The sequence below is a fragment of the Tessaracoccus sp. MC1627 genome (genome assembly GCF_014164725.1).
Taxonomy (GTDB): domain Bacteria; phylum Actinomycetota; class Actinomycetes; order Propionibacteriales; family Propionibacteriaceae; genus Arachnia.
The window spans coordinates 1-57,671 of sequence record NZ_JACJGA010000008.1; the positions used below are offsets into that span (position 1 = coordinate 1).

At 69.2% G+C, this 57,671-nt stretch carries 56 protein-coding genes and 1 pseudogene (1 of these 57 running past the window's edge); 23 read left to right on the forward strand and 34 right to left on the reverse strand.

The features are described from left to right. Positions 1 to 99 precede the first annotated feature (99 nt). Both H5399_RS14915 and H5399_RS14920 read left to right on the forward strand, forming a co-directional pair. A complete protein-coding gene (locus H5399_RS14915) occupies positions 100 to 441 on the forward strand; it encodes a type II secretion system F family protein (protein ID WP_182784057.1) in 342 nt (113 codons plus the stop codon). A gap of 152 nt (positions 442 to 593) precedes the next feature. After that, entirely contained in the window at positions 594 to 1,097 is a 504-nt protein-coding gene (locus H5399_RS14920) for a prepilin peptidase (protein WP_182784059.1), read from the forward strand. Positions 1,098 to 1,188: 91 nt separating this feature from the next. Here H5399_RS14920 and H5399_RS14925 read toward each other — a convergent pair whose 3' ends face one another. The 6 genes from H5399_RS14925 to H5399_RS14950 all read right to left on the reverse strand — a co-directional run bounded on the left by H5399_RS14925 (position 1,189) and on the right by H5399_RS14950 (position 6,349). Then, positions 1,189 to 1,392: a hypothetical protein gene (locus H5399_RS14925; protein ID WP_182784061.1), complete on the reverse strand. Its 204-nt coding sequence runs from the start codon at positions 1,390 to 1,392 to the stop codon at positions 1,189 to 1,191. A 28-nt stretch (positions 1,393 to 1,420) separates the two neighbouring features. Then, positions 1,421 to 2,371 carry a methionine synthase gene (locus tag H5399_RS14930; RefSeq protein ID WP_182784063.1) on the reverse strand — a complete coding sequence of 317 codons (951 nt, stop codon included), beginning with the start codon at positions 2,369 to 2,371 and terminating at the stop codon, positions 1,421 to 1,423. Further along, on the reverse strand, positions 2,371 to 3,444 hold the full coding sequence (gene mnmA / locus H5399_RS14935; RefSeq protein WP_370585797.1) for a tRNA 2-thiouridine(34) synthase MnmA: 1,074 nt from the start codon (positions 3,442 to 3,444) through the stop codon (positions 2,371 to 2,373). The genes H5399_RS14930 and mnmA (H5399_RS14935) overlap by 1 nt, the downstream gene beginning before the upstream one ends. Positions 3,445 to 3,834: 390 nt before the next feature. After that, complete coding sequence (locus H5399_RS14940) at positions 3,835 to 4,308, reverse strand: NUDIX hydrolase (protein ID WP_182784065.1); 474 nt, start codon at positions 4,306 to 4,308, stop codon at positions 3,835 to 3,837. 72 nt (positions 4,309 to 4,380) lie between these two features. Then, on the reverse strand, positions 4,381 to 4,578 hold the full coding sequence (locus tag H5399_RS14945; RefSeq protein ID WP_370585798.1) for a Flp family type IVb pilin: 198 nt from the start codon (positions 4,576 to 4,578) through the stop codon (positions 4,381 to 4,383). A gap of 589 nt (positions 4,579 to 5,167) precedes the next feature. Further along, complete coding sequence (locus H5399_RS14950; RefSeq protein WP_370585799.1) at positions 5,168 to 6,349, reverse strand: cysteine desulfurase family protein; 1,182 nt, start codon at positions 6,347 to 6,349, stop codon at positions 5,168 to 5,170. 153 nt (positions 6,350 to 6,502) lie between these two features. Here H5399_RS14950 and glgX (H5399_RS14955) point away from each other — a divergent pair, with 153 nt between their 5' ends. The 4 genes from glgX (H5399_RS14955) (at position 6,503) to H5399_RS14970 (ending at position 11,304) form a co-directional block, all read left to right on the forward strand. After that, positions 6,503 to 8,653 carry a glycogen debranching protein GlgX gene (gene glgX / locus H5399_RS14955; protein ID WP_182784069.1) on the forward strand — a complete coding sequence of 717 codons (2,151 nt, stop codon included), beginning with the start codon at positions 6,503 to 6,505 and terminating at the stop codon, positions 8,651 to 8,653. A gap of 61 nt (positions 8,654 to 8,714) precedes the next feature. Then, positions 8,715 to 10,244 carry a maltotransferase domain-containing protein gene (locus H5399_RS14960; RefSeq protein WP_182784355.1) on the forward strand — a complete coding sequence of 510 codons (1,530 nt, stop codon included), beginning with the start codon at positions 8,715 to 8,717 and terminating at the stop codon, positions 10,242 to 10,244. 62 nt (positions 10,245 to 10,306) lie between these two features. Further along, the gene (locus H5399_RS14965; RefSeq protein ID WP_182784057.1) at positions 10,307 to 10,648 is read left to right on the forward strand and encodes a type II secretion system F family protein; all 342 of its coding nucleotides are present in this window, start codon (positions 10,307 to 10,309) and stop codon (positions 10,646 to 10,648) included. 152 nt (positions 10,649 to 10,800) lie between these two features. After that, entirely contained in the window at positions 10,801 to 11,304 is a 504-nt protein-coding gene (locus H5399_RS14970; protein ID WP_182784059.1) for a prepilin peptidase, read from the forward strand. Positions 11,305 to 11,395: 91 nt separating this feature from the next. Here the strand turns inward: H5399_RS14970 and H5399_RS14975 are convergent, their stop codons facing one another. The 6 genes from H5399_RS14975 to H5399_RS15000 all read right to left on the reverse strand — a co-directional run bounded on the left by H5399_RS14975 (position 11,396) and on the right by H5399_RS15000 (position 16,556). Then, a complete protein-coding gene (locus H5399_RS14975; RefSeq protein WP_182784061.1) occupies positions 11,396 to 11,599 on the reverse strand; it encodes a hypothetical protein in 204 nt (67 codons plus the stop codon). Between the two features lie 28 nt (positions 11,600 to 11,627). Then, a complete protein-coding gene (locus H5399_RS14980) occupies positions 11,628 to 12,578 on the reverse strand; it encodes a methionine synthase (protein WP_182784063.1) in 951 nt (316 codons plus the stop codon). Then, positions 12,578 to 13,651 carry a tRNA 2-thiouridine(34) synthase MnmA gene (mnmA, locus tag H5399_RS14985; protein ID WP_370585797.1) on the reverse strand — a complete coding sequence of 358 codons (1,074 nt, stop codon included), beginning with the start codon at positions 13,649 to 13,651 and terminating at the stop codon, positions 12,578 to 12,580. The genes H5399_RS14980 and mnmA (H5399_RS14985) overlap by 1 nt, the downstream gene beginning before the upstream one ends. 390 nt (positions 13,652 to 14,041) lie before the next feature. Then, entirely contained in the window at positions 14,042 to 14,515 is a 474-nt protein-coding gene (locus H5399_RS14990; protein ID WP_182784065.1) for an NUDIX hydrolase, read from the reverse strand. A 72-nt stretch (positions 14,516 to 14,587) separates the two neighbouring features. After that, complete coding sequence (locus H5399_RS14995; protein ID WP_370585798.1) at positions 14,588 to 14,785, reverse strand: Flp family type IVb pilin; 198 nt, start codon at positions 14,783 to 14,785, stop codon at positions 14,588 to 14,590. Between the two features lie 589 nt (positions 14,786 to 15,374). Next, positions 15,375 to 16,556: a cysteine desulfurase family protein gene (locus H5399_RS15000; protein WP_370585799.1), complete on the reverse strand. Its 1,182-nt coding sequence runs from the start codon at positions 16,554 to 16,556 to the stop codon at positions 15,375 to 15,377. Between the two features lie 153 nt (positions 16,557 to 16,709). Here H5399_RS15000 and glgX (H5399_RS15005) point away from each other — a divergent pair, with 153 nt between their 5' ends. The 10 genes from glgX (H5399_RS15005) to pgm all read left to right on the forward strand — a co-directional run bounded on the left by glgX (H5399_RS15005) (position 16,710) and on the right by pgm (position 34,786). Further along, positions 16,710 to 18,860 (forward strand): glycogen debranching protein GlgX, encoded by a 2,151-nt coding sequence (glgX, locus tag H5399_RS15005; RefSeq protein WP_182784069.1) that lies wholly within the window; start codon positions 16,710 to 16,712, stop codon positions 18,858 to 18,860. A 61-nt stretch (positions 18,861 to 18,921) separates the two neighbouring features. Continuing rightward, complete coding sequence (locus H5399_RS15010) at positions 18,922 to 20,907, forward strand: alpha-1,4-glucan--maltose-1-phosphate maltosyltransferase (RefSeq protein WP_182784357.1); 1,986 nt, start codon at positions 18,922 to 18,924, stop codon at positions 20,905 to 20,907. Continuing rightward, positions 20,904 to 22,055 carry a phosphotransferase gene (locus H5399_RS15015; protein WP_182784071.1) on the forward strand — a complete coding sequence of 384 codons (1,152 nt, stop codon included), beginning with the start codon at positions 20,904 to 20,906 and terminating at the stop codon, positions 22,053 to 22,055. Before H5399_RS15010 ends, H5399_RS15015 begins: the two co-directional genes overlap by 4 nt. A gap of 104 nt (positions 22,056 to 22,159) precedes the next feature. After that, positions 22,160 to 24,055, forward strand: coding sequence for a 1,4-alpha-glucan branching protein GlgB (gene glgB, locus H5399_RS15020; protein ID WP_182784073.1), 1,896 nt, complete (start codon positions 22,160 to 22,162; stop codon positions 24,053 to 24,055). 63 nt (positions 24,056 to 24,118) lie between these two features. Continuing rightward, positions 24,119 to 24,895 carry an NUDIX hydrolase gene (locus H5399_RS15025; RefSeq protein ID WP_182784075.1) on the forward strand — a complete coding sequence of 259 codons (777 nt, stop codon included), beginning with the start codon at positions 24,119 to 24,121 and terminating at the stop codon, positions 24,893 to 24,895. 145 nt (positions 24,896 to 25,040) lie between these two features. Next, positions 25,041 to 27,836 (forward strand): cation-translocating P-type ATPase, encoded by a 2,796-nt coding sequence (locus tag H5399_RS15030; protein ID WP_182784076.1) that lies wholly within the window; start codon positions 25,041 to 25,043, stop codon positions 27,834 to 27,836. 35 nt (positions 27,837 to 27,871) lie between these two features. After that, a complete protein-coding gene (treY, locus tag H5399_RS15035; RefSeq protein ID WP_182784078.1) occupies positions 27,872 to 30,403 on the forward strand; it encodes a malto-oligosyltrehalose synthase in 2,532 nt (843 codons plus the stop codon). Next, positions 30,400 to 32,118, forward strand: a complete 1,719-nt coding sequence (gene treZ, locus H5399_RS15040; RefSeq protein ID WP_182784080.1) for a malto-oligosyltrehalose trehalohydrolase — start codon at positions 30,400 to 30,402, stop codon at positions 32,116 to 32,118. Before treY ends, treZ begins: the two co-directional genes overlap by 4 nt. 32 nt (positions 32,119 to 32,150) lie before the next feature. Next, on the forward strand, positions 32,151 to 33,056 hold the full coding sequence (locus H5399_RS15045) for a tetratricopeptide repeat protein (RefSeq protein ID WP_182784082.1): 906 nt from the start codon (positions 32,151 to 32,153) through the stop codon (positions 33,054 to 33,056). A 110-nt stretch (positions 33,057 to 33,166) separates the two neighbouring features. Next, positions 33,167 to 34,786: a phosphoglucomutase (alpha-D-glucose-1,6-bisphosphate-dependent) gene (gene pgm, locus H5399_RS15050; RefSeq protein ID WP_182784084.1), complete on the forward strand. Its 1,620-nt coding sequence runs from the start codon at positions 33,167 to 33,169 to the stop codon at positions 34,784 to 34,786. 15 nt (positions 34,787 to 34,801) lie between these two features. Here pgm and H5399_RS15055 read toward each other — a convergent pair whose 3' ends face one another. Then, positions 34,802 to 35,383, reverse strand: a complete 582-nt coding sequence (locus tag H5399_RS15055) for a PH domain-containing protein (protein ID WP_182784087.1) — start codon at positions 35,381 to 35,383, stop codon at positions 34,802 to 34,804. Position 35,384: 1 nt separating this feature from the next. Then, positions 35,385 to 35,540, reverse strand: coding sequence for a hypothetical protein (locus H5399_RS15060; RefSeq protein ID WP_182784089.1), 156 nt, complete (start codon positions 35,538 to 35,540; stop codon positions 35,385 to 35,387). A 132-nt stretch (positions 35,541 to 35,672) separates the two neighbouring features. Here H5399_RS15060 and mce point away from each other — a divergent pair, with 132 nt between their 5' ends. The 6 genes from mce to H5399_RS15090 all read left to right on the forward strand — a co-directional run bounded on the left by mce (position 35,673) and on the right by H5399_RS15090 (position 40,314). Then, a complete protein-coding gene (mce, locus tag H5399_RS15065; protein ID WP_182784091.1) occupies positions 35,673 to 36,122 on the forward strand; it encodes a methylmalonyl-CoA epimerase in 450 nt (149 codons plus the stop codon). A 110-nt stretch (positions 36,123 to 36,232) separates the two neighbouring features. Then, entirely contained in the window at positions 36,233 to 37,303 is a 1,071-nt protein-coding gene (locus tag H5399_RS15070; protein WP_182784093.1) for a DivIVA domain-containing protein, read from the forward strand. Continuing rightward, positions 37,300 to 38,526 (forward strand): AI-2E family transporter, encoded by a 1,227-nt coding sequence (locus tag H5399_RS15075; RefSeq protein ID WP_182784095.1) that lies wholly within the window; start codon positions 37,300 to 37,302, stop codon positions 38,524 to 38,526. Before H5399_RS15070 ends, H5399_RS15075 begins: the two co-directional genes overlap by 4 nt. A gap of 20 nt (positions 38,527 to 38,546) precedes the next feature. Beyond that, positions 38,547 to 39,242: an endonuclease NucS gene (gene nucS, locus H5399_RS15080; RefSeq protein WP_182784097.1), complete on the forward strand. Its 696-nt coding sequence runs from the start codon at positions 38,547 to 38,549 to the stop codon at positions 39,240 to 39,242. After that, positions 39,242 to 39,517, forward strand: a complete 276-nt coding sequence (locus H5399_RS15085; protein WP_182784098.1) for a hypothetical protein — start codon at positions 39,242 to 39,244, stop codon at positions 39,515 to 39,517. The genes nucS and H5399_RS15085 overlap by 1 nt, the downstream gene beginning before the upstream one ends. Next, positions 39,514 to 40,314, forward strand: a complete 801-nt coding sequence (locus tag H5399_RS15090) for an alpha/beta fold hydrolase (protein ID WP_370585800.1) — start codon at positions 39,514 to 39,516, stop codon at positions 40,312 to 40,314. Before H5399_RS15085 ends, H5399_RS15090 begins: the two co-directional genes overlap by 4 nt. Here the strand turns inward: H5399_RS15090 and H5399_RS15095 are convergent. Further along, complete coding sequence (locus tag H5399_RS15095) at positions 40,297 to 40,986, reverse strand: peptidylprolyl isomerase (protein ID WP_182784100.1); 690 nt, start codon at positions 40,984 to 40,986, stop codon at positions 40,297 to 40,299. The genes H5399_RS15090 and H5399_RS15095 overlap by 18 nt on opposite strands. Here H5399_RS15095 and H5399_RS15100 point away from each other — a divergent pair. After that, positions 40,985 to 41,593, forward strand: coding sequence for a cob(I)yrinic acid a,c-diamide adenosyltransferase (locus H5399_RS15100; RefSeq protein WP_182784102.1), 609 nt, complete (start codon positions 40,985 to 40,987; stop codon positions 41,591 to 41,593). The two genes, H5399_RS15095 and H5399_RS15100, sit on opposite strands and share 2 nt — an antisense overlap. Here H5399_RS15100 and H5399_RS15105 read toward each other — a convergent pair. The 19 genes and pseudogenes from H5399_RS15105 to H5399_RS15195 all read right to left on the reverse strand — a co-directional run. Further along, complete coding sequence (locus H5399_RS15105; RefSeq protein ID WP_182784104.1) at positions 41,590 to 42,051, reverse strand: DUF2550 domain-containing protein; 462 nt, start codon at positions 42,049 to 42,051, stop codon at positions 41,590 to 41,592. The two genes, H5399_RS15100 and H5399_RS15105, sit on opposite strands and share 4 nt — an antisense overlap. Before the next feature lie 96 nt (positions 42,052 to 42,147). After that, positions 42,148 to 42,555, reverse strand: a complete 408-nt coding sequence (locus H5399_RS15110) for a F0F1 ATP synthase subunit epsilon (RefSeq protein ID WP_182784106.1) — start codon at positions 42,553 to 42,555, stop codon at positions 42,148 to 42,150. 2 nt (positions 42,556 to 42,557) lie between these two features. Further along, complete coding sequence (atpD, locus tag H5399_RS15115; RefSeq protein WP_182784108.1) at positions 42,558 to 44,009, reverse strand: F0F1 ATP synthase subunit beta; 1,452 nt, start codon at positions 44,007 to 44,009, stop codon at positions 42,558 to 42,560. 19 nt (positions 44,010 to 44,028) lie between these two features. Continuing rightward, a complete protein-coding gene (locus H5399_RS15120) occupies positions 44,029 to 44,928 on the reverse strand; it encodes a F0F1 ATP synthase subunit gamma (RefSeq protein WP_182784110.1) in 900 nt (299 codons plus the stop codon). Positions 44,929 to 44,931: 3 nt separating this feature from the next. Then, a complete protein-coding gene (atpA, locus tag H5399_RS15125; RefSeq protein WP_182784111.1) occupies positions 44,932 to 46,569 on the reverse strand; it encodes a F0F1 ATP synthase subunit alpha in 1,638 nt (545 codons plus the stop codon). Positions 46,570 to 46,586: 17 nt separating this feature from the next. Further along, positions 46,587 to 47,384: a F0F1 ATP synthase subunit delta gene (locus H5399_RS15130; RefSeq protein WP_182784113.1), complete on the reverse strand. Its 798-nt coding sequence runs from the start codon at positions 47,382 to 47,384 to the stop codon at positions 46,587 to 46,589. Further along, entirely contained in the window at positions 47,381 to 47,926 is a 546-nt protein-coding gene (locus tag H5399_RS15135) for a F0F1 ATP synthase subunit B (RefSeq protein WP_182784115.1), read from the reverse strand. The genes H5399_RS15130 and H5399_RS15135 overlap by 4 nt, the downstream gene beginning before the upstream one ends. An 8-nt stretch (positions 47,927 to 47,934) precedes the next feature. Further along, positions 47,935 to 48,153, reverse strand: coding sequence for an ATP synthase F0 subunit C (locus H5399_RS15140; protein WP_182784116.1), 219 nt, complete (start codon positions 48,151 to 48,153; stop codon positions 47,935 to 47,937). 58 nt (positions 48,154 to 48,211) lie between these two features. Next, positions 48,212 to 48,997 carry a F0F1 ATP synthase subunit A gene (atpB, locus tag H5399_RS15145; RefSeq protein WP_182784118.1) on the reverse strand — a complete coding sequence of 262 codons (786 nt, stop codon included), beginning with the start codon at positions 48,995 to 48,997 and terminating at the stop codon, positions 48,212 to 48,214. 17 nt (positions 48,998 to 49,014) lie between these two features. Further along, on the reverse strand, positions 49,015 to 49,236 hold the full coding sequence (locus H5399_RS15150) for a hypothetical protein (RefSeq protein WP_182784396.1): 222 nt from the start codon (positions 49,234 to 49,236) through the stop codon (positions 49,015 to 49,017). Between the two features lie 50 nt (positions 49,237 to 49,286). Next, positions 49,287 to 49,739, reverse strand: a complete 453-nt coding sequence (locus tag H5399_RS15155) for a hypothetical protein (protein ID WP_182784120.1) — start codon at positions 49,737 to 49,739, stop codon at positions 49,287 to 49,289. After that, positions 49,732 to 50,832 carry an MraY family glycosyltransferase gene (locus tag H5399_RS15160; RefSeq protein WP_182784122.1) on the reverse strand — a complete coding sequence of 367 codons (1,101 nt, stop codon included), beginning with the start codon at positions 50,830 to 50,832 and terminating at the stop codon, positions 49,732 to 49,734. The genes H5399_RS15155 and H5399_RS15160 overlap by 8 nt, the downstream gene beginning before the upstream one ends. 21 nt (positions 50,833 to 50,853) lie before the next feature. Continuing rightward, positions 50,854 to 51,450 (reverse strand): annotated as a pseudogene (locus H5399_RS15165) (L-threonylcarbamoyladenylate synthase); the annotation flags it as partial. 29 nt (positions 51,451 to 51,479) lie between these two features. Then, positions 51,480 to 52,337 (reverse strand): peptide chain release factor N(5)-glutamine methyltransferase, encoded by an 858-nt coding sequence (gene prmC, locus H5399_RS15170; RefSeq protein ID WP_182784126.1) that lies wholly within the window; start codon positions 52,335 to 52,337, stop codon positions 51,480 to 51,482. After that, positions 52,334 to 53,401 (reverse strand): peptide chain release factor 1, encoded by a 1,068-nt coding sequence (gene prfA, locus H5399_RS15175; protein ID WP_182784128.1) that lies wholly within the window; start codon positions 53,399 to 53,401, stop codon positions 52,334 to 52,336. Before prfA ends, prmC begins: the two co-directional genes overlap by 4 nt. Positions 53,402 to 53,474: 73 nt before the next feature. Beyond that, positions 53,475 to 53,678: a 50S ribosomal protein L31 gene (rpmE, locus tag H5399_RS15180; RefSeq protein WP_182784131.1), complete on the reverse strand. Its 204-nt coding sequence runs from the start codon at positions 53,676 to 53,678 to the stop codon at positions 53,475 to 53,477. A gap of 115 nt (positions 53,679 to 53,793) precedes the next feature. Beyond that, positions 53,794 to 55,542 carry a transcription termination factor Rho gene (gene rho, locus H5399_RS15185; RefSeq protein WP_220491053.1) on the reverse strand — a complete coding sequence of 583 codons (1,749 nt, stop codon included), beginning with the start codon at positions 55,540 to 55,542 and terminating at the stop codon, positions 53,794 to 53,796. 192 nt (positions 55,543 to 55,734) lie between these two features. Then, on the reverse strand, positions 55,735 to 56,625 hold the full coding sequence (gene thrB / locus H5399_RS15190; RefSeq protein ID WP_182784135.1) for a homoserine kinase: 891 nt from the start codon (positions 56,623 to 56,625) through the stop codon (positions 55,735 to 55,737). A gap of 3 nt (positions 56,626 to 56,628) precedes the next feature. Beyond that, positions 56,629 to 57,671, reverse strand: partial view of a homoserine dehydrogenase gene (locus H5399_RS15195; protein ID WP_182784137.1) — the 3' portion only. It continues 262 nt past the right edge of the window; the window shows 1,043 of its 1,305 coding nt (coding positions 263-1,305); its start codon lies beyond the right edge, outside the window; it ends in the stop codon at positions 56,629 to 56,631.

Below are 57,671 nucleotides of genomic sequence, written 5' to 3' on the forward strand. Positions count from 1 at the left end.
CCTAACCGAGGCAACGCTGCGCGAGGCCGCCGCTTAGCTTAGATCCACAGAATTTCATCCCCCATGCCGGAATCAACACCGGAACGTCCTTAGCGTGAATTGCCGTACCGCTCTTCCCCGGACCCCGACATTCAGGTGGGGCAGTCACGCCGCAACGCGTATGAGGACCTCGCGGAACGCACGGGGTCGATCCCACTGCGTCGATTCGTCCGCACGGTCATCCAAGCCGAGTCGTACGGTATCCCGCTTGCCGACGTGCTGACAGCCCAAGCGGACGAGATGCGGATCGCCCGCAGACAGCGCGCGGAGCGAAAAGCCATGGAAATCCCTGTCAAGGTGGTCTTTCCCCTGATCATCTGCATTCTCCCCGTCATCTTCGTCGTCATCCTCGGCCCAGCAGCCATCTCCATGATGGAAACGCTGTTCCCGGCCCTGAATTGAGCACGGTTCACTCCGGCAATGGTTCACTGCGCGTGACACACCCCATCTTGGTGGTCCTAGTATCGGCTCTGGCTGCTCTGTTGGCACCGCCATTTGCCCATCGTCTCTCGACCAGTGCCGGCTGGTGGGTGGCTTCCGCCACAGCCGCTGGAGTGGCAGTCTGGGCGGCGATGCATGTAGAGGGCTGGGCTCTGGCGGGGTTCGCCGCGCTGGCTGTGTTGTGGGGCGCCGGGGTGGCAGTCGACCTCGTGGAGCATCGCCTGCCTGACGTCACGACACTCGCTGCCTTTCTGCTCTTCTTGATCCTGCAGTTGCCGTGGCTGGTCACCAGCGGCGAGTGGAATCGGCGGTTGGTTCAGGCGCTACTGGGAGCCCTGCTCACCGCGGCCATCCTCTTCGCCCTCGCGTACATCAACCCCAACGGTTTCGGTCTCGGCGACGTGAAGCTCGGGCTCAGCACGGGCGCGGCGCTCGGCTGGTTCGGCCTCGGCACAGTCCTCATAGGACTGGCGGCCGCATTCATCCTCATGGCGGTGATCAGCGGCCTCCTGCTCGCCACCAAGAGGATCAAGCGGGATGCGGAGATAGCCTTTGGCCCCTTCATGGTCCTAGGCGTTCTCGTCGCCCCCGGCGCCGCCAGCCTCCTCGGCTGGTGACTCCCGAAACGGCCGCCACCATCCCGCTGGCTGAGGTGCCGCGGAGCGGCCTCGAAGGCTTGTATACGTGACGTCGGCGCGAGATCTCGGTTCAGGAACCCGTCAGGATCAGGTAGAACATCCGCCCGAGGAAGAACAACCCCACCCCGATGGCCACCACCACGAAGGGGATCAGAATGCGCTGGATCTTCTTCCAGCGGGTGCTGGGGACTCCCGTCGGCCCCCAGGGACCGCGCCCCACCTGCGCCCGCACGGGGGCGTCGCCGCTGAGGTTCAGGTTGGAGAAGATGCGCACGCGCCCAGCTTAGGCGAGCCTCGCGGGGTCACCCCCGCGAAAGCGACTCCTCAACCAGGCTGGCCGCCTTCCGCAGCGACTCCATCTGAGGGACCACGTCGTCGCGTCGCCATCCCGACATGCCGCACGCGGTACCGAGATGCAGGCCTTCGAGCGAGTCCACCTGGATGGCGCGGAGAACCTTGAGCGCAGCTCGCACCAGCTCGTCGGTGCTCTGCGGCCCGCGCGCGGTGTCGACAACGCCGAGGATCAGCCCGCGACCCTCGTCGCGCCACTGCGCCAACTCGTCGAGGTCCACCAGCGCACCATCGACCGACGCCCCAGTGAAACCTGCCCGCCGCGACACTTCCAGCCACCGCCCCGGAGCACAGCAGTGCAGCCAGGCGCCGTCGGCGAGCGGACGCAACGCCTCCACCAGGCCCGGCAGATCCACCCGACGATGCCGCGAGAACCCGCTCGCCGTGGGCACGCGCCCCTCGGCCACTGCGATCATCGACGGCTCGTCCACCTGCAGCCACAAGGTGGCCCCGGGAACCCGCCGCGACACCTCAGCCCTCAACCCCGACACAGCCTCAGCCAGCGCCTGGGCCAACTCCCGCCGGGCCCCGTGATCGGCAAGCACCCGGTCGCCCATGGGCCGTTCGACGGAGGATGCCAGCGTCCACGGGCCGGCCACTCCGACCTTGAGCACGCCGTCGAAACCCTGGAGGAGCTCCTCCGTGTCGTCGAGGTCCTGGCGCCACTGAGCGCGGGCCCGGCGATGCTCGGCCCCCGAGTGAGGCGAGAGACGCCAGCCGGCCGGCTGCACGTCGAATCCAAGCCCCGAGATGAGCCCAAGCGCGCGCCCGATCATGTCAGACCCCACACCCCGCTCCGGCAGCTCCGGCAGAGGCAGCACCTCAGGCAGAGTCTCGGCCATGGCCGCCAGGGCACCCCGGAAGTCGGTGCCCGGCAGCGAGCCTGCAGCGGTAATCAGCATCAACTCGCCTCGGCGATCACGGCGCTGCCCACCACGCGGTCAATGTCGTAGACCACCACGGTCTGCCCCGGTGCCACGCCGTGCCCAGGCTCATCCAACATGACGGACAGCCCGCCGTCGCTCGCCTCGATGGTCGCCTCCTGCGGCGTCCCGTGCGCCCGGTACTGCGCCTGCCCTCGCCAGGGACCGTCGACGGCTTCCGCGGTCCATGAGGGCCGGATTCCCAGCAACCTGGTGACGGCCAGGTCCTCCCGCGACCCCACAACGACGGTGTTGTCCACCGGCTCGATCCGCAGCACGTATCGCGGCTCCCCTGTGGGTGCGGGCACCCTCAGGTCCAGGCCCTTGCGCTGACCCACCGTGTAGCGGTGGGTGCCGCGATGCTCCCCTAGCACGGCCCCGTCTGCATCGACGATGGGCCCAGGAGCGTCCTTCAGGTAGCGGGCCAGGAAACCCTGGGTATCGCCGTCGGCGATGAAGCAGATGTCGTGGCTGTCAGGCTTCTTCGCCACTCCCAACCCGAGCGCCTGCGCCTCAGCGCGGACCACCGGCTTCTCCACGTCGTTGAGCGGGAACAGGCATTGTCTCAGCTGCTCCTGGGTGAGCATGCCGAGGACGTAGGACTGATCCTTGGCGGCGTCGGCAGCACGGTGGAGGGAGACGGAGCCGTCCTCGTGGCGGCGCAGGTCCGCGTAGTGGCCCGTGGCGACGGCGTCAAAGCCGAGTGCGGTGCCGCGGTCCAGCACCGCAGCGAACTTGATCTTTTCGTTGCACCGAAGGCAGGGGTTGGGCGTGTGGCCGGCTCGATACTCGGCCACGAAGTCCTCCACCACGGCCTCGTGGAACTCCTCGGCGAAGTCCCACACGTAGAAGGGGATGTCCAGCTTGTCGGCCACGCGGCGCGCGTCGTGAGAGTCCTCCAGCGAACAGCACCCCCGCGCCCCTGATCGGTAGGACGCAGGGTTCTTGGACAGGGCCAGGTGAACGCCCGTGACATCGTGGCCCTCGGCCACAAGGCGCGCGGCAGCGACGGCGGAGTCCACCCCACCCGACATGGCCACCAACACCCGCACTTCGCGCTCCTCTGCTCAGCAGTGCTCCACTCTACCGATCCGACCGTCAGACTTATCCACAGCCGCTCTCGCTCCCTCGAACTTGTCCGAGTGATCGAATAGTTTTGGGTCACCAGTACGCCGGGCGGGGATGAGCCACCCCCGACGACCCCACCTGGGACCGGATGCCGGAGCGAACCTGATTGACACTGCCCACCCCCGTCATCTGAGCGACCTGCGTGGTCGGGACTGGGCGCGCGTCCTCGCACACCGCGTTACGTGGGCTTCGACGCGCGCCGCGCCGCTACGCGGCTTCAGCGCGGCTCAGCCAGCGGGGGGCGGACTCAGCCTCGACGGCTCAGCCGGCGTTGATGCCCGGATTCAGCGCGGCTCAGCCAGCGGTGGCGGGGCTCAACTTCGGCGCGACTCAACCCGCGGATCAGGCCCCACCACGGAGCGCGCGGCGTCCAGCGCACCGTCGGGGTAGAACGGAAGGCCTTCGCCGCCCAGGGTGTCCAACCGGTGCCACGCGACGATGCTCACGTCGTCAATCACTTTCACCCTTGTGTCGAGCGGCCACGCCTCGAGGGCAGGACACTCCACGGAGAAGATGTGCACGATCTCGTGTCCAGCTCGGCCAAGGAAGGTGAAGATGTTCTCCGTGACGGCCAGCAACTCAGCTGCCGTCACCGCGACACCCAACTCCTCCAAGAACTCACGCAGCAACGCCTCGTCGGCACGCTCACCGAACTCGATTCCCCCACCGATCGCACGCACGAAGGGAGGCTCGCCGTCTGCCCCACCGAACTCCTGCACGAGAACGTGACCATCGCGGACGGGCAGACCGACGGCGAGGTTCCGGATCCGCAAGTCTGCTTGTTCCATGCCGGGAGCGTAGACCTGAAGTCGGTAGCCCGAGCGGCCAGTCCGCCGGAGCCAGGTTCCCGATTCGGACTGCTACCAGCCCATCGCCGTGAGGACAGACTGAAAGAGCGCGGCCACCCGAGTGCCCAGGACTGTCACCGTCGTCACCACCACTGCGCCGATGAGGCTGGCCATGATTGCGTACTCCACCGCGGTCGCGCCGCGCTCGGACGACATGCCTACAGCGGCTACTTCGATGGGTTGGGATTCGCCATTCTCTGCTTCGATCACACCAAGCTCCCCCGCATCGAAACTGTTAGTGACCGGAGTCTAGCCGCGATGCAGCTGATTCCCTGGAGCTGTCTGAACGACGCTGAAGCAAACCTCGAGAACGCGACCTGACCGCAAGGGTGTGGGTCGTCAGGGCGGTACGGCGTCGGGATGCCCCACTCGAGGTTCGCCCGGCTGGCCTCCCGCCTGCGCAGACCTGAGCGAGGCCGCCCTGACGGCACGCGCCCGGGGTGGCAACGCCAAAGGCGATCGAGTGCGGGGAGACCGGAGACGAGGCACGGGCGGCCTCATCACTTTGGACACAGCCCAGTCGCTGCACATGGGGAGACCCTTGTCCGCGGCCGCCCGTGGCTCGGCTCACGGCTGCCGGCACCCACAGCTGGGGCGGGTCAGCGGACGGGTTGCGTCACGACCCTTCGAGACAGCCGACGGTCGCTTCGCGACGCCGGCCTCCTCAGGGACCGAAGGAGGCGGCGCGGGCTCCGGCGGGAAGGTGGTCGCGGCTGCCGGGTGAGCGGACGGGTGCCCAGGGGCTTCGACGCGGTCGGCGGCGCTGCGCGCCCGACCGGCTCACCCAGCGGGGCTGAAGTTAGAAGGCGGAGCGGGCGACGGTCAGGGCCTCCGGGAGGACCTCCACCAGCCGCGAGATGTCGGACGACGTCGTCGTCCAGCCCAGCGAGAAACGCAACGACTGCGTCGCCTCGTCCGCGGAGCGACCCATCGCCAGCAGCACCTCGCTCGGCTGGTGCACCCCCGCGCGACACGCGCTCCCTACCGACGCGGCGATCCCCCGCTGGTCCAGCAGGAACAGCAGGTCGTCGGCCCGCACCCCGTCGAACGTCACGTTCACGATGTGCGGCGCGCCGACCGGTGGGGCTCCACCCACCCCTTCCGTACGCTGGCTCGATTCCTGCCCGCCACTCGTGGGCCGGGGCCAGCTGTTCAACCGCCCGCCCGCCGCGACACACGCCTCCGCGACCCGGTCCCGCAACGCCGCCAGCCGTGCGGCCTCGGCGGACAACTCCCCCACTGCGACACTCGCGGCCCGCGCGAACGCCGCCGCCAACGCCACCGGTTGGGTCCCGGACCGCACCTCGCGCTCCTGCCCACCACCCAACCCGACGGCGGACGGCACCACCCCACGACGCGCCAGCAGAGCTCCCACGCCCACCGGCCCACCGATCTTGTGCGCCGACACACTCATCAGATCCACACCACTGGCCCCGAAGTCCACCGGCAGATGCCCCAACGCCTGCACCGCATCCGTGTGCATCCACGCCCCCACCGCCGAAGCCGACTCCCCCACGGCAGAGACAGGCTGCACAACCCCCGTCTCGTTGTTCACCCACATCACCGACACCACCGCCACGGCCTCATCCAGCGTCTCCTCGAGAGCGCCCAGCGACACCACGCCCTCCCAAGACACCGGCACCACCTCAGCCCCCCGCGACACCGCCCCGAGCACCGCCGGGTGCTCCACAGCCGAGACCAGACACCGCCCCCGACCCCGCGACCGTCCCGCCTCCCAACCCCCCAGCACCGCGATCGTGTCCGCCTCAGACCCCCCTGACGTGAACACAACCTCCGTCGGGTGTGCGCCCACCGCAGCCGCCAACTCCTCCCGCGCCTCTTCCAACCGGCGCCGGGCGCGCTGCCCCGGCCGGTGCAACGACGAGGCATTCCCCACCAGCCCCGACGCGTCGACGAAGGCCTCCAACGCCTCCGGGCGCAGCGGGGAGGTGGCGGCATGGTCGAGATAGACGGACTCCACGGCTCCCCCTCGTTGTCGGGCCCCGCACACGCGACTCCCACCGTCCATGCTAGCCAGGCCGCCACGACGGCAAACCCCCCAGCGAAGTGGAGTTTGTGCCAGAAAGTGGCACAATGGGGCGCCGTCGAAAAAATCGATTCCAGGAAGCCACCGATGACATCCCTCACCCCGCCTGATACGAGCGCCCTCGGCGCCCGCATCACCGCCCATGGCGTGCGCTTCGGCCTGTGGGCGCCGCGTGCCACCGGGGTCGAGCTGGCGCTCATCGATCCTCTCAACCAGCAGCACAACATCGAGATGACCCGCGACGATGAGGGCATCTGGACCGTCGAGGTGCCCGGCGTTGACGCCGAACAGCACTACGGCTTCCGCGTGCACGGGCCGTGGGACCCGTCGTCGGGCAGCCGATTCAACCCCGCGCGGCTCCTGCTGGATCCCTACGCCCGCGCCATCAGCGGCGGGGTGGACTTCCGCGGCCCCATCCTGGACCACATCCCCGGCAGCCCCTTCAGCATCTCCACCCGGGACTCCTTCGGGGCGGTGCCGCTGAGCGTGGTGGTGGCGGACACGCCCCCGCCGAAGCCCATCGAGCGCCGACGGCCCATGTCGGAGACCATCCTCTACGAGGCGCACCTGCGCGGCTTCACCAAGCTGCACCCGCAGGTCCCCGAGCACCTCCGCGGCTCATATCTGGCGCTGGCGGACCCGTCGGTCCTCGAGTACCTGACCGGCCTGGGCATCACCGCCATCCAGCTGCTGCCCGTGCATCACTTCGTCTCGGAGCCGTTCGTGGCCACCAAGGGGCTGCGCAACTACTGGGGCTACAACTCGCTCGGTTTCTTCGCCCCGCACGCCTACTACGCCACCCGCGGCACCGTCGGAAACCAGGTGGCCGACTTCAAGCAGATGGTCAGCGCGCTGCACGAGGCCGGCATCGAGGTGATCCTCGACGTGGTCTACAACCACACCGGCGAGGGCGGCCACGAGGGGCCCACGCTGTCCATGCGCGGCCTGGACCACGACGCCTACTACCGCCTCACCAACGACCGCCGTGATGACTACGACGTGACGGGTTGCGGCAACTCGGTCAACACCTCGCACCCCATGGTGCTGCGGCTGGTGCTGGATTCGATGCGCTACTGGGTCAGCGAGATGGGCATCGACGGGTTCCGCTTCGATCTGGCCACCACGCTGATCCGCGACGAGCAGCACCACGTGGACCACAACCACGCGTTCAAGCGGCTGGTCGAGTCCGATCCCGCCTTCGAGGGCATCAAGATGATCGCCGAGCCGTGGGACATCGGCCCGTACGGCTATCAGGTGGGCGCCTGGGGGCCCGGCTGGTACGAGTGGAACGACCGCTTCCGGGATCACATCCGCGACTACTGGCGCGGCGCCGTGCACGGCGTCCAGGAGCTCGCCACGCGCCTGGCCGGCTCCCCGGACATCTTCGATCAACCGGGCCGCGCGCCGCAGTCGAGCATCAACTTCATCACAGCCCACGACGGTTTCACCCTCCGGGACCTGGTGAGCTACGACGTCAAGCACAACCTGGACAACGGCGAGGCCAACCGCGACGGCTCGGACAACAACCGCTCCTGGAACCACGGCTGGGAGGGCGAGACCGAGGACCCGGAGATCAACGCGCTGCGCCGTCGTCAGGTGCTGAACCTGATGGCCACCCAGCTGCTGGCCGCCGGCACGCCCATGCTCACCGCGGGCGACGAGTTCGGCCGCACCCAGAAGGGCAACAACAACGCCTACTGCCAGGACTCCCCCCTCTCGTGGGTCAGCTGGGACATCCCGTTCGAGTGGCTCGAGGTACAGAGCCGCATCGCCGCCCTGATCAAGCTCCGCCAGAGCCACCCGGTGCTCCGCCCGGTGGACTTCGCCTACCACACCGAGATCATCACCGAGCACAGCGAGAACCTGCAGCGCGTGGACCTCACCTGGATGGACGGCGAGTTCGGCGAGATGAGCCACGACGCCTGGCACGACGGCGGCCGCCGCCTGCTCGGCATGTACGTCTCGGACGAGCGCGAGGCGTTCCTCACCTGGTTCAATTCCGGCGCTGCGCCCGTGCCGCTGACGCTGCCCACCCTTCCGTGGGGCTACGGCTACGAGATCGTGTGGCACAGCGCCGAGTCCTACGAGCTGCCCGGAGGCGTCCTGCCGGCCCTGGCCGAGATGACAATGCCGGCCCGGTCCGTGGTGCTGATGCGGGTCCAGGTGCCCACCAGCACCCGCGAGCTGCTCGCACTGCAGGCGGAGGCCGAGCCGTCGTCGCTGGATCTGCTCTCCTGAACGGTGCATGCAGGGCGCCCCGCCAGCTAGGCTGACGGGCGTGAGTGCGGATTACCCAACCATGTCCCTCAAGCGCATCGTCCGGACCGACGGCGGCCTCGGCCGCATCCCGGTCACCGGCGCTTCCCCCGTGATCGAGGGCGGGGTCTACCCCGTCAAGTCAGTCGTCCATGAACGGCTCCTCATTCAGGCCAACGTGTTCCGGGAGGGTCACGACTCGGTCAACGCGTCGGTGATCCTGACCTCTCCGGGCGGCACCCAGCGCCGCATCGACATGAAGCAGGTCGAGCCCAAGGGCCTGGACATCTGGCAGGCGTACGTCCGGATGGCCGCCGAGGGCGACTGGACCTACCGCATCGAGGGCTGGAGCGACCCGTGGGGCACCTGGCGCCACCACGCCGAGGCGAAGCTGCCGGTGTCCATGGACGTGGAGCTGGTGTGCCTGGAGGGCCGGGACCTCCTCACCCGCTCCGCTCAGCAGGCCGATTCGATGCGCGTCCCCGGGGCCGCCAACCTCCTCCGCGCCGCCGCGGAGACAGTCAACCCGGAGACCGACGTCGAGGAGATCCTCGAGCTCATCACGTCTGCGCCCATCACCCGGGCGATGGCGCGCTTCGGGCCCCGCGAGCTCGTCTCGCCCACCGCCGAGTTCCCCATCCGCGTGGAGCGCCGCCGGGCCCTGTACTCGTCGTGGTACGAGTTCTTCCCCCGCTCGCAGGGCGCCTGGCAGGACGACGACGGCCACTGGCACTCCGGCACGTTCAACTCCTCGCACGAGCGCCTCGAGGCCGCCGCCGCGATGGGCTTCAACGTGGTCTACCTGCCGCCCATCCACCCCATCGGCACCGCGTTCCGCAAGGGCAGGAACAACACGCTGAACCCCGGCCCGGAGGATCCCGGCTCGCCGTGGGCCATCGGGTCCCCCGACGGCGGCCACGACGCGATCCACCCGGACCTGGGCGACTTCGACGACTTCGACGCCTTCGTGTCCAAGGCCCGCTCGCTGGGCCTGGAGATCGCCCTCGACCTGGCACTGCAGGCGTCCCCGGACCACCCGTGGGTGGTGGAGCACCCGGAGTGGTTCAGCACCCGCCTCGACGGCACCATCGCCTACGCGGAGAACCCCCCGAAGAAGTACCAGGACATCTATCCCATCAACTTCGACAACGACCCCGTGGGCATCTACTACGAGGTGCTGCGGATCGTTCGGTTCTGGATCGACCACGGGGTCTCCATCTTCCGCGTCGACAACCCGCACACCAAGCCTGTGGAGTTCTGGGACTGGCTGATGGAGCGCATCCACGAGACCAACCCGGAGGTCATCTTCCTCGCCGAGGCATTCACCCGCCCGCAGATGATGGCGGCGCTCGGGAAGGTGGGCTTCCAGCAGAGCTACACCTACTTCACGTGGCGCAACCTCAAGTGGGAGCTCACCGAGTACCTCACCGAGCTGTCACAGGAGATGGCGTCCTACTACCGGCCCAACTTCTTCGTCAACACCCCGGACATCAACCCGTTCTTCCTGCAGTCGGGCAATCACGCGGCGTTCTCCATCCGCGCCATCCTCGCCGCGACGATGTCGCCCACTTAGCTTAGATCCACAGAATTTCATCCCCCATGCCGGAATCAACACCGGAACGTCCTTAGCGTGAATTGCCGTACCGCTCTTCCCCGGACCCCGACATTCAGGTGGGGCAGTCACGCCGCAACGCGTATGAGGACCTCGCGGAACGCACGGGGTCGATCCCACTGCGTCGATTCGTCCGCACGGTCATCCAAGCCGAGTCGTACGGTATCCCGCTTGCCGACGTGCTGACAGCCCAAGCGGACGAGATGCGGATCGCCCGCAGACAGCGCGCGGAGCGAAAAGCCATGGAAATCCCTGTCAAGGTGGTCTTTCCCCTGATCATCTGCATTCTCCCCGTCATCTTCGTCGTCATCCTCGGCCCAGCAGCCATCTCCATGATGGAAACGCTGTTCCCGGCCCTGAATTGAGCACGGTTCACTCCGGCAATGGTTCACTGCGCGTGACACACCCCATCTTGGTGGTCCTAGTATCGGCTCTGGCTGCTCTGTTGGCACCGCCATTTGCCCATCGTCTCTCGACCAGTGCCGGCTGGTGGGTGGCTTCCGCCACAGCCGCTGGAGTGGCAGTCTGGGCGGCGATGCATGTAGAGGGCTGGGCTCTGGCGGGGTTCGCCGCGCTGGCTGTGTTGTGGGGCGCCGGGGTGGCAGTCGACCTCGTGGAGCATCGCCTGCCTGACGTCACGACACTCGCTGCCTTTCTGCTCTTCTTGATCCTGCAGTTGCCGTGGCTGGTCACCAGCGGCGAGTGGAATCGGCGGTTGGTTCAGGCGCTACTGGGAGCCCTGCTCACCGCGGCCATCCTCTTCGCCCTCGCGTACATCAACCCCAACGGTTTCGGTCTCGGCGACGTGAAGCTCGGGCTCAGCACGGGCGCGGCGCTCGGCTGGTTCGGCCTCGGCACAGTCCTCATAGGACTGGCGGCCGCATTCATCCTCATGGCGGTGATCAGCGGCCTCCTGCTCGCCACCAAGAGGATCAAGCGGGATGCGGAGATAGCCTTTGGCCCCTTCATGGTCCTAGGCGTTCTCGTCGCCCCCGGCGCCGCCAGCCTCCTCGGCTGGTGACTCCCGAAACGGCCGCCACCATCCCGCTGGCTGAGGTGCCGCGGAGCGGCCTCGAAGGCTTGTATACGTGACGTCGGCGCGAGATCTCGGTTCAGGAACCCGTCAGGATCAGGTAGAACATCCGCCCGAGGAAGAACAACCCCACCCCGATGGCCACCACCACGAAGGGGATCAGAATGCGCTGGATCTTCTTCCAGCGGGTGCTGGGGACTCCCGTCGGCCCCCAGGGACCGCGCCCCACCTGCGCCCGCACGGGGGCGTCGCCGCTGAGGTTCAGGTTGGAGAAGATGCGCACGCGCCCAGCTTAGGCGAGCCTCGCGGGGTCACCCCCGCGAAAGCGACTCCTCAACCAGGCTGGCCGCCTTCCGCAGCGACTCCATCTGAGGGACCACGTCGTCGCGTCGCCATCCCGACATGCCGCACGCGGTACCGAGATGCAGGCCTTCGAGCGAGTCCACCTGGATGGCGCGGAGAACCTTGAGCGCAGCTCGCACCAGCTCGTCGGTGCTCTGCGGCCCGCGCGCGGTGTCGACAACGCCGAGGATCAGCCCGCGACCCTCGTCGCGCCACTGCGCCAACTCGTCGAGGTCCACCAGCGCACCATCGACCGACGCCCCAGTGAAACCTGCCCGCCGCGACACTTCCAGCCACCGCCCCGGAGCACAGCAGTGCAGCCAGGCGCCGTCGGCGAGCGGACGCAACGCCTCCACCAGGCCCGGCAGATCCACCCGACGATGCCGCGAGAACCCGCTCGCCGTGGGCACGCGCCCCTCGGCCACTGCGATCATCGACGGCTCGTCCACCTGCAGCCACAAGGTGGCCCCGGGAACCCGCCGCGACACCTCAGCCCTCAACCCCGACACAGCCTCAGCCAGCGCCTGGGCCAACTCCCGCCGGGCCCCGTGATCGGCAAGCACCCGGTCGCCCATGGGCCGTTCGACGGAGGATGCCAGCGTCCACGGGCCGGCCACTCCGACCTTGAGCACGCCGTCGAAACCCTGGAGGAGCTCCTCCGTGTCGTCGAGGTCCTGGCGCCACTGAGCGCGGGCCCGGCGATGCTCGGCCCCCGAGTGAGGCGAGAGACGCCAGCCGGCCGGCTGCACGTCGAATCCAAGCCCCGAGATGAGCCCAAGCGCGCGCCCGATCATGTCAGACCCCACACCCCGCTCCGGCAGCTCCGGCAGAGGCAGCACCTCAGGCAGAGTCTCGGCCATGGCCGCCAGGGCACCCCGGAAGTCGGTGCCCGGCAGCGAGCCTGCAGCGGTAATCAGCATCAACTCGCCTCGGCGATCACGGCGCTGCCCACCACGCGGTCAATGTCGTAGACCACCACGGTCTGCCCCGGTGCCACGCCGTGCCCAGGCTCATCCAACATGACGGACAGCCCGCCGTCGCTCGCCTCGATGGTCGCCTCCTGCGGCGTCCCGTGCGCCCGGTACTGCGCCTGCCCTCGCCAGGGACCGTCGACGGCTTCCGCGGTCCATGAGGGCCGGATTCCCAGCAACCTGGTGACGGCCAGGTCCTCCCGCGACCCCACAACGACGGTGTTGTCCACCGGCTCGATCCGCAGCACGTATCGCGGCTCCCCTGTGGGTGCGGGCACCCTCAGGTCCAGGCCCTTGCGCTGACCCACCGTGTAGCGGTGGGTGCCGCGATGCTCCCCTAGCACGGCCCCGTCTGCATCGACGATGGGCCCAGGAGCGTCCTTCAGGTAGCGGGCCAGGAAACCCTGGGTATCGCCGTCGGCGATGAAGCAGATGTCGTGGCTGTCAGGCTTCTTCGCCACTCCCAACCCGAGCGCCTGCGCCTCAGCGCGGACCACCGGCTTCTCCACGTCGTTGAGCGGGAACAGGCATTGTCTCAGCTGCTCCTGGGTGAGCATGCCGAGGACGTAGGACTGATCCTTGGCGGCGTCGGCAGCACGGTGGAGGGAGACGGAGCCGTCCTCGTGGCGGCGCAGGTCCGCGTAGTGGCCCGTGGCGACGGCGTCAAAGCCGAGTGCGGTGCCGCGGTCCAGCACCGCAGCGAACTTGATCTTTTCGTTGCACCGAAGGCAGGGGTTGGGCGTGTGGCCGGCTCGATACTCGGCCACGAAGTCCTCCACCACGGCCTCGTGGAACTCCTCGGCGAAGTCCCACACGTAGAAGGGGATGTCCAGCTTGTCGGCCACGCGGCGCGCGTCGTGAGAGTCCTCCAGCGAACAGCACCCCCGCGCCCCTGATCGGTAGGACGCAGGGTTCTTGGACAGGGCCAGGTGAACGCCCGTGACATCGTGGCCCTCGGCCACAAGGCGCGCGGCAGCGACGGCGGAGTCCACCCCACCCGACATGGCCACCAACACCCGCACTTCGCGCTCCTCTGCTCAGCAGTGCTCCACTCTACCGATCCGACCGTCAGACTTATCCACAGCCGCTCTCGCTCCCTCGAACTTGTCCGAGTGATCGAATAGTTTTGGGTCACCAGTACGCCGGGCGGGGATGAGCCACCCCCGACGACCCCACCTGGGACCGGATGCCGGAGCGAACCTGATTGACACTGCCCACCCCCGTCATCTGAGCGACCTGCGTGGTCGGGACTGGGCGCGCGTCCTCGCACACCGCGTTACGTGGGCTTCGACGCGCGCCGCGCCGCTACGCGGCTTCAGCGCGGCTCAGCCAGCGGGGGGCGGACTCAGCCTCGACGGCTCAGCCGGCGTTGATGCCCGGATTCAGCGCGGCTCAGCCAGCGGTGGCGGGGCTCAACTTCGGCGCGACTCAACCCGCGGATCAGGCCCCACCACGGAGCGCGCGGCGTCCAGCGCACCGTCGGGGTAGAACGGAAGGCCTTCGCCGCCCAGGGTGTCCAACCGGTGCCACGCGACGATGCTCACGTCGTCAATCACTTTCACCCTTGTGTCGAGCGGCCACGCCTCGAGGGCAGGACACTCCACGGAGAAGATGTGCACGATCTCGTGTCCAGCTCGGCCAAGGAAGGTGAAGATGTTCTCCGTGACGGCCAGCAACTCAGCTGCCGTCACCGCGACACCCAACTCCTCCAAGAACTCACGCAGCAACGCCTCGTCGGCACGCTCACCGAACTCGATTCCCCCACCGATCGCACGCACGAAGGGAGGCTCGCCGTCTGCCCCACCGAACTCCTGCACGAGAACGTGACCATCGCGGACGGGCAGACCGACGGCGAGGTTCCGGATCCGCAAGTCTGCTTGTTCCATGCCGGGAGCGTAGACCTGAAGTCGGTAGCCCGAGCGGCCAGTCCGCCGGAGCCAGGTTCCCGATTCGGACTGCTACCAGCCCATCGCCGTGAGGACAGACTGAAAGAGCGCGGCCACCCGAGTGCCCAGGACTGTCACCGTCGTCACCACCACTGCGCCGATGAGGCTGGCCATGATTGCGTACTCCACCGCGGTCGCGCCGCGCTCGGACGACATGCCTACAGCGGCTACTTCGATGGGTTGGGATTCGCCATTCTCTGCTTCGATCACACCAAGCTCCCCCGCATCGAAACTGTTAGTGACCGGAGTCTAGCCGCGATGCAGCTGATTCCCTGGAGCTGTCTGAACGACGCTGAAGCAAACCTCGAGAACGCGACCTGACCGCAAGGGTGTGGGTCGTCAGGGCGGTACGGCGTCGGGATGCCCCACTCGAGGTTCGCCCGGCTGGCCTCCCGCCTGCGCAGACCTGAGCGAGGCCGCCCTGACGGCACGCGCCCGGGGTGGCAACGCCAAAGGCGATCGAGTGCGGGGAGACCGGAGACGAGGCACGGGCGGCCTCATCACTTTGGACACAGCCCAGTCGCTGCACATGGGGAGACCCTTGTCCGCGGCCGCCCGTGGCTCGGCTCACGGCTGCCGGCACCCACAGCTGGGGCGGGTCAGCGGACGGGTTGCGTCACGACCCTTCGAGACAGCCGACGGTCGCTTCGCGACGCCGGCCTCCTCAGGGACCGAAGGAGGCGGCGCGGGCTCCGGCGGGAAGGTGGTCGCGGCTGCCGGGTGAGCGGACGGGTGCCCAGGGGCTTCGACGCGGTCGGCGGCGCTGCGCGCCCGACCGGCTCACCCAGCGGGGCTGAAGTTAGAAGGCGGAGCGGGCGACGGTCAGGGCCTCCGGGAGGACCTCCACCAGCCGCGAGATGTCGGACGACGTCGTCGTCCAGCCCAGCGAGAAACGCAACGACTGCGTCGCCTCGTCCGCGGAGCGACCCATCGCCAGCAGCACCTCGCTCGGCTGGTGCACCCCCGCGCGACACGCGCTCCCTACCGACGCGGCGATCCCCCGCTGGTCCAGCAGGAACAGCAGGTCGTCGGCCCGCACCCCGTCGAACGTCACGTTCACGATGTGCGGCGCGCCGACCGGTGGGGCTCCACCCACCCCTTCCGTACGCTGGCTCGATTCCTGCCCGCCACTCGTGGGCCGGGGCCAGCTGTTCAACCGCCCGCCCGCCGCGACACACGCCTCCGCGACCCGGTCCCGCAACGCCGCCAGCCGTGCGGCCTCGGCGGACAACTCCCCCACTGCGACACTCGCGGCCCGCGCGAACGCCGCCGCCAACGCCACCGGTTGGGTCCCGGACCGCACCTCGCGCTCCTGCCCACCACCCAACCCGACGGCGGACGGCACCACCCCACGACGCGCCAGCAGAGCTCCCACGCCCACCGGCCCACCGATCTTGTGCGCCGACACACTCATCAGATCCACACCACTGGCCCCGAAGTCCACCGGCAGATGCCCCAACGCCTGCACCGCATCCGTGTGCATCCACGCCCCCACCGCCGAAGCCGACTCCCCCACGGCAGAGACAGGCTGCACAACCCCCGTCTCGTTGTTCACCCACATCACCGACACCACCGCCACGGCCTCATCCAGCGTCTCCTCGAGAGCGCCCAGCGACACCACGCCCTCCCAAGACACCGGCACCACCTCAGCCCCCCGCGACACCGCCCCGAGCACCGCCGGGTGCTCCACAGCCGAGACCAGACACCGCCCCCGACCCCGCGACCGTCCCGCCTCCCAACCCCCCAGCACCGCGATCGTGTCCGCCTCAGACCCCCCTGACGTGAACACAACCTCCGTCGGGTGTGCGCCCACCGCAGCCGCCAACTCCTCCCGCGCCTCTTCCAACCGGCGCCGGGCGCGCTGCCCCGGCCGGTGCAACGACGAGGCATTCCCCACCAGCCCCGACGCGTCGACGAAGGCCTCCAACGCCTCCGGGCGCAGCGGGGAGGTGGCGGCATGGTCGAGATAGACGGACTCCACGGCTCCCCCTCGTTGTCGGGCCCCGCACACGCGACTCCCACCGTCCATGCTAGCCAGGCCGCCACGACGGCAAACCCCCCAGCGAAGTGGAGTTTGTGCCAGAAAGTGGCACAATGGGGCGCCGTCGAAAAAATCGATTCCAGGAAGCCACCGATGACATCCCTCACCCCGCCTGATACGAGCGCCCTCGGCGCCCGCATCACCGCCCATGGCGTGCGCTTCGGCCTGTGGGCGCCGCGTGCCACCGGGGTCGAGCTGGCGCTCATCGATCCTCTCAACCAGCAGCACAACATCGAGATGACCCGCGACGATGAGGGCATCTGGACCGTCGAGGTGCCCGGCGTTGACGCCGAACAGCACTACGGCTTCCGCGTGCACGGGCCGTGGGACCCGTCGTCGGGCAGCCGATTCAACCCCGCGCGGCTCCTGCTGGATCCCTACGCCCGCGCCATCAGCGGCGGGGTGGACTTCCGCGGCCCCATCCTGGACCACATCCCCGGCAGCCCCTTCAGCATCTCCACCCGGGACTCCTTCGGGGCGGTGCCGCTGAGCGTGGTGGTGGCGGACACGCCCCCGCCGAAGCCCATCGAGCGCCGACGGCCCATGTCGGAGACCATCCTCTACGAGGCGCACCTGCGCGGCTTCACCAAGCTGCACCCGCAGGTCCCCGAGCACCTCCGCGGCTCATATCTGGCGCTGGCGGACCCGTCGGTCCTCGAGTACCTGACCGGCCTGGGCATCACCGCCATCCAGCTGCTGCCCGTGCATCACTTCGTCTCGGAGCCGTTCGTGGCCACCAAGGGGCTGCGCAACTACTGGGGCTACAACTCGCTCGGTTTCTTCGCCCCGCACGCCTACTACGCCACCCGCGGCACCGTCGGAAACCAGGTGGCCGACTTCAAGCAGATGGTCAGCGCGCTGCACGAGGCCGGCATCGAGGTGATCCTCGACGTGGTCTACAACCACACCGGCGAGGGCGGCCACGAGGGGCCCACGCTGTCCATGCGCGGCCTGGACCACGACGCCTACTACCGCCTCACCAACGACCGCCGTGATGACTACGACGTGACGGGTTGCGGCAACTCGGTCAACACCTCGCACCCCATGGTGCTGCGGCTGGTGCTGGATTCGATGCGCTACTGGGTCAGCGAGATGGGCATCGACGGGTTCCGCTTCGATCTGGCCACCACGCTGATCCGCGACGAGCAGCACCACGTGGACCACAACCACGCGTTCAAGCGGCTGGTCGAGTCCGATCCCGCCTTCGAGGGCATCAAGATGATCGCCGAGCCGTGGGACATCGGCCCGTACGGCTATCAGGTGGGCGCCTGGGGGCCCGGCTGGTACGAGTGGAACGACCGCTTCCGGGATCACATCCGCGACTACTGGCGCGGCGCCGTGCACGGCGTCCAGGAGCTCGCCACGCGCCTGGCCGGCTCCCCGGACATCTTCGATCAACCGGGCCGCGCGCCGCAGTCGAGCATCAACTTCATCACAGCCCACGACGGTTTCACCCTCCGGGACCTGGTGAGCTACGACGTCAAGCACAACCTGGACAACGGCGAGGCCAACCGCGACGGCTCGGACAACAACCGCTCCTGGAACCACGGCTGGGAGGGCGAGACCGAGGACCCGGAGATCAACGCGCTGCGCCGTCGTCAGGTGCTGAACCTGATGGCCACCCAGCTGCTGGCCGCCGGCACGCCCATGCTCACCGCGGGCGACGAGTTCGGCCGCACCCAGAAGGGCAACAACAACGCCTACTGCCAGGACTCCCCCCTCTCGTGGGTCAGCTGGGACATCCCGTTCGAGTGGCTCGAGGTACAGAGCCGCATCGCCGCCCTGATCAAGCTCCGCCAGAGCCACCCGGTGCTCCGCCCGGTGGACTTCGCCTACCACACCGAGATCATCACCGAGCACAGCGAGAACCTGCAGCGCGTGGACCTCACCTGGATGGACGGCGAGTTCGGCGAGATGAGCCACGACGCCTGGCACGACGGCGGCCGCCGCCTGCTCGGCATGTACGTCTCGGACGAGCGCGAGGCGTTCCTCACCTGGTTCAATTCCGGCGCTGCGCCCGTGCCGCTGACGCTGCCCACCCTTCCGTGGGGCTACGGCTACGAGATCGTGTGGCACAGCGCCGAGTCCTACGAGCTGCCCGGAGGCGTCCTGCCGGCCCTGGCCGAGATGACAATGCCGGCCCGGTCCGTGGTGCTGATGCGGGTCCAGGTGCCCACCAGCACCCGCGAGCTGCTCGCACTGCAGGCGGAGGCCGAGCCGTCGTCGCTGGATCTGCTCTCCTGAACGGTGCATGCAGGGCGCCCCGCCAGCTAGGCTGACGGGCGTGAGTGCGGATTACCCAACCATGTCCCTCAAGCGCATCGTCCGGACCGACGGCGGCCTCGGCCGCATCCCGGTCACCGGCGCTTCCCCCGTGATCGAGGGCGGGGTCTACCCCGTCAAGTCAGTCGTCCATGAACGGCTCCTCATTCAGGCCAACGTGTTCCGGGAGGGTCACGACTCGGTCAACGCGTCGGTGATCCTGACCTCTCCGGGCGGCACCCAGCGCCGCATCGACATGAAGCAGGTCGAGCCCAAGGGCCTGGACATCTGGCAGGCGTACGTCCGGATGGCCGCCGAGGGCGACTGGACCTACCGCATCGAGGGCTGGAGCGACCCGTGGGGCACCTGGCGCCACCACGCCGAGGCGAAGCTGCCGGTGTCCATGGACGTGGAGCTGGTGTGCCTGGAGGGCCGGGACCTCCTCACCCGCTCCGCTCAGCAGGCCGATTCGATGCGCGTCCCCGGGGCCGCCAACCTCCTCCGCGCCGCCGCGGAGACAGTCAACCCGGAGACCGACGTCGAGGAGATCCTCGAGCTCATCACGTCTGCGCCCATCACCCGGGCGATGGCGCGCTTCGGGCCCCGCGAGCTCGTCTCGCCCACCGCCGAGTTCCCCATCCGCGTGGAGCGCCGCCGGGCCCTGTACTCGTCGTGGTACGAGTTCTTCCCCCGCTCGCAGGGCGCCTGGCAGGACGACGACGGCCACTGGCACTCCGGCACGTTCAACTCCTCGCACGAGCGCCTCGAGGCCGCCGCCGCGATGGGCTTCAACGTGGTCTACCTGCCGCCCATCCACCCCATCGGCACCGCGTTCCGCAAGGGCAGGAACAACACGCTGAACCCCGGCCCGGAGGATCCCGGCTCGCCGTGGGCCATCGGGTCCCCCGACGGCGGCCACGACGCGATCCACCCGGACCTGGGCGACTTCGACGACTTCGACGCCTTCGTGTCCAAGGCCCGCTCGCTGGGCCTGGAGATCGCCCTCGACCTGGCACTGCAGGCGTCCCCGGACCACCCGTGGGTGGTGGAGCACCCGGAGTGGTTCAGCACCCGCCTCGACGGCACCATCGCCTACGCGGAGAACCCCCCGAAGAAGTACCAGGACATCTATCCCATCAACTTCGACAACGACCCCGTGGGCATCTACTACGAGGTGCTGCGGATCGTTCGGTTCTGGATCGACCACGGGGTCTCCATCTTCCGCGTCGACAACCCGCACACCAAGCCTGTGGAGTTCTGGGACTGGCTGATGGAGCGCATCCACGAGACCAACCCGGAGGTCATCTTCCTCGCCGAGGCATTCACCCGCCCGCAGATGATGGCGGCGCTCGGGAAGGTGGGCTTCCAGCAGAGCTACACCTACTTCACGTGGCGCAACCTCAAGTGGGAGCTCACCGAGTACCTCACCGAGCTGTCACAGGAGATGGCGTCCTACTACCGGCCCAACTTCTTCGTCAACACCCCGGACATCAACCCGTTCTTCCTGCAGTCGGGCAATCACGCGGCGTTCTCCATCCGCGCCATCCTCGCCGCGACGATGTCGCCCACGTGGGGCGTCTACTCCGGCTTCGAGCTCTTCGAACATGAGGCGCTGGCTCCGGGCAAGGAGGAATACCTCAACTCGGAGAAGTTCGAGTACCGCCCGCGTGACTTCAACGCCCAGCCCAACCTCAACCTGCTGCTCGGCAAGCTCAACCAGATCCGCGACACGCACCCCGCCCTCCAGCAGCTGCGCGACATCCACTTCCACCACGCGCCCCACGATTCGGTGATCGTCTTCTCCAAGAACGACGGCACGGACACGGTGTTGGTGGTGTGCTCGCTGGACCCGGACAACACGGTGTCCTCGGACATCATGCTGGACTTCGGCGCGCTCGGGGTCCACGGGCAGGGCAGCGTGCGGGTGGTCGACGAGCTCACCGGCGAGGAGTACGTCTGGGGTGAGCGGTCCTGGGTGCAGCTGTGGCCGGGGAAGCCGGCGCACATCTTCCACGTGGTGGCTGAGTGAGCACGGAGTTGCAGCAGCAGCTCTGGGACCTGGCGCTCAGCTCGCGCTGGTTCTCAGGGCGCAGCGGTCGCCCGGTCGGCGTCGAGCTCGGCCCGTGGGCCGGGCCCGCGCTGCGTCCCGCGCTGCTCGTCGTCGAGTTCGACGACGGCCACCAGGAGCGCTTCCACGTCCCGCTGCTCTACCGCGACGGTGAGCCCACCGACGCCTGCGACGAGGGCGGCGTCCTGCTGCGCGCCCTCCACGACGAGGCCCCGGGCTTCGAGCGGTACCGGGCGGTGGCGCCCGGGCTGCCCGCCCGTCGCTACGCGGGCGAACAGTCCAACACCTCGGTCTTCTTCGGCGACGAGCTGCTGGTGAAGGTGTTCCGGCGCGTTGAGCCCGGGCGCTCGGTGGACGTCGAGCTGCACGCCGCGCTGGCCGGCACCGGCGTGGTGGCGGAGCTGTACGGGGCGTGGACCTGGGACGGCACAGACCTGGCGGTCTTCCTCGAGGCCTTGCCGGAGCCCACCGACGGCTACGTGCTGGCCTGCGAGTACGCCACCGAGGGCCGCAGCTTCGCCGAGCACTCCCATGCCCTGGGCGAGGCGCTGGCCACGGTGCACAGGGTCCTCGCCGAACGGCTGGCCACGGCCACCGTCGACGGCGCCGCCCTGGCCGCTGACTGCCGCCGTCGCTTCGCCGCGGTGGTCGCCGAGGTGGATGCTGTGGCGCCCTATGCGGACGCCGCGGAGGCGGTCTTCGCCGCCATCGACCATGCCCGCCTGCCCGCGCAGCGCGTGCACGGGGACTGCCACCTGGGCCAGGTGCTGCTCAGCGAGGGCCGGTGGCGCTACGTGGACTTCGAGGGCGAACCGCTCAAGTCCATGGAGGAGCGGCGGCTTCCCGATTCGCCGCTGCGTGACGTGGCGGGGATGCTGCGCTCGTTCGCCTACGCCCGCGCCGCCGGCGGCGCCTCCGCCGGGTGGCTGGCCGAGTGCCGATCCGCGTTCCTGCGCGGCTACGGCATCGACGCGGACGCCGGGGACCCGGTGCTGGCCGCATACGAGACGGACAAGGCAGGATACGAGGCCGTCTACGAGGCCCGGTTCCGCCCGCACCTGCTGCAGGTCCCCCTCCAGCACCTCGAATCGTTGATAACGATCTCATAACCCGCACCCGCGGAACCCCCGCGGTGCGGCCTCAGTCCGCCCGCGGCGACGCTCGGCACGCTAGATTGGCGCGCAAACGACATCGCTTCGAAGGAGTCAAGAAAATGGCGCACGACCGCTTCGGTGGACTTACCGGTTGGGACTTCGAAGGGTTCCATGGTGGTGGAGACACCGAGCTGTGGAAGCGCCTCGGCAGCGAGGTGGTCACAGTCGAGGACGACGAGAGGGGCACCGTCACCGGGGTGCGTTTCGCCCTATGGGCCCCCAACGCCAAGTCCGTCTCCATCATCGGGGACTTCAACTGGTGGACCGGCGACGCGATGGAGCTGATCCCCGGCTCCGGCGTCTGGGGCGCGTTCATCGAGGGCCTCGACGAGGGCACCCTGTACAAGTTCCGCATCGAGACCCAGAACGGCCAGTGGATCGAGAAAGTCGACCCGATGGCCAAGTTCAGCGAGCAGGCGCCGGCCAACGCGTCGATCGTCTACGAGTCGAAGTACGTGTGGGACGACGACGAATGGATCGCCAAGCGACGCGCCTCCCAGGCCCACGCAGAGCCGATGAGCGTCTACGAGGTGCACCTCGGCGGCTGGCGCAAGGGTAAGAGCTACCTCGACCTGGCGGAGGAGCTGGTCAGCTACGTCAAGTGGCAGGGCTACACCCACGTCGAGTTCATGCCGCTGTCCGAGCACCCGTTCGAGCCAAGCTGGGGCTACCAGGTCTCCGGCTACTTCTCCCCCACGTCGCGTTTCGGCAAGCCGGATGATCTCCGCTACCTCGTCGACAGGCTTCACCAGGCCGGCATCGGCGTGATCATGGACTGGGTGCCCGGCCACTTCCCCAAGGACGACTGGGCGCTGGGCCGCTTCGACGGCACCGCCCTGTACGAGCACGCGGACCCGCGCCAGGGCGAGCACCAGGACTGGGGCACCTACATCTTCAACTACGGCCGCAACGAGGTGAAGAGCTTCCTCGTCTCCAACGCGCTGTACTGGATCCAGGAATTCCACATCGACGGCCTGCGCGTGGACGCCGTCGCCTCCATGCTCTACCTGGACTACTCCCGCGAAGAGGGCGAGTGGGTGCCCAACCAGTACGGCGGCCGCGAAAACCTCGAGGCCATCGACTTCCTGCGCTACTGCAACCGTCACCTCTACGAGCGCGAGCCGGGCGTGCTGATGATCGCGGAGGAGTCCACCAGCTTCGCCGGCGTCACCAAGCCCGTCCATGAGGGCGGCCTCGGCTTCGGCTTCAAATGGAACATGGGCTGGATGAACGACACGCTGCGCTACCTGCAGCTGGACCCGGTCTACCGCCAGTACGAGCACAACCTGCTCACCTTCGCCATGGTCTACGCCTACTCAGAGAACTTCGTGCTGCCCATCAGCCACGACGAGGTGGTCCACGGCAAGGGATCCATGATCAACAAGGTCCCGCAGGACGACTGGCGCAAGTTCGCCACTCTGCGCGCCTACTACTCCTTCATGTGGAGCTTCCCCGGCAAGCAGCTGATCTTCATGGGCTGCGAATTCGGGCAGCGGCCCGAGTTCAGCGAGTCCGTCTCCCTCGAATGGTGGGTCAGCGAGCTGTGGGGCCACGGCGGCCTGCAGCGTCTCTTCCGCGACCTCAACCACATCTACAAGTCCAACCGCCCCCTCTACGAGCTGGACAGCTCGCCGAAGGGCTTCAGCTGGATCAACGCCGACGACGCGGGCCGCAACGCCCTCTCCTGGGTGCGCCACGACGAGGACTACAACCACATCGCGTGCGTGACGAACTTCTCCCCTGAGCCGCTGCGCGACTACGAGATCGGGCTTCCCGCCGCCGGTGCGTGGGAGGAGATCCTCAACACGGATTCGCCCACCTACGACGGGTCCGGCGAGTTCGGCAACCTCGGCGAGGTCACGGCCTACGACGAGCCCTGGGGCCACTTCCCCGCCCGCGCACGCGTCACGGTGCCCCCGCTGGGCTCCATCTGGCTGCGTCGGCAGGCCGACTGACCCGTCTCCCCGGTGGGTGGCCCCGTGTCGCGTGGCGCGGGACCCACCGGGTACGGTCGTGACGTGAGCGACTTCAAGGTGTCGGTGGACATCGTCGGCGGCGTCGGCACCCTGCGGTGGGCCGAGCAGGAGGTCGACGTGGACACGCTGCGCCGCGCGCTCTCACTGGCCGCCGACGACGCCATCCTCGCGCACGAGCTGCGCCGGTTGCAGGTGGAGTTGCCGGAGTGGGACACGGCGGCCCGGGTGGCCCTCCACCGCTGCGGCTTCCGCCTGGAGGGGCGGCTGCGCTCCGCCGTCGAGCCAGAACCAGGCGTCTTCCGCGACATCCTCATCTACTCGCGCCTCGCCGTGGACACGGTCTACGGCCCGCACGGGTTCTCCGGGGTGCTGGACTCCATCCTTCCCACCAAGCGGGTGATCTCCCACGCCCTGTTCCGCGACGAGCAGGGCCTGGTGCTCCTGCTCGAGACCTCCTACAAGGAGGACTGGGAGCTCCCCGGCGGCGTGGTGGAGCCGCACGAGACGCCCCGCGCCGGGGGCGAGCGGGAGACGATGGAGGAACTGGGCATCGAGGTCACGTTCGGGCAGCCGCTGCTGACCGACTGGATGCCGCCCTACCTCGGGTGGTCGGATGCGGTGGAGTTCATCTTCGACGGCGGGGTGCTGGCGCCGGAGGTCGCGGCCGAGCTGGGCACCGACGACCGGGAGATCCGCGCCATCCACTGGGTGGAGCCTGGGGACGTGCACCGCCACGTGACGGACCTGTCCGCGCGCAGGATCGCCCTGATGCTGACGGGCTTTCGCGGGATGACCGAGAACGGCCACCCGGTCCCCTGAGGACTCGCGAACTTCGCTGGCTGAGGTTCGAGGAGCGCAGCGACGAGACTCGAAGCCTAGAAAGCGCAACGTCGTCCGCTCAAGTCTCTCAGGCTTCGAGGCCGCTCCGCGGCACCTCAGCCAACGGGGGGGGAACAATGGGGCTATGCCCCTCGCGACACGCGACGTCACCCTCCTTCCCTCCGACGAGGTGGCCCTCGCCCTGAGCGTGGACCCGTCGGTGGGGCTGAGCCCCGCCGAGGTCGCCGCCCGCCAGGACCTGTACGGGCGCAACGAGCTGCGGGCCACTCCCCCGGACCCGGCCTGGCGCCGGTTCCTGCGCCAGTTCGCCGACCCCCTCATCTACCTCCTGCTGGCCGCCATCGTCATCTCGATCATCGCCTGGGTGGTGGAGGGCGGCACCGGGCTACCTGTGGACGCGATCGTCATCGCGGTCATCGTGGTGGCCAACGCCGTCATCGGCTTCGTCCAGGAGAATCGGGCCGAACGGGCCGTCGCCGCCCTGGCCGGCATGACCGCCACCCGCGCCACCGTGCTGCGCGACGGACTCCTTGCCTCCGTCCCCTCCGCGGAGCTGGTCCCCGGGGACGTGCTCGTCCTCGCCGAGGGCGACGCCGTGGGCGCGGACTCCCGCCTCCTCACCGCCACGTCCCTCCTCACGCAGGAGGCCTCGTTGACCGGCGAATCGGAGGCCACCCAGAAGGACCCGGCCGCCCTCCCGGAGCCCGCGGCCATCGGCGACCGCCGCAACATGGTGTTCAAGGGCACCTCCGTGGCCCGCGGCGTGGGCCGCGCGGTGGTCACCACCACCGGCATGGACACCGAAATGGGGCGCATCGCCACCCTGCTGGACGAGACCCAGGCCGAGCCCAGCCCGCTGCAGGCGGAGATCGGCAGGATCTCCCAGACGCTGGGACTGCTGGTGGTCGGGATAGCCGTGGTGGTGATGCTCACCACCGCCCTGGTCAACCGGGTCAACACGCTCGAGGGCGCCGTCGAGATCCTGCTGATGGGCGTCTCGCTGGCCGTGGCCGCCGTCCCGGAGGGCCTGCCCGCGATCCTGTCGCTCGTGCTCGCCATCGGGGTGCAGGCCATGGCGCGCCGCAACGCGGTGATGAAGGACCTCCACTCGGTGGAGACGCTGGGGTCGGTCTCCGTGATCTGCTCGGACAAGACCGGCACCCTCACCCGCAACGAGATGACACTCCGCGAAGTGGTGACGGCCTCCGGCAGGGTCACCCTCGGCGGCACCGGGTACACGCCGGTGGGCGAGGTGCTGGTGGAGGGCGACGTCGACCGCACTTTGGACGAGGCCCGACGGGCGCTGGTGGCCGGGTCCGTGGCCAACGACGCCCAGCTCACCCACCTGGAGGGCTCCTGGGAGATCCAGGGCGACCCGACGGAGGCCGCGTTCCTCGTCGGCGCCCGGAAGCTCGACGGCGCCGCAGAGCTCATCTCTGGCCACGCGCGCACCGGCGAGGTGCCGTTCACGTCCGAGCGCAAGATGATGTCGGTGCTCAGCACGCACCCCTCGCGGGGCCACGTGCTCTACGCCAAGGGTGCCCCGGACGTGCTGCTGGAGCGCTGCACCGACGAACAGGTGGGGGACGACACCACCCCGCTCACGCCGGCCCGGCGCGACGAGCTGGCTCACACCATCGAGGAGCTCGGGGCCGAGGGGTATCGCACCCTGGGCGTGGCGTGGCGCGGCGCCACCGCCGCCGAGTCGCACACCTTCGGCGAGTCCGCCGAGCGCAACCTCACCTTCCTCGGCGTCGTCGCACTGCTGGACCCACCGCGCGAGGAGGCCGCCGCGGCCATCGCCGAGGCTCACCGGGCCGGCATCCGCACGGTGATGATCACCGGGGATCACCCCGTCACCGCGGCCAGGATCGCGGCGGACCTGGGCATCTCGGGCACCGACAGCCCCGTCGTGGTCACCGGTCGCCAGGTCGACGAATCCGACGACGAGGAGCTGGCGCGCGCCGCCGTCGACGCCCGCGTGTACGCGCGGGTGGCCCCCGAACACAAGTTGCGGGTGGTCGACGCGCTGCAGGCCGGACGGCACATCGTGGCGATGACCGGCGACGGCGTCAACGACGCGCCGGCGCTGAAGTCCGCGGACATCGGCGTGGCGATGGGCATCACCGGCACCGCCGTCACGAAGGAAGCCGGGCAGATGATCCTGGGCGACGACAACTACGCCACGATCGTGGCCGCGGTCCGCCAGGGACGGGTCATCTTCGACAACATCCGCAAGTTCATGCGCTACCTGCTGAGCTCCAACATGGGCGAGATCGCCACCGTGTTCCTGGGCGTGACGCTGGGTGGCGTCATCGGCCTGGCGGACCCGTCGGCGCCGGGCGCCGCGGTGGTTCCCTTGCTGGCCACGCAGATCCTGTGGATCAACCTGGTCACGGACTCGGGTCCGGCGTTGGCGATGGGGGTGGATCCGGAGATCGACGACGTGATGGGCCGCCCGCCGCGGCGGTTCGACGAACGCATCATCGACCGCCACATGTGGCAGCGCATCCTCGTCATCGGTGCCCTCATGGGCCTGCTCAGCCTGGTGGCCTACGACCTCACCCTGCCCGGGGGGCTGATCGGCGGCCTCGAGCACCTGGCGCCCGCCGGAGGCGAGCTCGACCTGGCCCGGACCACCGTGTTCACGTCGTTGGTGGTGATGCAGCTGGCCAACGCGCTCAACAGCCGCTCGGACAAGGCGAGCATCGTCGATCACCTCTTCACCAACGCCTGGCTGTGGCTCTCGCTGGCCGGCGCGCTCCTGGCGCAGGTTGCGGTGGTCTACCTTCCGGTGCTGCAGAACGCCTTCGGCACGGCGTCGCTCGGTTGGGCGCACTGGGGTGTCGCGGCCGGGGCCGGGCTGGTGGTGATCCTCGTCGAGGAGGCGGTCAAGGCGGTGCGCAGGACGCGCGGCTGATCGACTCCGGCGGCGTGGCCTTCTAGTCTGGGGGTGTGACAGCCACCCCAGCCTCCACGTACAGACTCCAACTGAACGCGTCCTTCACGTTCGACGACGCCGCGGCGCAGGTGCCGTACCTGGCCTCACTGGGGGTGACCCACCTGTTCTGCTCCCCCATCCTGCAGGCGGCCCCCGGGTCGGTGCACGGCTACGACGTCGTCGACCACGCCCGCGTCTCCACGGAGACCGGCGGCGAGGAGGGCTTCCGGCGCCTCGCCGCTGCCGCGCGCGAACACGGGTTGGGCATCGTCGTCGACGTGGTACCCAACCACATGGCGGTGCCCACCCCGCTGTGGCTGAACCGCGCGCTGTGGGACGTGCTGCGCACCGGGCCGGAGTCCGAGTTCGCCAACTGGTTCGACATCGACGTGAGCCGGTCCCGGGCCATCCTGATGCCGATGCTCGGCCGCCGGATCGGCGACGAGCTGGCCGAGGGCACCATCGAGGTGGTGGAGCGGGAGATCGACGGCGGCACGGAGACGGTGGTGGCCTACCACGACCACGTCTTCCCCATCCGGCCCGGCACCGAGCATCTGCCCCTGGACGAGCTGCTGGATCAGCAGTGGTACCGGCTCGCGTACTGGAAGGTGGGCAACGAGGAGCTGAACTACCGCCGCTTCTTCGACGTGGACACCCTCGCCGCCATCCGGGTGGAGGACCAGTCCGTCTTCGACGCCAGCCACGCCCTGCTGCTACGCCTCTACGACGAGGGCCTGATCGACGGCTTCCGGATCGACCACCCCGACGGGCTGGCCACGCCGCGCGGCTACCTGCAGAAGCTGCACCGCGCCACCGGCGGCTGCTGGGTGGTGGTAGAGAAGATCCTGGAGCCACACGAGACCCTGCCCGCCGGCTCCCGCTGCGCCGGCACCACGGGCTACGACGCGCTGCTGCGGGTAGACGGCCTGTTCCACGATCCGGCGCAGCTGCCCCGCCTCAACGACCTGTGGGAGCGGGTGGCCGGCAACGAGGGCTGGTTCGGGGCCATGCTGCTGCGCGCCAAGGACGAGGTGGTGCGCACCATGCTGTTCGCCGAGGTGAACCGGCTGGTCTCCATCGCGGTGGCCGTGTGCGAGGCCGACGTCCGGCTGCGCGACCACACCCGCCGCCAGCTGGACCGCGCCATCCGGGCGCTCCTGGTGTCGATGGACCGCTACCGCGCCTACGTGGAGCCGGGCCTCCCCGCGCCACCCGAGGAGCGTGCCGTCATCCTGGAGGCGGCCGACCGCGCCCGCCCCCAGCTCGACGACGACGAGCAGGCCACCCTGGACCTCATCGTCGCGCTGGCCTGCGGCGACACCAGGCCGGGCGTGCCGGGTGGTGCCGAGGACCTACCCACCGTCGGCTCCGGGTCCGTCACCACGGAGCTGCCTGCCGAGGGGCACGGGGTCGCGGAGCTGCGCGCCGAGTTCATGGTCCGCTTCGCCCAGACCTGCGGGCCGGTGATGGCCAAGTCCAAGGAGGACACCGCCTTCTACCGCTGGAACCGGTTCGTCGGCGTCAACGAGGTGGGCAGCGAGCCCACGCTGGTGGGCGTCTCCGTCGACGCGTTCCACAGCTTCTGCGAGGACCTGAGCGGCACCTGGCCCTCCACCATGACCACCCTGTCCACGCACGACACCAAGCGATCGGAGGACGTCCGCGCACGCCTGGCCGCGCTCCTGGAGCACGCGAAGGAATGGGAGGCGTGCGTCGCGGAGCTGCGGTCGGCCACCGAAACGCAGCGCTCCGGCGTCGACGGCGCCACCGAGCTGCTGCTCTGGCAGACCCTGGCCGCCACCTGGCGGCTGCCCGGCACCACCGCCGGCGCGGCGCCCATCACGGCCGAACGGCTCGACGGCTACCTCACCAAGGCGATGCGCGAGGCGAAGCTGCACACCACCTGGTCGTCCCCGGATCCCGCCTACGAGCAGGCGGTGCTCGGGCTGGCGCACGCCGTGCTCGCCGACGAGCGCTGCGGCGCCGCCCTGGATGCCTTCACCGCCACCGTCGCCGAGTCGGTGCGCTGCGTGGTGCTCGGTGCCAAGCTGATCCAGCTCGCCATGCCGGGCGTCCCGGACGTCTACCAGGGATGCGAGGTCGTGGACCTCTCGCTCGTGGACCCGGACAACCGCCGCGCCGTGGACTACGTCGCGCGCGCAGACCTGCTCGCCGCCGTCGACGGCTCCGCGCAGCAGAGCCTCGACGCGGAGAAGCTGCTCGTCACAAGCCGGGCGCTGCGGCTGCGCCGGGACCTCCCGGACGCGTTCCGCGGCGAGTCCGCCACCTACTCGCCGGTGCCCAGCACCAGCGGCCACGCCGTCGCGTTCGCCCGGGGGGTGCGCGACGGTGGTGTCGCGGCGGTCGCGGTGGCCACGCGCCTCCCGGCGCTGCTGGCGGAGCGGGGCGGATGGGGCGAGCATCAGGTGATCCTGCCTGAGGCGCCGTTCGTGGATGCGCTGACCGGGCGCGAGTTCCCGGGCGGCTCCACCTCCCTGGCCGAGGTGCTGGCCACCCTCCCCGTCGCGCTGCTGGTGGCCCGATGAGGCCGGAGGTGTGGGCCCCGCTGGCCCGCGAGGTGGCGATGGTGACGACGTCCGGCGAGCACCAGATGGTGCGTCGCGGCGACGGCTGGTTCGCCGCGGAGGTCGATCTTGCCCCCGGGGAGCGCTACGCGTTCCGCCTCGACGGCGGCCCGCCGCTCCCGGACCCGCGGGCCCTGTGGCTGCCCGACGGCGTCCACGCCCCCTCAGCCGTGGTGGACCCGTCGCTGCTCCAGCGCGCCACGACGTGGACGGGGCTGGACCTGCGCGGCGCCGTGCTCTACGAGCTGCACGCGGGCACCTTCACCGAGGCCGGCACCTTCGACGCGGCGATCGAACGGCTTGATCACCTCGTGGGGCTGGGCATCGAGGCCGTGGAGCTGATGCCGGTGGCGGCGGCCCCCGGGGGTCGCGGCTGGGGCTACGACGGGGTGGCGTTGTACGCCGCCGACGAGAACTACGGCGGCCTCGCCGGGCTGGTGCGGCTGGTCGACGCCTGCCACGATCGCGGGCTCGGCGTGGTGCTGGACGTGGTGCACAACCACTTCGGCCCCGAGGGCAACTACCTCAGCCTCTTCGGGCCCTACTTCACGGATCAGCACACCACCCCCTGGGGCGACGCGGTCAACCTGGACGGGGAGGGCAGCGCGGAGGTCCGCCGGTTCCTCCTGGACTCGGCCCGGCACTGGCTGGTCGACGTCGGCGTGGACGGGCTGCGGCTGGACGCGGTGCACGCGCTGGAGGACAACTCCGAGGAGCACTTCCTCGCGGAGCTGTCCCTCAACGTGGCCAGGTGGGCGGATGAGACCGGTCGGCCGCTGAGCCTGATCGCCGAGTCGGACCTCAATCAGCCCTCCATGATGGCCCCTGCCGGGTCCGGTACCTGGGCGGCAGGCATGGACGCGCAGTGGGCAGATGACGTGCATCACGCGCTGCACAGCTTCTTCTCCGGCGAGCAGCAGGGCTACTACGTGGACTTCGGGTCCGCCCAGGTCCTCGCCAAGGCGCTCACCCGGGTCTTCGTCCACGACGGCGCCCTGTCCACCTACCGCGGCCAGGAGTGGGGCGCTCCGGTGGATCCGGACAGCCCCCACTATGACGGGCACTCCTTCGTGGTGTTCCTGCAGAACCACGACCAGGTGGGCAACCGGGCGGTGGGCGACCGATTCGCCCAGCACGCCTCGGCGGACCTGCAGGCGGCCGCCGCGGCCCTCTACCTGCTCGGGCCGTTCACCCCCATGCTCTTCATGGGCGAGGAATGGGCCGCCTCCACCCCCTTCCCCTACTTCAGCCACCTCGGCCCGGAGCTGGGCCCCTTCGTGACGGAGGGCCGGGCCCGCGAGTTCGAGGCCACGGGGTGGTCGGTGCCCACGCCGGACCCGCAGGCCGAGGAGACCTGGCGCTCGGCGGTGCTCCGCTGGGATGAGCGGAGCGAGCCCGCGCACGCGAGGATGCTGCGCTGGTACCGGCGGCTCCTGCAGCTGCGCCGCACCGAGCCCGGCGTCGGCTCCCCGGACCTCAGCGCCACGCGGGTGGAGATCATCGACGACGACACCGTGGTCCTGCACCGCGGCGACGTGCGGGTGGCTGCCACCCGGGGCGCCGGCCGCGACGTGGAACTCGGCGGGCGCCTGCTCGCCTCGTGGGACGACGGCGCGGACCTGGGCGGGGGCCGGTACCGGCTGCGCGGACCTGGCGCGGTGATCGCCGTCAGTTGAACGAGGCCGGGTGTGCGGCCAAGATGGGGGCCATGACTGATGCCAACTTCTCGCGCCCCGGCGCCGTGGACCTCTCCGCCCTCTCCCAGCCCGCGCGCCCCAGCAGCAGCGGCGGCGGCTACGTCACCCAGGTGTCGGAGTCGGACTTCCAGGGCCTGGCGGCGATGTCGGCCCAGCATCCGGTCATCCTCGAGTTCCACTCCCCGCGAGACCCCAACGGCCAGGCGGTCTCCGCCGCGCTGGCAGAGCTGGTCAACGCCGCAGGCGGCCGATTCCTGCTGGGACGCGTGGACGTTGACGCCGAGCCTCGCCTGGCGCAGGCGCTGCAGATCCAGGCCGTGCCCACCGTCGTGGCGGTCATCGGCGGCCAGATGGCGCCCCTGTTCCAGGGCACCAAGTCCCGCGAGGAGATCTCGGCGGTGCTGGACCAGATCGCCCAGCTCGCCGTGGCCAACGGGATGACGGGACGCGCCCAGCCCGTGTCAGGTTCCCCCGTCGCCGAGGGTGCGCCGGCCGAGCCGGCCGCGAACCCGCGCTTCGCGAAGGCCGACGCCGCCCTGGAGGCCGGGGACTACGCGGCCGCCGTGCGCGAGTTCGACGTCCTGCTGAAGGAGACCCCGGGCGATGCCGAGGTGATCGCCGGGCGCGCCCAGTCCGCCCTGCTGGAGCGCAGCGCCTCGTTCGACCCGGCCGCCATCGTGGACCGCGCCAACGCCAACCCCGAGGACCTCGCCGCCCAACTCGACGCGGCCGATCTCGAGATCATCAGCGGCCGCTACGCGGAGGCCTTCGAGCGGCTGCTCGGGCTGGCCTCGCAGTCCGGCCCCGAGGACCGCGACACCATCCGCGTGCGGCTCCTGGAGCTCTTCGAGGTGGTGGGCCGCACCGATCCCGCCGTCCTCAAGGCGCGGCGCAGGCTGGCCACGGTCCTGTTCTGACCTGACTCAGCGCCAGGCGATGCCGGGCGAGCGGTGCCACGGCCAGCCCACCAGGACCCACCCCAGGGCAACCGCATGCAACCCGGCCTTCGGGGTGGAAGGATGGGCCCATGGCACATGAGCGAGCCGGCCAGCCGGCCCAGGAACAGGACCTCATCAACGTCGACGAGCTACTCGCCGCGTATTACGACCGCACCCCGGACCCCACCAACCCAGACCAGATGGTGGTCTTCGGCACCTCCGGGCACCGCGGATCGTCGCTGGACACCGCCTTCCAGGACCTCCACATCGCGGCCACCACGCAGGCCATCGTCGAATACCGCGCCGAACAGGGCACCACCGGCCCCCTGTTCATCGGGAAGGACACCCACGCCCTCTCACTGCCCGCGTGGAAGACGGCCATCGAGGTGCTTGGCGCCAACGGCGTCGAGATCTGCGCCGAGCGCGAGGACGAGTACACGCCCACGCCCGCGGTGTCGCGGGCGATCATCCGCTACAACCGCCTCAACTCGGCCAAGGCCGACGGCATCGTCGTCACCCCCTCGCACAACCCGCCTCGCGACGGCGGCTTCAAGTACAACCCGCCCACCGGGGGCCCCGCGGACTCGGACGCCACCTCGGTGATCGCCGCCCGCGCCAACGAGCTGATGGGCGATCCCTCCGGCATCCGCCGGGGAAGCTACGGGTCCACGGAGGTCAACCGGTACGACTACCGGACCCCCTACTGCCAGGAGTTGTCCACCGCCATCGACTTCGACGCCATCAAGGCCTCCGGGCTGGTGCACGGGGCAGACCCCATGGGCGGGGCGTCGGTGCAGTACTGGGAGCACCTCGCCGAGATGGGCCTGCCGATCACGGTGGTCAACCCGCGGGTGGATCCCCGGTGGAGCTTCATGACGCTGGACACCGACGGCAAGATCCGGATGGACTGCTCCTCCCCCAACGCGATGGCCTCGCTGGTGGCGCAACGCGACTCGTTCAGCGTCGCCACGGGCAACGACGCGGACTCCGACCGCCACGGCATCGTCACCCCGGACCACGGACTGATGAACCCCAACGCCTTCCTGGCGGTGGCGATCAACTACCTGTTCGCACATCGCCCGGGGTGGGCGGCCGACGCCGGCATCGGCAAGACCCTGGTGTCGTCGTCGATCATCGACAAGGTGGCAGCCAAGCTCGGCCGCCGCCTCGTGGAGGTGCCGGTGGGCTTCAAGTGGTTCGTGCCCGGCCTGATGGACGGCTCGATCGGCTTCGGTGGCGAAGAGTCGGCCGGGGCGTCGTTCCTGGCCATGGACGGCTCCACGTGGACCACGGACAAGGACGGTCTGCTGCTGGCGTTGCTGGCCTCCGAGATCATCGCGGTCACCGGCAAGACCCCCTCGCAGCACTACGCCGAGCTGGAGGCCGAGTTCGGCCGCTCGTACTACGCCCGCGTGGACGCTGACGCCAGCCGCGAGCAGAAGGCGCGGCTGGGCCACCTCGGCGCTTCGGACGTCACGGTCACCGAGCTGGCCGGTGAGCAGATCACCGCGGTGCTCTCCCACGCACCGGGCAACGGCGCGGCCATCGGCGGCATCAAGGTGACCACGGACAGCGCCTGGTTCGCCGCGCGCCCGTCCGGCACGGAGGACAAGTACAAGATCTACGCCGAATCCCTCAAGAGTGCAGACCACCTGATCGAGGTCCAGCAGGCCGCCAAGTCGCTGGTGGACCAGGCTCTGGCAGGCTGAGACGGGCGGACCCGGTCAGACGCCGTCGGCCTCGTTGGGGCTGTCGAGGCTGACCGGGTCCATGTTCAGCACGGCGGTGTCCATCCGCATGGTCTGCCGCAGCCCCGAGCGCTGGATGACCCGCTGGATGGTGAGGTCGCGGCTGTCTGGGTCCCCCACATAGCGGATCTCGCGCAAGCCCTGGCCCTGGGCGGCGGACTCGAACACGAAGTGGCCGTAGCCGAGCAGCTGCCCCACCAGGGAGCGGTACATCGAGATGTCGAGGATGCGGGTCATCGGCATCGTGGCCAGGGACCTGTCGAACACGCCGTGCACTCGGAACACCCGCATGTTGGTGATGACGAATCGGTCCATGTGCGCCACATGCACCTTCCACAGCCCGGTGCTGAGGGTGCCCAACGCGAGTATCACTGGCACCCAGTAGAGGCTGCCGGCGCCGATCGCCGAGATGAACAACGGGATGCTGAGGCTGGCGAGCCCGTACCACCAGATCGTCGCGGCCCAGTGCTTGCGCACCTCGTCGATGATCACCTCGCCCTCGTCCACCAGAAGGTGACCCTGGACGTCCGGCTCAACCAGGCTGCGGAAGAAGTTCACCTCATGCGGCCAGCGAGGTGAAGAAGACTCCGATCGCCTCGAATGCACCGAAGAACGACTTGACCGCCTCTGCGGCGGCCTCAGGGCGGGTGAACAGGTAGAACAGCACGAAGGCGGCCACCAATACCAACAGGGCCTTCTTCAGCCAACCAAGCACGGCGTCCTCCTCGCGTCGTCAGCTGCCAGTGTGCCGCACGCACCGAACGGCCCCGTCGCGACGCGCCGAAGCAGCCGAGTCTTCCCCGACCCCCATCGCCCGCGGCGGCCGCCGGTGTGAAAAACTGGCGGCATGGACAACACTGACCTTTTCATCTGCATCGATCACGTCGGCCTGGCCGTCCCGGACCTCGACGAGGCCGTCAAGTTCCACACCGAGACCTTCGGGTGGCGCGAGCTGCACCGCGAGGTCAACGAGGAGCAGGGCGTGGCCGAGGCCATGATGGGCACCGGCGAGCAGGGCGAGGAGAACGGCAAGATCCAGCTGTTGGCCCCCCTCAACGAGAACTCGACCATCGCCAAGTACCTGGCCAAGAACGGCCCCGGCATGCAGCAGCTGGCCTACCGCGTGGCGGACCTGGACCACGTCTCCGAGGTTCTCAAGGAGCGCGGCATGCGCCTCCTGTTCCCGGAGGCCAAGCGCGGGACCGGCGGGTCGCGGATCAACTTCGTGCACCCCAAGGACGCCCGCGGGGTGCTGCTCGAGCTCGTCGAGCTGCCCAAGGAACCGGCCGCGCACTGAGTTCGCGCGGATTGACTGACGAGGGCCGGGTGAGCGCACCCGGCCCTCGCCCGTCTTCCGGAGCGACTAGGCTCGGACGTGACGATCCCCCGTCGAGGAGAGGAGTGCCGGTGTCCACACCGAGAAGCGACTTCGAGAGCGAAGAGACCGGTCTCAACCTGTTCGACGACCGGGCCACCGCGGCGGGGAGCTTCCCCCACTCGATGCTCGGCTACGACAAGCATGCGGTGGACACCTACGTTCGCGAAGTGGAGACGTCGGTCAGCCAGCTGAAGATGCAGGTGCGCGAACGCACCCGCGAGATCGCGTTCATCAAGGCTGAGCAGGGCACCACGGACTTCACCCGCCTCGGCGCGCACGCCACCGGGCTCCTGCGCTCGGCGGAGGCGCAGGCCGGAGACATCGTCAACTCTGCGCAGCAGGAGGCCGAACGGATCAAGACCGAGGCCCGCCGGACGGCCGCGGCGCTGCGCGAGTCGGCGCAGCAGGAGGCCGACGACGTGCGCCTCACCGGCCTGGCCGGGCTCCGGGAACTGCGCCAGCAGCAGGCCGACGCCGGCAAGTCCACCTTGGAGATGGCGCGCCGCGACGCGGACATGATGATCGCCGACGCCCGGCTGAAGGCCAAGGCCATCCTGGACGCGGCCTCCCTGCAGGCCGCCACACAGCTGGAGGCTGCCACCATCGAGGGCGCGCGCCGCGCCCAGGACGCCTCACGCGCCGCCACCGAGATCAAGCTGGCCGCCGAGAAGGCCGCCGAGGAGACCCTGGCGGCTGCGTCGCGCACCGCTCGCGAGGCCGAAGAGTCGGTCACGGACCGGCTCGCGCAGGCGGACGCGGAGACGGCAGCCGCGGACAACCGGGTGACCGAAGCACGCGAGGAGGCCCAGCGGATCCGCGCCGAGGCGGTCGCGTCGGCGGAGTCCATCCGCCTGGGTGCAACGCGGCAGAGCGAGGAGACGTTGGCCACCATGCGCGCCCGCGCCCTCGATGCCGAAACCGCCCTGGAGGAGAAGCTGGCCTGGCGCAAGGAGCAGCTGGAGCGCGACATCGCCACCCTGGAGAGCCGCCGCGCCACCGCACTGGCCCAACTGAGCAACCTGAGGGCGCTGGCGGAGGAGTCCGCCCGCTTCGAGGAAGAGCTCACCGCCGTGATCCAGAAGGACAGCCCACCCCAGTGACCGAGCCACCCGCAGGCGGGGAGGAGCAGCCGATCGAGGTCGCCGCCCCGGCTCCCGCACCCGCGGCCAGACGGCGCAGCCTCCTGGGGCGAGGAGTGCGCCTCGTCGCGCGCGGCGCCCGTACGCTGCTCACCCCAACCCCGGAGCCCGTGGTGGTCCCGGTCCCGCCGGCGCCCGTGGACCCGCTGGCCCGCTCCCCGTGGCCCTCGCCGTTCGTGTTCGGGTTCATGGGAGCCCTCGGCGTCCTCGTGGCGGTGGCACTGGCCCAAGCGGTCATCACCGTGCAGAGCGTCCTCATCCTCGTGGTGATGGCGCTCTTCCTGGCGCTCGGGCTGAGCCCCGCCGTCGAGTTCCTCACCAGGCGGCGGATCCCCAGACCCTTCGCGGTGACCATCGTGACCATCGCGCTGCTGGCCGTCATAGCGCTGGGCGTGACCGCCCTGGTCCCGGTGCTCACCCAGCAGACCGCCGCCCTGACGAGGAACCTGCCCACGCTGCTGCAGAACCTGGCCCGACACCCTCAGATCGCGCAGTGGGAGGAGCAGTACGACATCACCCAGACGATCACGGACTTCTTCTCCTCGGGTGCGCTCATCAACAACCTCTTCGGCGGGCTGTGGGGGGCGGGGCGGCTGGTGGCCAACCTCGTCTTCTCGGTCATCGTCACGCTGGTGCTGACCATCTACTTCCTCGCCTCCCTCCCCACCATCAAGGAGACGCTCTACACCTTCTCCCCGGGGAGCCGTCGCGCCCGCACCCGGTATCTCGCCGACGAGATCTTCAGGGGCGTCTCCGGCTACATCACGGGGATGTTCGTCATCGTCTCAGTGGCCTCCGTCTGCGCCTTTGTGTTCATGAACTTCGCCGGCCTCGGCAGCTACTCGCTGGCCCTCGCGTTCGTGGTGGCACTGTTCTGCTTCATCCCCCTGGTGGGCTCGTCGCTGGCGATGGCATCCGTGGCCATCGTGGCGTTCGCGGTGGACCCCACCATCGGCATCGCCACCATCATCTACTTCCTCATCTACCAGCAGTTCGACGCCTACGTCCTCTACCCCAATGTGCTGAAGCGCACCGTACGGATTCCGGGCGCGCTGGTGGTCCTGTCCGCCATCATCGGCGGCATGCTGTTCGGGGTGATTGGGGCGGTGATCGCCATCCCGACCACGGCCGCGATGCTGCTGCTCTACCGCGAGATCGTGCAGCCGGCGCTGGACGCTGCCTGAGTTCACGCTATGTTGGCCCCGTGCGTTTGGTGGTAGCGAAGTGTCAGGTGGACTACGTCGGAAGGTTGACGGCCCACCTCCCGATGGCGACCCGGCTGATCCTCGTCAAGGCGGACGGCTCGGTGTCGGTGCACGCCGATGACCGCGCCTACAAGCCCCTCAACTGGATGAGCCCGCCCTGCACGCTCGTCGTCGATGAGCCGGACGTGGAGTCCGCGGCCTCTCTCGGCGTCACGCAGGTGTGGCAGGTCCGCGCCAAGGACGGCGACACCCTGCGCATCGCGCTCGCCGAGGTGTTCCACGACTCGGCCCACGAGCTCGGGATCGATCCGGGCCTCCAGAAGGACGGCGTCGAGGCCCACCTGCAGGCGTTGCTGGCCGAGCATCCCGCCACCCTGGGGGACGGGCTGCAGCTCATCCAGCGGGAGTACCTCACCCCCATCGGCCCGGTGGACCTGCTGCTGCGCGACGAGCGGGGAGGCTACGTGGCGGTGGAGGTGAAGCGGCGCGGCGAGATCGACGGCGTCGAGCAGCTCACCCGCTACCTCGAGCTGATGAACCGGGACCCCCACCTCGCGCCGGTGCGCGGGATCTTCGCCGGGCAGCAGATCAAGCCGCAGGCGCGCACCCTGGCTGCGGACCGCAACATCGAGTGGCGCCTCATCGACTACGACGTGCTCCGCGGCCTGGACAACGCCGAGGAGCGGCTGTTCTGATGGCCCGGCGCCCGTCGAAGCACCTCCGCGCGCCGCGGCCCCTGCTGTCGGGTGGCGCGCAGCGCCGCGAGCGCCGACGGGGCACGGACTACATCGTCCGAGACGTGCCCGCGCACCGCGCGGGCAAGGAGTACCGCTGCCCCGGCTGTGAGCAGCGGATCCAGCCCAGCACGGCGCACGTGGTGGCCTGGCCGGACACCCCGCCACTGGGCGCCGATTCAGGGCTGGAGGTCCGTCGCCATTGGCACACGCACTGCTGGGGGCTGAACAGGTGACCCTGCACGAGATGGTCGTCGGCTCGGGGCCTGTGGAGGCCGTGTTCCTGCACGGCCTGTTCGGTCAGGGCAAGAACTTCGGCACCGTCGCCGCCCGGTTGGGCGACATCGCCACCTGCCACCTCGTCGATCTACCCAACCACGGGCGCTCCGCGTGGACCGAGGAGTTCACCCTGGACGGACAGGCCGAGGTGGTCGCGGACTGGCTGGCGCACCGGTTCGACGGCCCGGTGGCGCTGATCGGGCACTCCCTCGGCGGGAAGGTGGCGATGCGGCTGGCGCTGACCCGCGGCGAGCTGGTGGACCGCCTCATGGTGCTGGACATCTCGCCGGCCCGCAATGTCGCGGCGGCCACCTTCGTCAACCTGGTGGCAGCCCTGCGCACGCTGGACATGGACTCCCTGACCAGCCGCGCCCAGGCCGACGAGGAGCTGGCCGAACTCATCCCGGACGTCGTGGTGCGTCGATTCCTCCTGCAGAACCTGCGGCACAAGGGCGCGCACTGGTCGTGGCAGGCCAACCTGGACCTGCTGGGCGATTCCCTGCACACCGTGGGAGGGTGGCCGGCCATCGATGCCACCTTCGACGGCCCGGTGCTGTGGGTCAACGGAGGCCGCTCCCCCTACGTGCTGCCCGAGCACCTGGAACCGATGCGCCGCCTGTTCCCCCGCGTCCTGCAGCTCACGCTCAAGCGCGCCGGGCACTGGGTGCACTCGGACGACCCGGACGGCTTCGTGACGGTGGTGCGGCACTTCCTCACCGACTACGGTGACGCGGCCTCAGCCCAGCGTGACTGACTCGATCCTCGCCTCGGCGTTGGGCGAAGTCTGATCCGTGCCGTCGACGCCCTGCGCCGCGATCCCCGCCACCACGTCGAGGCCTTCCTGGTCCATGGTGCCGAAGACGGTGTACTCGGGCGGCAGCGGCGTGTCCGCCCACACCAGGAAGAACTGGGAGCCGCCGGTGTCCGGCGGCTGACGCTTGGCCATCGCGACGGTGCCCGCCGGATAGGTGGGCGCCGGGTCCAGTTCGTCCGGGATAGTGTAGCCCGGGCCGCCGGTGCCCGTGGCGGTGGGATCCCCGCACTGGAGGATGAAGATGCCGTAGTCAACGAGCCGATGACACTGGGTGTCGTCGAAGTAGCCCTGCTCGGCCAGCGACACGAACGAGTTGACGGTGCAGGGGGCCTTCGCGCGGTCCAGAGTCAGGTCCACGTCGCCGGCGGTGAGGTGCAGCGTGAGGCCGACGGTGCCCTGATCCGGGACGTTCTCACCTACCGGCGGATCGACGGGGCGCGCCGGCTCACCGTCCGAGGGGTACTCGCAGGTCACTCCGGTGGCTGCCTGCACTGATCCTGGGTTGGACTCGTTGGCGTTCTGGCAGGCGCTGAGAGACAGCAGCGCCGCAACGGTCAGCAGCGGGAGGGGTGGGATGCGCACGGATGACAGCTTGGCATAGATTGGGGGCATGGTCACCCTCTCGAAGATCTACACCCGCACCGGCGATGCCGGCACCACCCGACTCTCCGACAACTCCGAGGTGTCCAAGACGGACCTTCGCGTGGAGGCGTACGGACACGTCGACGAGGCCAACTCCGCCATCGGTGTCGCGGTGGCCACCGGCGGCCTGTCGGCGCGGCTCCAGGAGATGCTGGCGTTGATCAGCAACGAGCTGTTCGACGTGGGAGCGGACCTGTCGACGCCGCTCAACCCTGCCCCGGCCTGGCCTCCGCTGCGGATCGAGCAGTCCTCGGTGGACAGGCTGGAGGCGTTCTGCGACGAACTGCAGGAGGGCCTGCCCGTGCTGCGCAGCTTCATCCTCCCGGGCGGGAACCCGGCCGGCGCCCAACTGCACGTGGCCCGTACGGTGGCCAGGAGGGCCGAGCGCGCCGCCTGGCGGTGCGTGGAGCGCTACGGGACGGACGCCGACGGCGGAGTGAACCTGCTGGCCATCACGTACCTCAACCGGCTCTCGGACCTGTTGTTCATCATGTCCCGCGCGGCCAACGGCACGGCCGGTGAGATCCTGTGGGTGCCCGGAACGGACCGGGTCAAGCCCGGAGACACAGCCAGCTAAAAGGGCGAGTCCGCGCTCGCGGGGAAGTAGTGGCTCCCTGGCGGGGCGGACTCCAGCCAGCTCATCAGCGCGAGCACCTCGTCGCTGGCCATGGCCAGGGTGTGCACATGGGAGGAACTGCGGTCCTTCACCGTCACGATCACGGAGTTGTCGAACAGCGCGATCAGCTCGATACCCTCCGGTGTGCGCTGGTGCAGGTAGGCCGTGCCCGCGCGCTGGAGGACGAGCTTGGGGTGCAGGCTGAACGAGAAGGACCTGAACCACTCCAGGCTCTCGCCCCGGAAACGGGCCATCCCCAGCACCCAACCCACGCCGGGAGCATCGTCGCGGACCCGATGCGCACAGTCAAAGAGGCCGCCCTGGCCCGTGAGCCAGCGGCGGCGGAGGTAGAGCAGCACGAAGGGCAGCAGTACGACGGCCATGACGATCACAGTCGTCATGACGAACTGCCACACCATCGGTGCCTCCCTCTCCTCCCAGGTTCTGACCCCGGTATGCGCTCAGGGCAGCTCCCCTGGCGCGGAGAGCCGCCCTGAGCGGTTCGACTACGTGGGCTACGTGGTTGCCCTTTCACCGGCACGGATCTGCGCCTGCAGGATGCGCAGGTGATGCAGCTCGTCTTCGTCGGCTTCGCCCTGCATCGCCTTGGCCTCCAGGGTGGACGCCTCTCGGCGCGCCTCCTCCAGGCCCACCTCATGTCCGAGCCTCGCCATCTGGCTGAGCACCGAGACCCGGCCATTGGCGACGGAGATGAATCCGCCGTCGACGGCGAGCGACTCGCTCCTGCCGTCTGCCGTGACGATCTCCACCACGCATGGCACCAACACCGCCAGGAACGGCTCGTGGCCAGGCAGGATACCGACGTCACCCTCGACGGTGCGCGCGATGATGTTCACCGCCTCGCCGGACCAGACCAGGCGGTCGGCCGCGACGACCTCGACGTGGAGCGGGGGTCGGGACACGATCAGTCTTCCTTCTGCATCTTCGACCAGTTGGCCATGACGTCGTCCATGCCGCCGACGTTGAAGAACGCCTGCTCCGAGATGTGATCCACGTCGCCGCGGGTGATCATCTGGAACGCCTCGATGGTGTCGGCCAGCGGCACCGTGGAGCCTGGGATGTTGGTGAACTTCTCCGCCATGTAGGTGTTCTGCGAGAGGAACTGCTGGAGACGACGGGCGCGGTTCACCATGATCTTGTCCTCTTCGGACAGCTCGTCGATGCCGAGGATGGCGATGATGTCCTGGAGTTCCTTGTTGCGCTGCAGGATCTGCTTCACGCGCACCGCGGTGTCGTAGTGCTCCTGCCCGATGTACTGCGGGGAGAGGATGCGGCTCGACGAGGTCAGCGGGTCCACGGCCGGGTAGAGGCCGCGCGAGGCGATCTCACGCGACAGCTCCGTCGTGGCGTCAAGGTGCGCGAACGTGGTGGCCGGCGCGGGGTCGGTGTAGTCGTCGGCCGGCACGTAGATGGCCTGCATCGACGTGATGGAGTGGCCCTTCGTGGAGGTGATCCGCTCCTGCAGCTGGCCCATCTCGTCGGCCAGGGTGGGCTGGTAGCCCACGGCGGACGGCATGCGGCCGAGCAGCGTGGAGACCTCGGAGCCGGCCTGGGTGAACCGGAAGATGTTGTCGATGAACAACAGCACATCCTGGTTCTGGACGTCACGGAAGTACTCGGCCATGGTCAGCGCCGAGAGCGCGACGCGGAGGCGGGTGCCCGGCGGCTCATCCATCTGCCCGAAGACGAGCGCAGTGTCCTTGAGGACGCCGGCCTCCTCCATCTCGTTGATGAGGTCGTTGCCCTCACGGGTCCGCTCCCCCACGCCCGCGAACACCGAGGTGCCGCCGAAGTTGTGGGCGATGCGGTAGATCATCTCCTGAATGAGGACTGTCTTGCCCACGCCGGCGCCGCCGAAGAGGCCGATCTTGCCGCCCTTCACGTACGGGGTGAGGAGGTCCAGCACCTTGATGCCGGTCTCCAGCATCTCGGTGCGGGGCTCCAGCGCGTCGAACTTCGGGGCGGAGCGGTGGATGGGCCACCGCTCGGTGATCTCGATGGTCGACGGGTCGACGTTGAGCACGTCACCGGTCACATTCCAGACGTGGCCCTTGGTGACGTCCCCGACGGGGACGGTGATGGGGGCGCCGGTGTCGCGCACCTCGGCGCCGCGCCGCATGCCGTCGGTGGGCTTCAGCGCGATGGCGCGCACCAGGTTGTCGCCGATGTGCAGGGCGGTCTCCATGGTCATGGTGCGCTTCTCGCCCATGACCTCCGTCTCGACCAGCAGCGCGTTGCCGATCGGGGGGATCTGGTCGGCCGCGAACTCGACGTCCACGACGGGGCCGATGACGCGGGCAACTCGACCGACGCCACCTGTGGTGGCCGGCTGCGTCTCGCTAACAGTGGCAGTCATTAGTTCCTCATTCGTTCGGCTACTCGGACAGCGCCGAGGCGCCACCGACGATTTCAGTGATTTCTTGGGTGATCTCGGCCTGGCGGGCCTGGTTCGCCTCACGGGTCAACTGCTCGATGAGCGACTGGGCGTTGTCGGTCGCGGACTTCATCGCCCGCTGGCGGCTGGCCAGCTCCGAGGCAGCGGACTGGAGGAGCGCGCTGTGGATGCGCTCTGCGACGAACAGCGGCAGCAAAGAGTCCAGCACGGTGGCGATGTCCGGCTCGAAGTGGAAGAACGGATTGAGCTCCTCCGGATCCGGGTCCGGATCCGTCGGGGCATCCTCGACGACGAGCGGCAGCAGCCTGCGGGCCACGGCGGTCTGGGTGAGCATGGACACGAACCGGGTGTTGACGACGTGGAGCTGGTCCACCCCGCCCTCCTCCGTGGGCTGCATGAACTTCTTCAGCAGCACCCCGGCGATCTCCCGAGCCTCGGCGTAGGTGGGGCGGTCGGAGAATCCGGTCCAGCTGCGTTCGATGGTGCGGTGACGGAATTCGTAGTACGCCACGCCCTTCTGGCCCGCGATGTACATCACCACGTCCTGGCCCTCGCCCGTGAGCTTCGCGTACAGCTGCTCGGCCGCCTTGATGACGTTGGCCGAGTAGGCGCCGGCGAGGCCACGATCAGAGGTGATCAGCAGGATGGCCGACCGCTGCGGGTTCTCGACGTCGACCAGGAGCGGATGCTCCAGGTCGTGGGCGCTGGCCAGGGCGGAGACGGCCCTGGTCAGCTCCCGCGCGTAGGGCAGGGCGGACCGGGCCGCGTTCTGCGCCTTGATGATGCGCGACGCGGCGATGAGCTCCATGGCACGGGTGATCTTCTTCGTCGTGCTCACCGACTTCCGGCGCTCGCGAAGCTCCCGCAGACTGCTAGCCATCGATCAGCTCCGCTTCTGACGGACGATCGTCTCCTGGCCGATCTCCTCGTCCTCGAGCGGCTTGTGCTCCTCGCGTCCGACGAGCAGCTTGCCCTCGGACGTGCGGAACACGCGCTTGAAATCGGCCAAGGCGGTGATCGTCGCAGCCTTCAGCTCGTCGCCGAACAGGAAGGTGTCCGCGATCGACTGCAGGACGGTGGTGTTGTGGCGGAGGTAGTCCAGGAACTCACCCTCGAAGCGCAGCACGTCGTCGACGGGCACGTCATCGAAGTGCCCCTCGATGCCGGACCACACCGACACGATCTGATCCTCGACCGGGTAGGGGGCGTACTGACCCTGCCGAAGGAGCTCGGTGAGGCGCTCGCCCCGGGCCAGCTGGCGGCGGCTCGCCGCGTCCAGATCGGAGGCGAACATGGCGAACGCCTGCATGTCGCGGTACTGCGCCAGATTGATCTTCAGCGAGCCCGATACCGCCTTCATCGCCTTGACCTGCGCGGCGCCACCCACGCGGGAGACGGACACGCCGACGTCGACCGCCGGGCGCTGGTTGGCGTTGAACAGGTCCGACTGCAGGAAGATCTGGCCGTCGGTGATGGAGATCACGTTGGTGGGGATGTAGGCCGACACGTCGTTGGCCTTGGTCTCGATGATCGGAAGGCCGGTCATCGAACCCCCGCCGAGCTCGTCGGAGAGCTTGGCGCAGCGCTCCAGCAGGCGGGAGTGGAGGTAGAAGACGTCTCCGGGGTAGGCCTCACGGCCCGGGGGCCGGCGAAGCAGCAGCGACATGGCGCGGTAGGCCTCGGCCTGCTTCGTGAGGTCGTCGAACACGATGAGGACGTGGTTGCCCTGGTACATCCAGTGCTGGCCGATGGCCGAGCCGGAGTAGGGGGCGATGTACTTGAAGCCGGCCGGGTCTGAGGCCGGCGAGTGCACGATGGTGGTGTACTCCAGGGCGCCCGCTGCCTCGAGGGTGCTGCGCACCTCGGCGATGGTCGAGCCCTTCTGGCCGATCGCCACGTAGATGCAGCGCACCTGCTTCTTCTTGTCGCCAGAGGCCCAGTTGGCCTTCTGATTGATGATCGTGTCCAGCGCGATGGCCGTCTTGCCGGTCTTGCGGTCACCGATGATCAGCTGACGCTGGCCGCGGCCGATCGGGATCATGGCGTCGATGGCCTTCAGGCCCGTCTGCAGTGGCTCCCGGACCTCCTGCCGGTCCATCACACCGGCAGCCTGAAGCTCGAGCGCACGACGGCCGTCGATGCCGTCGATCTCGCCGAGTCCGTCGATGGGGTTGCCCATGGCGTCCACGACGCGTCCGAGGTAGCCGTCGCCAACGGGCACCGAGAGCACGTCGCCGGTGCCGTGCACGACGGAGCCCTCATCGATGCCCTCGGAGTCTCCGAGGACGACGACGCCGATCTCGCGTTCGTCGAGGTTCAGGGCGATGCCCAGGGTTCCGTTCTCGAACCGCAACAGCTCATTGGCCATCGCCGAGGGCAGGCCCTCGACCCGGGCGATGCCGTCGCCGGAGGTCACGACGGTGCCGACCTCGGTCCGGGACGCGGCCTGGGGCTGATATGCCTGGACAAAGTCGTCCAGCGCGCTGCGGATCTCGTCCGGACTGATGGTGAGTTCAGCCATTGCGTTTCTACTTTCGTCTACAGAGTGGTGAGTTGCCGGTGGGCCTGGTCTAGCCGCGCAGCAACTGTTGATTCGATGACGTCATCGTCGATGGCCACGTTCATGCCACCGAGGACCGAGGGGTCCACCTCGATCTGGAGCGACACCGTGGTGCCCAGCTGGGCCTCCAACGCCGCCTTGAGGCGGGCGATGCGACCCTCGTCCAGCGGACGGGCCACTGTGACCCGGGCGATCTTCTCTCCGGACAGGTCCGCAGCCATCTCAAGGATGACGGAGAAGATCTGCGCGATGTTGCGACGGCGGGCCTTGACCGCGCGAGCCGCCAGCGTGCGGGTGACGGGATGGACGCGACCCTCGATCAGCCCATCGACGAGAGCCTGCTTGGCCTCGACGGGATAGGTCTGGTTGCGCAGGGTGGCCGCCAACTCCGGGCTACCGACGATGGTGGAGGACAGAGCGTGCAGCTCGTCGGAGACCTGGTCGATCTGTCCGGCCCGATGGGCCGATGCCAGCGCCACGCGGATGCCCTGGCGCTCCAATCCGGACACCAGGTCCACGCCGCTGCCCCAGGACGCCCGGAGGGCCTCCGACAGGACGGACATCGTCGCGGCCGAGACGCGGCCGCCGAGAAGACGCCTCGCCAGGCCCGCGCGGTCGTCGAAGGACGACGACGGGTCCGACAGCGAACGACGCAGCACCGGCTGGCCGTCGATCAGATCGACGACGGCGAACAGCTCGGAGGCCGTGGACGCATCGGTGAGGATGCCGTCGACGGACGCATCGAGTCCAGCGGGTGCGGCGCCGCGGGCCATCATCGGGCCTGACCCGCGGACTCGAGTTCGGCCAGGAACCGGTCAACGGTGCGCATGGCCAACTCGTCGTCGCTCAGCGACTCGCCCACGATCTTGCCGGCCAGGACGGTGGCCATGCCGCCGACCTCGCCTCGCAGGTCCTTGACCAGCTGTGCGCGCTCCGCTTGAAGCTGGACGCGTCCGGACTCCAGAATCCGCTGGGATTCCTTGGCCGCCTTGTCCCGGGCTTCGGCCACGATGGTGGCCGACTGGTTCTTGGCATCCTCACGGATCCGCGCGGCCTCCTCGCGGGCAGCCGTCAGCTGGTCGTTGTATTCGGCGAGTGCAGCCTCAGCCTTGGCTTCCGCCGCCGCCGCACGCTGCATGCCGCCCTCGATCTTGTTCGAGCGCTCCTCGTACATCTTCTCGAAGGCCGGTACAACGGCCTTACGCATCAGAGCGTAGATCAGCAGCATCAGGACGATGCCGACGACGATCTCCGAGAGATAGTGGGGCAACAGGGGCCCCAGATCGATCTCGAGAAGCGCCCCGGTGAAGGGGAACATGACGCTGCTCAGAGGACGAAGGCGAGAGCGATGGCGATGATGGCGAGCGCCTCAACCACGGCGAAGCCGATGAAGGCCGTGCCCATCATGGCGCCACGGGCCTCGGGCTGACGGGCGGTGCCGTTGATGACCGACGCGAAGATCCAGGCGACACCCAGGGCCGGGGCGATCGTGGCGATCGCGTAGCCGATCATGTTCAGCGAGCCGGTGATTTCGAGGAGGGACATTACTTTCCTTTCGGATGGCTTCTGAGAACGGGCTTGTTTCTCAGGAGTCGGATTGACTTTAGTGCGCCTCGGCGATCGAGGTGGACACGTACTGGGCGGTGAGAACCGTGAAGATGTAGGCCTGCAGCGCGCCGATGAACAGCTCGAGGCAGAGGATGAGCAGGCTGAACGCCAACGACACTCCGCCGGCGACGTTGAAGAACAGGTTGTCCTGCACCGTGAGGAGGTACCCGCCGCCCACCACGAACACGAGCACGACGAGGTGACCGGCGAACAGGTTGGCGAAGAGACGCAGGGCCAGCGTGATGGGGCGCGTGATGAAGGTGGCCAGGAACTCCAGCGGGATCACCAGTACGAGCAGGTAGCCCGGCACGCCGTCCGGGATCAGCGACTTCTTGAGGAACCCGCCGAACCCCCACTTCCTGAACCCGGCGCCCACGTAGATCAGCCACGACAGGATCGCCAGGCCGTAGGCGTAGCCGACGTTGGAGAACGTGGGGTACATGAAGAGGAAGAACTCGCCGAACCAGTTGTTGACCAGGATGAACGAGAACAGGCCCAACAGATAGGGAAGAAACTTCTTGAAGTCGTGGTGGAGGATGTCACGCGCGATGCCGTTGCGGACGAACTCGTAGACGTATTCGGCGAAGAACTGCGTCTTCGTGGGCTTGACCTTGAGGTTGCGGGAGGCCAGCCACCAGAGGATCATCACGATGGCCGCGCCGATGAGGGCCTGGAAGAACGGCTTGTTCATCCAGTCGGGCAGCACGCCCGGCCAGACCGAGTACCACAGGAAATCGTCTGTGCCAGGAGGGTGGTATCCGCCTCCGTCGCCTGTCTCCATCGGAAGTAGCCCCAGTGTCACGTACCGCTCCCGTATCGCTTGATGATGAGGTAGATGCTGGTCACCAGGCCAAGAATGAGGCCCAGCGGCAGTAACCACGAGGTGTGCAACAGGTAGTCCCCGACCCACCCGAGTCCACCGTAGAAGATGATCCCGCTGAGCAGGTAGCTGAGCACGAGCATGCCGTCATCGGTGCGCGAAGGTCCTTCTGGCGCGTTCTCTGACGGTGAGTTGCCCATGTCGTGTGTGAGCCTAGCGGAAACGGGTCCGTGAATCATATTTCTCCCGGTCATTGATCGGACGGGGGCCGGTACTCGGTGTCGTAGACCGGAACCCTCTGCCGGGAGGCCACCAGAACCACCCCGGTCACCCACGCCAACACTGTGCCCACGACGCTCAGCAGCAGCCAGCCGTCGCGCACCTGCGGCGCCACCGCAGGATGCCCGAGGATGAACCACAGCCCGGCGGCGATCCCCACCACCCGCACCGCGTAGCTGACCAGCACCAGCGCCATGCCCTGCATGTCGCCGAACTCCGAGGCCACCACCTCCAGCGCCTGCCCGACGGAGTAGAAGATGACGACGGCGGCGAAGCCGAGCACGGTGGTGAGGACGGCGCCGGGACCTCCGACGAGAACGGCCAGCAGGAGGATGAGCCCGCCGGCCGCGTGAGCACCGACCAGTCCCCCGATCATCATCTGCCGGGAGCGCCTGGTCGCGTCGGTGATCCGCGATTCAGCCACCCTCCACCTCCCGACGGGCAGGGCGCAGGGTGAGCACCAGCACCACCAGCAGCGCGAGGATGACCACCCAGACGGTGTGGGGCCACTGCGACAGGGCCACCACCACCAGACCCACCGACACCACAGCCGTCCACCCGTACATCAGCAGCACCGCTCCCCAATGCGAGTGTCCGTGCTCGAGCAGGCGATGGTGCAGGTGCTGCTTGTCGGCATGGAAGACGTGCTGCCCCTTCCAGGTGCGCCGCGCCCAGGCGAGGATCAGGTCGAGGATGGGGAGGGCGAGGGCCGCGAGCGGCAGCAGGATGGGCAGCAGCGCCGGGAGGAGGCTGCCGTCCTGCTCAGTGGCCCCCGGATCCAGTTGACCGGTGAACGAGATCGCGCTCATGGCCATCAGCAGACCGAGCAGCATGGCGCCGGAATCGCCCATGAACATTTTCGCGGGGTGGAAGTTGTGCAGGAGGAAGCCGATCGCGATCCCGCAGGTGGCCACCGTGATCAGGCTCGCCGTGGTGGCCCGCACGAGTTCCTGCTCGTAGGCCAGGACGTAGGTGTAGCTGAAGAAGGCACCGGAGCCGATGGCCACGACCCCGGCGGCCAGCCCGTCGAGCCCGTCGACGAAGTTGACCGCGTTGACGCACAGGGCGATGAAGAACACGGTGATCAGGATGCTGGTCGCGTCGTCGAGGGCCACGATCCGGTTGGGTAGCGGGATCCAGTAGATCCGCACCCCCTGCAGCACCGCGACCCCTGCAGCGAGCACCTGGCCACCCAGCTTGACCAGCGCCGGCATGTCGTACTTGTCGTCCAGCACCCCGATGACGGTGATGACCAGCCCGGCCCAGAGAACGGCCCACGCGTCGTGCTCGACGGTGGTGTAGCGGCCGAGGAACGGCATCTGGAGCGCGAGCAGGAACGCCACCGCGAGCCCGCCGAACATGGCCAACCCGCCGAAGTAGGGGATGGGCTGGGTGTGCACGTCGCGGCTGCGGACCGTGGCCAGCGCGCCGGTGCGCACCGCGAGGCTGCGGGCCAGCCCCGACAGCAGATAGGTGGTGCCGGCCGCTACCAGCAGCACAAGGAGGTACTCGCGCACAGGGGCCTAGCCCTGCGACTCGATGTCCGGGGCCACCTCGCGGAGCGCCTCGAGTGACAGCGCACCCGCCCTGAGCACCCGCCCCTCAGGAATCGAGGCGAAGTCCACGATGGTGGAGGCCACTCCCCCACTCACAGGTCCGCCGTCGAGGTACACCGCGACACTCTCGCCGAGCTGCTCCCTGGCCTTGTCACAGGTCAACGCCGCGGGCCGGCCTGAGAGGTTGGCCGAGCTGACGGCCAGGGGCCCGGTGCGGCGCAGCAGGGCGCGGGCGGCGTCGTGGTCCGGCACGCGCACCGCGACGGTGCCCTTGGTCTCCCCCAGCGACATGCCGGAACGGGTCTGGGCCTTGAGGATGAGCGTCAACGCGCCGGGCCAGAAGGCCTTGGCCAATGCCGTCGCACCGGCGGGGACCACGTCGGCGATGGCACGCAGCATCGACGGCTCGGCGATCAGCACCGGCGGCGGCATGTCGCGGCCGCGGCCCTTGGCATCCAGCAGCCCTTGGACCGCGGCGGCCTCGAACGCGTTGGCTCCGATGCCGTAGACGGTGTCGGTGGGCAGGACGATGCACCGTCCCTCGCGGACGGCCGCCACCGCCTCCGCGAGGCCCGTCTCGGGACCGGTGCTGAGGTCGAACACTGTGCTCACGGGGTCATCCTGCCATGTGCGGGAAGCCGCACGGCGGTGACGAACCGCGGGCGACCTGTCAGGTCCTGGTGGCTGAGCACCTCGCCGAACCCGGCAGCGGCCACCAGATCGACGACGGCGTCGGCGTGGCTCTCGTCGTGCTCGGTGGCCAGCAGCCCTCCGGGGCGGAGCAGCCGCTCGGCGACGGAGACCACTACGCGGAGGGCGTCCAGCCCGTCGGGGCCCGAGAAGAGGGCCAAGTCGGGGTCGTGGTCCACCACATCGGCGGGCAGGAGCCCCCGGTGGTTCTCCGGGATGTAGGGCGGGTTGGCGATGACGAGATCCACCGCGCCGTCCAGGTGAGGAAAGGCTTCGACCATGTCGCCGTGCACCACTTCGACGTCCAGCCCGGCAAGGTTCCGGCTCAGGTAGGCCATGGCCTCGGCGGACAGCTCGACGGCATGCAGGCGCACCCCTGGCAGCTCACGCGCGAGCGCGGACGCGATGGCGCCCGACCCCGCGCACAGTTCGACGACGCGACGCTCCTCGACGGGGCGGCCGTCCAGCTGCCGCAGCGCCCAGCCCACCATCTCCTCGGTCTCCGGCCTGGGGATGAACACCCCGGGACCCACCGCCAGCGTTTCGTAGCGGAAGTACGCCACGCCGGTGAGGTGCTGGAGCGGGACCCCGGCGGCGCGGCGCGTGACGAGCTCGTCGATGGCCGACCGCTGCTCGTCGGTGACGGCGTCGACGCGGACCAACTGGGACGGCTCCACGCCCAGCACGTGGGCCACCAACTGCCGCGCCTCGGGCCCCGGGCTGGGCGAGCCGGCCTTGGAAAGCCGCTGGGCGACCCGGTGGGCGACCTCGGTCACCCACCCACTCCTGCGAGCCGCTCGGCGAGGTCCTGCTCCGCCAGCGCGTCGAGCAGCGGCGTCAGCGCCCCCTCCAGCACCTGGTCCAGGTTGTGGGCCTTGTAGCCGATCCGGTGATCGGTGATCCGATTCTCCGGGTAGTTGTAGGTGCGGATGCGCTCCGACCTGTCGACGGTGCGGACCTGCGACTTCCTGACCGCCGACGCCGCTGTCGCGGCCTCCGCCTCGGCCAGGGCGATGAGCCGCGCGCGGAGGATCCGCATGGCGGACTCGCGGTTCTGCAGCTGCGAGCGTTCGTTCTGGCAGGACACCACGGTGCCGGTGGGGAGGTGGGTGATCCGCACCGCGGAGTCGGTGGTGTTGACGCCCTGACCCCCGGGGCCCGAGGAGCGGTAGACGTCGATGCGTAGATCGTCGTCGTTGATCTCCACCTCGTCGGCCTCCACGTCCGGCGACACGAGCACGCCGGCCGCCGAGGTGTGGATGCGGCCCTGGGATTCGGTGACGGGAACGCGCTGGACGCGATGCACGCCGCCCTCGAACTTGAGCCGGCCGTAGGGCCCGAACTCGGTGCCGGTGCCCGCCTTGACCGCCACCGTGACCGACTTGTAGCCCCCGAGATCGGTCTCCTGGGAGTCCAGCACCTCGATCTTCCAGCCCACCTGTTCGGCGTACTTGGAGTACATCTTGAGCAGGTCGCCGGCGAACAGCGCGGACTCGTCTCCGCCCTCGCCGGACTTGATCTCCATCAGAGCGTCGGTGTCGTCGTTGGGGTCCCGCGGAGCGAGAAGCTTGGTGAGGCGCTGCGTGGCCACCTCCAGCTGGGCGTCCAGGTCCGCCACCTCGTCAGCGAAGGAGGCGTCGTCGGCGGCGAGCTCGGCCGCGGCGCCGCGGTCCTCCGAGAGCCTCCGGAACGCCTCGATTCCCTCGACGATGGGGCGCAGCGCCGCGTAGCGCCTGCCCACCTTGCGGGAGCGCGCCATGTCCGAGTGGAGTTCCGGCTCCCCGAGCTGCCGCTCCAGGTCTCGGAACTCGTCCACCAGGGGCTGGGCGTTGTCGAACATGACGGCTCCTTCCGGGGCGGCAAACGAAACGGGCGCCGGGCGGGTATTACCCTCCCGACGCCCGAGCGTGGAACTACTTCTTGGCGTAGCGCTTCTCGAAGCGGGCCACGCGGCCACCGGTGTCGAGGATCTTCTGCTTGCCGGTGTAGAACGGGTGGCACTCGGCGCACACGTCGGCGCTCAACGGCTTCTTGCTGGTGCTGCGCGTGGTGAACGCGTTACCGCAGGTGCAGTGAACCTGGGTCTCGACGTAGTCAGGGTGGATTCCCTGCTTCATGATGGACTCCTTGTTATCCGGTGGCCGGGTCGCTGGCCCGATGGGCCTGGAGGATGCGTGAACCGGCGCGACCCCCAATTGTGCCCCGCCGGTCCAGCATTTCCAAGTCGGCCGATCAGCCGTCGGCAGCGGGAGTGGTCTTGAGGACGCTCAGCAGGAACTCGTGGTTGCTGGCCGTCTTGATCATCCGGGACTTGAGGGTCTCCAGAGCCTGCTGATCGTCGAGGCCCGAGAGCGCCCGCCGCAGCTTCCAGATGATGTTGAGCTCGTCGCGGCCGAGGAGCAGGTCCTCGCGCCGTGTGCCGGAGGCGTCAACGTCGATGGCCGGGAAGATGCGCTTGTCCGCCAGTTCGCGGCGCAGCCGCAGCTCCATGTTGCCGGTGCCCTTGAACTCCTCGAAGATGACCTCGTCCATCCTGGAGCCGGTCTCGATGAGCGCGGTGGCGAGGATGGTGAGCGAGCCGCCGTTCTCGATGTTGCGGGCCGCGCCGAAGAACTTCTTCGGCGGGTACAGCGCGGCGGAGTCCACGCCACCGGAGAGGATCCGACCAGAGGCCGGGGCCGCCAGGTTGTAGGCACGGCCGAGGCGGGTGATGCCGTCGAGGAGCACGACGACGTCGTGGCCCAGCTCGACGAGTCGCTTCGCCCGCTCGATGGCCAGCTCGGCGACCATGGTGTGGTCTTCCGCGGGCCTGTCGAACGTGGAGGCGATGACCTCGCCGGAGACTGTCCGCTGGAAGTCCGTGACCTCCTCTGGACGTTCGTCGACGAGAACCACCATGAGGTGGACCTCCGGGTTGTTGGCCGCGATCGCGTTGGCGATCGCCTGCATCACCATCGTCTTGCCGGCCTTGGGCGGCGAGACGATCAGCCCACGCTGGCCCTTGCCGATGGGGGCGATCAGGTCGATGATCCGCCCGGCGATGTTGGTCTGGACCGTCTCCAGGCGCAGCCGTTCCTGCGGGTAGAGGGGTGTCAGCTTTGCGAACTCGGGGCGGGCCTTGGCCTTCTCCGGGTCGTCGCCGTTGATGGTGTCCAGGCGCACGAGGGGATTGAACTTCTCCTTGCGTTCGCCTTCGCGCGTGGTCTTGATGGCGCCGGTAATCACGTCACCGCGGCGCAGCCCGTAGCGTCGCAGGGTGGAGGTGGAGAGATAGGCGTCGCTGGGTCCCGGCAGGTAGCCGGTGGTGCGGACGAAGGCGTAGTTGTCCAGGATGTCGACGATGCCGGAGATGTTGGCCAGGACGTCGCCCTCCCCCACCGTCGGCTCGGCCTCCATGCGCTCCATGCCCTGGGATCCGCGTGCGGGGCGGCGGTTGGTGGGGCGCTCGCGGTTGCGGCGACGGCGGCTGCTGCGGCGCGATCCGCCCTGATCCTCGTCGTAGCCACCTGGCTCGATGGTGACCGAGGTCGACGCAGGGGCCGGGGCCTGCTGCTGGGGCGCGGTGGCCGGCTTTCCGCCCCCCATGGCGGCCTCCAACAGCTCGCCCACCTCGTTGAGGGTCTCCTGCTGGGGCCCTCGTTCGCGGTTACGACGGCGGCGGTTCCGTCCGCCCTCCTGCTGCTCGCCCTGCTGACTGGACGCCTCGACGGGCGCCTGGGTCTGGGCTTGGGGCTCGCGCTGCTGGGGCGCGGCCTCCGGCTGCTCGGCCGGCTTCTCGTTGCGGGGGCGACGTTGCCTGGGCGCGGCTGGCGCGTCCGAGGGGGCGCCCTGGGCGGCGGGAGCACCCTGTCCGCCGGCGGTCTGGATGGCGTTGACAAGGTCCCCCTTCCGCATGGCGGAGACGCCCTTGATCCCCAGGCCTGCGGCGACGGATTTGAGCTCGACCAGCTTCAAAGCGGCAAGGTCATTGGATTCGCTCAACGAATGGTTCCTTCCATGGAGCCGTGGGGGCACCTGAGGAGGCGCGCCGACAGCGTCAAAGTGGTGGAGTACTGGGCGCCAACGAGCCGGTGTGAAAAGAAGTCCACGGCGGCGCCTTCGGGTAAACCGTTCCTCAGCCTAGCAACTGCGAGGGCCACAACCAAAGAAACCCGGGATCTGCGGCGTGCGGCCTCACCCGGTGGTGAGCTCGACGCCGCCCGCCGGCACCAGTCGACGAACCTCGAACCCGTCCGCCGCGACCCCCGCGATGCCCGCCAACTGTTCCGGCAGACCCACGGCGATGACGGTGGGGCCCGCCCCGGAGATGGCCGCCGGCACTCCGGCGGCGCGCAACCGCAGCATCAGCTCGTGGGCGGGGCGCATCAGATCCGCCCGGTACTGCTGATGCAACAGGTCCGCGGTGGCGTCCAGCAGCAGGTCCGGCCGCAGGGTGAGAGCCAGCGGCAGCGCGGCCGCCGCGATGGCCTGGGCGACGGCGTCCGCCCGGGCCACGGTCTCGGGCAGGACCCGGCGCGCGTCGTCGGTGCGGCACTCGAAGTCTGGCACGAAGGCCACCGCCTCGAACCCCTCCGGCAGCGGAAGCTGCACCAGCGACACCCGACCCTCCCGCGCCCAGGCCAGGATCGCCCCGCCCCACACGGCGGCCCCGGCGTTGTCCGGGTGCCCCTCCGCGAAGGTGGCCAGCCTGGTGATCGCCGCGCGGTCCACCGGCTCGCCCGGCCGGGCGATCCCCCACGCCAGGGTGAGCCCGGCCACGATGGCAGCGGCGGAGGAACCGAGCCCGCGCGAATGGGGGATGGTGTTGCGGCAGGTCAGGCGCATCCCCGCGGGGCGCTCGACACCGAACTCCGCCAACCCGTCGAGCAGGGAGCTGATCACCAGGTGGCTGTCGTCCAGGGGCACGCCGTCGGCGCCCTCACCGGTGACGACCACCTCCAGGACCGGGCTCTCCACCAGGTCGAGCGTGAGCTCGTCGAACCAGTCGAAGGCCATGCCGACGCAGTCGAACCCCGAGCCGAGGTTCGCGGTGGTGGCCGGGACCCGGACGGTGAGCCGTGTCATGGATCAGAAGCCCTCGACGCGCATCACGCGCACGTCCGAGCCGACGAAGTCCGCCCTCCGCAGCTCGTCGGTGACGACGGCGAGGTCGCTCTCCCTGGTGAGGTGCGTCATCACCCCGAGGCTCGCCGCGAAGCCGGCCTCGTGGTCTCCCCCCTCGCGGTAGCTCTGCTGCACGATGCGCAGCGACACGTCGTGCTCGCCGAAGATGGCGGCGCACCGGGCGAGGACCCCGGGCCGGTCCACCACGTCGAAGCTGACGTAGAACTGTGCCTGGGACTCGCCGATCGGCGCGACGGGGCGGCGGGCGTACCTGGAGCCTCCGTGGGCGGCGGTGCCGCGGTGCCGGTTGCGGGCCGCGGTGACCACGTCGCCCATGACGGCGCTGGCGGTGGGGGCGCCGCCGGCGCCCTGGCCGAGGAACATCAACTCGCCCGCCTCGCGTGACTTGACGAAGATGGCGTTGTAGGCGCCGGACACGCTGGCGAGGGGGTGCTTGTTGGCCACCATCGCGGGATGGACCTTGACGATCACGCGATCGTCGTCGGTGAGCTTGGCGATGGCGAGCAGCTTGATGGTGCAGCCCATCTGCTCCGCTGCCGCGATGTCAGCCTCGGTGACGTCCGCGATCCCCTCGCAGAACACCTCGTCGCGCTTGACCTCCGTGTGGAAGGCGAGCCCGGCCAGGATCGCCGCTTTGGCCGCGGCGTCGTGGCCCTCCACGTCCGCCGTCGGGTCCGCCTCCGCGTATCCGAGCGCCTGGGCCTCCGCGAGCGCCGCCTCGAAGCTGCTGCCGTCGGTGACCATCTTGTCCAGGATGAAGTTGGTGGTGCCGTTGACGATCCCCATCACGGCCGTGATGTCGTCCCCCACGAGCGACTCACGCAGCGGCCGCACGATCGGGATGGCCCCGGCGACAGCGGCCTCGTAGTACAGGTCCACGCCCTTGGCCTCGGCCGCGCGGGAGAGCTCCCCCAGGTCGTCGGCGAGCAGCGCCTTGTTGGCCGAGACCACCGAGGCTCCGTTGGAGATCGCGGTCAGCAGCAGGG

Bases quoted from the DNA above. Each gene is read 5' to 3' on its own strand.
- H5399_RS15095 (WP_182784100.1), bottom strand. From the start codon at position 40,986: ATGCCCCCAATCTATGCCAAGCTGTCATCCGTGCGCATCCCACCCCTC.
- H5399_RS14990 (WP_182784065.1), bottom strand. From the start codon at position 14,515: ATGGAACAAGCAGACTTGCGGATCCGGAACCTCGCCGTCGGTCTGCCC.
- H5399_RS14960 (WP_182784355.1), top strand. From the start codon at position 8,715: ATGTCCCTCAAGCGCATCGTCCGGACCGACGGCGGCCTCGGCCGCATC.
- H5399_RS14980 (WP_182784063.1), bottom strand. From the start codon at position 12,578: ATGCTGATTACCGCTGCAGGCTCGCTGCCGGGCACCGACTTCCGGGGT.
- H5399_RS15010 (WP_182784357.1), top strand. From the start codon at position 18,922: ATGTCCCTCAAGCGCATCGTCCGGACCGACGGCGGCCTCGGCCGCATC.
- atpA (WP_182784111.1), bottom strand. From the start codon at position 46,569: ATGGCTGAACTCACCATCAGTCCGGACGAGATCCGCAGCGCGCTGGAC.
- glgX (WP_182784069.1), top strand. From the start codon at position 16,710: ATGACATCCCTCACCCCGCCTGATACGAGCGCCCTCGGCGCCCGCATC.
- H5399_RS15030 (WP_182784076.1), top strand. From the start codon at position 25,041: ATGCCCCTCGCGACACGCGACGTCACCCTCCTTCCCTCCGACGAGGTG.
- glgX (WP_182784069.1), top strand. From the start codon at position 6,503: ATGACATCCCTCACCCCGCCTGATACGAGCGCCCTCGGCGCCCGCATC.
- H5399_RS15085 (WP_182784098.1), top strand. From the start codon at position 39,242: ATGGCCCGGCGCCCGTCGAAGCACCTCCGCGCGCCGCGGCCCCTGCTG.
- pgm (WP_182784084.1), top strand. From the start codon at position 33,167: ATGGCACATGAGCGAGCCGGCCAGCCGGCCCAGGAACAGGACCTCATC.
- atpB (WP_182784118.1), bottom strand. From the start codon at position 48,997: ATGGAGACAGGCGACGGAGGCGGATACCACCCTCCTGGCACAGACGAT.
- mce (WP_182784091.1), top strand. From the start codon at position 35,673: ATGGACAACACTGACCTTTTCATCTGCATCGATCACGTCGGCCTGGCC.
- H5399_RS15045 (WP_182784082.1), top strand. From the start codon at position 32,151: ATGACTGATGCCAACTTCTCGCGCCCCGGCGCCGTGGACCTCTCCGCC.
- H5399_RS15105 (WP_182784104.1), bottom strand. From the start codon at position 42,051: ATGGTGTGGCAGTTCGTCATGACGACTGTGATCGTCATGGCCGTCGTA.
- atpD (WP_182784108.1), bottom strand. From the start codon at position 44,009: ATGACTGCCACTGTTAGCGAGACGCAGCCGGCCACCACAGGTGGCGTC.
- H5399_RS15140 (WP_182784116.1), bottom strand. From the start codon at position 48,153: ATGTCCCTCCTCGAAATCACCGGCTCGCTGAACATGATCGGCTACGCG.
- prfA (WP_182784128.1), bottom strand. From the start codon at position 53,401: ATGTTCGACAACGCCCAGCCCCTGGTGGACGAGTTCCGAGACCTGGAG.
- rpmE (WP_182784131.1), bottom strand. From the start codon at position 53,678: ATGAAGCAGGGAATCCACCCTGACTACGTCGAGACCCAGGTTCACTGC.
- H5399_RS14940 (WP_182784065.1), bottom strand. From the start codon at position 4,308: ATGGAACAAGCAGACTTGCGGATCCGGAACCTCGCCGTCGGTCTGCCC.
- H5399_RS15130 (WP_182784113.1), bottom strand. From the start codon at position 47,384: ATGATGGCCCGCGGCGCCGCACCCGCTGGACTCGATGCGTCCGTCGAC.
- treZ (WP_182784080.1), top strand. From the start codon at position 30,400: ATGAGGCCGGAGGTGTGGGCCCCGCTGGCCCGCGAGGTGGCGATGGTG.
- H5399_RS14930 (WP_182784063.1), bottom strand. From the start codon at position 2,371: ATGCTGATTACCGCTGCAGGCTCGCTGCCGGGCACCGACTTCCGGGGT.
- glgB (WP_182784073.1), top strand. From the start codon at position 22,160: ATGGCGCACGACCGCTTCGGTGGACTTACCGGTTGGGACTTCGAAGGG.
- H5399_RS15135 (WP_182784115.1), bottom strand. From the start codon at position 47,926: ATGTTCCCCTTCACCGGGGCGCTTCTCGAGATCGATCTGGGGCCCCTG.
- H5399_RS15100 (WP_182784102.1), top strand. From the start codon at position 40,985: ATGGTCACCCTCTCGAAGATCTACACCCGCACCGGCGATGCCGGCACC.
- H5399_RS15150 (WP_182784396.1), bottom strand. From the start codon at position 49,236: ATGGGCAACTCACCGTCAGAGAACGCGCCAGAAGGACCTTCGCGCACC.
- thrB (WP_182784135.1), bottom strand. From the start codon at position 56,625: ATGACACGGCTCACCGTCCGGGTCCCGGCCACCACCGCGAACCTCGGC.
- H5399_RS15120 (WP_182784110.1), bottom strand. From the start codon at position 44,928: ATGGCTAGCAGTCTGCGGGAGCTTCGCGAGCGCCGGAAGTCGGTGAGC.